This window comes from Aeromicrobium piscarium, from assembly GCF_007421815.1.
Classification (GTDB): Bacteria; Actinomycetota; Actinomycetes; order Propionibacteriales; family Nocardioidaceae; genus Aeromicrobium; species Aeromicrobium piscarium.
On the sequence record NZ_VLNT01000001.1, the window covers coordinates 490930 to 538463 of the forward strand.

Annotated in this window: 44 protein-coding genes, 1 tRNA gene and 1 pseudogene (1 of these 46 running past the window's edge); 36 read left to right on the forward strand and 10 right to left on the reverse strand. The window is 68.9% G+C overall.

Translation table 11 applies throughout. The features are described from left to right. Positions 1-1223, forward strand: partial view of a phosphoglucosamine mutase gene (glmM, locus tag FNM00_RS02575; RefSeq protein ID WP_143911431.1) — the 3' portion only. 124 nt of this gene lie to the left of the window's left edge; the window shows 1223 of its 1347 coding nt (coding positions 125-1347); its start codon lies off the left edge, out of view; its stop codon occupies positions 1221-1223. A gap of 237 nt (positions 1224-1460) precedes the next feature. On the opposite strand, the gene coaA is transcribed toward glmM, so the two are convergent. Next, positions 1461-2411: a type I pantothenate kinase gene (coaA, locus tag FNM00_RS02580; protein WP_143911432.1), complete on the reverse strand. Its 951-nt coding sequence runs from the start codon at positions 2409-2411 to the stop codon at positions 1461-1463. A 46-nt stretch (positions 2412-2457) separates the two neighbouring features. Between coaA and glmS the strand changes: the two genes are divergently transcribed. The 12 genes from glmS to tsaD all read left to right on the forward strand — a co-directional run bounded on the left by glmS (position 2458) and on the right by tsaD (position 13864). Next, positions 2458-4302 (forward strand): glutamine--fructose-6-phosphate transaminase (isomerizing), encoded by a 1845-nt coding sequence (gene glmS / locus FNM00_RS02585; RefSeq protein ID WP_143911433.1) that lies wholly within the window; start codon positions 2458-2460, stop codon positions 4300-4302. 281 nt (positions 4303-4583) lie between these two features. Beyond that, complete coding sequence (locus FNM00_RS02590) at positions 4584-5984, forward strand: NAD(P)H-hydrate epimerase (RefSeq protein ID WP_143911434.1); 1401 nt, start codon at positions 4584-4586, stop codon at positions 5982-5984. Further along, a complete protein-coding gene (gene alr, locus FNM00_RS02595) occupies positions 5981-7111 on the forward strand; it encodes an alanine racemase (protein ID WP_143911435.1) in 1131 nt (376 codons plus the stop codon). Before FNM00_RS02590 ends, alr begins: the two co-directional genes overlap by 4 nt. After that, entirely contained in the window at positions 7108-8082 is a 975-nt protein-coding gene (locus FNM00_RS02600) for an alpha/beta fold hydrolase (protein WP_143911436.1), read from the forward strand. Before alr ends, FNM00_RS02600 begins: the two co-directional genes overlap by 4 nt. 76 nt (positions 8083-8158) lie before the next feature. After that, positions 8159-9127 (forward strand): tRNA (adenosine(37)-N6)-threonylcarbamoyltransferase complex ATPase subunit type 1 TsaE, encoded by a 969-nt coding sequence (gene tsaE, locus FNM00_RS02605; RefSeq protein ID WP_143911437.1) that lies wholly within the window; start codon positions 8159-8161, stop codon positions 9125-9127. Positions 9128-9258: 131 nt separating this feature from the next. Next, positions 9259-9876, forward strand: a complete 618-nt coding sequence (tsaB, locus tag FNM00_RS02610) for a tRNA (adenosine(37)-N6)-threonylcarbamoyltransferase complex dimerization subunit type 1 TsaB (protein ID WP_143911438.1) — start codon at positions 9259-9261, stop codon at positions 9874-9876. Position 9877: 1 nt separating this feature from the next. After that, complete coding sequence (rimI, locus tag FNM00_RS02615; protein WP_143911439.1) at positions 9878-10306, forward strand: ribosomal protein S18-alanine N-acetyltransferase; 429 nt, start codon at positions 9878-9880, stop codon at positions 10304-10306. Continuing rightward, complete coding sequence (locus FNM00_RS02620; protein WP_143911440.1) at positions 10303-10803, forward strand: DedA family protein; 501 nt, start codon at positions 10303-10305, stop codon at positions 10801-10803. Before rimI ends, FNM00_RS02620 begins: the two co-directional genes overlap by 4 nt. Beyond that, positions 10800-11216 (forward strand): DUF5709 domain-containing protein, encoded by a 417-nt coding sequence (locus FNM00_RS02625; protein WP_143911441.1) that lies wholly within the window; start codon positions 10800-10802, stop codon positions 11214-11216. Before FNM00_RS02620 ends, FNM00_RS02625 begins: the two co-directional genes overlap by 4 nt. Beyond that, the gene (locus tag FNM00_RS02630; protein ID WP_143911442.1) at positions 11203-11817 is read left to right on the forward strand and encodes an HAD family hydrolase; all 615 of its coding nucleotides are present in this window, start codon (positions 11203-11205) and stop codon (positions 11815-11817) included. The genes FNM00_RS02625 and FNM00_RS02630 overlap by 14 nt, the downstream gene beginning before the upstream one ends. 15 nt (positions 11818-11832) lie before the next feature. Next, entirely contained in the window at positions 11833-12594 is a 762-nt protein-coding gene (locus tag FNM00_RS02635; RefSeq protein ID WP_143911443.1) for a lysophospholipid acyltransferase family protein, read from the forward strand. 223 nt (positions 12595-12817) lie between these two features. After that, a complete protein-coding gene (gene tsaD, locus FNM00_RS02640; RefSeq protein ID WP_143911444.1) occupies positions 12818-13864 on the forward strand; it encodes a tRNA (adenosine(37)-N6)-threonylcarbamoyltransferase complex transferase subunit TsaD in 1047 nt (348 codons plus the stop codon). A gap of 115 nt (positions 13865-13979) precedes the next feature. Here tsaD and FNM00_RS02645 read toward each other — a convergent pair whose 3' ends face one another. From FNM00_RS02645 to FNM00_RS02665, 5 genes are all read right to left on the reverse strand, one after another. Continuing rightward, positions 13980-14711, reverse strand: a complete 732-nt coding sequence (locus tag FNM00_RS02645; RefSeq protein WP_143911445.1) for a hypothetical protein — start codon at positions 14709-14711, stop codon at positions 13980-13982. Between the two features lie 44 nt (positions 14712-14755). After that, positions 14756-15913: a class I SAM-dependent methyltransferase gene (locus FNM00_RS02650; protein WP_143911446.1), complete on the reverse strand. Its 1158-nt coding sequence runs from the start codon at positions 15911-15913 to the stop codon at positions 14756-14758. 77 nt (positions 15914-15990) lie between these two features. Further along, a complete protein-coding gene (locus FNM00_RS02655) occupies positions 15991-16446 on the reverse strand; it encodes an ATP-binding protein (RefSeq protein WP_143911447.1) in 456 nt (151 codons plus the stop codon). Then, on the reverse strand, positions 16436-16771 hold the full coding sequence (locus tag FNM00_RS02660) for an STAS domain-containing protein (protein WP_143911448.1): 336 nt from the start codon (positions 16769-16771) through the stop codon (positions 16436-16438). Before FNM00_RS02660 ends, FNM00_RS02655 begins: the two co-directional genes overlap by 11 nt. Before the next feature lie 17 nt (positions 16772-16788). Then, complete coding sequence (locus FNM00_RS02665) at positions 16789-17961, reverse strand: PP2C family protein-serine/threonine phosphatase (protein ID WP_143911449.1); 1173 nt, start codon at positions 17959-17961, stop codon at positions 16789-16791. Positions 17962-18244: 283 nt separating this feature from the next. Between FNM00_RS02665 and groES the strand changes: the two genes are divergently transcribed. The 5 genes from groES (at position 18245) to FNM00_RS02690 (ending at position 24081) form a co-directional block, all read left to right on the forward strand. Continuing rightward, positions 18245-18538 (forward strand): co-chaperone GroES, encoded by a 294-nt coding sequence (gene groES / locus FNM00_RS02670; protein ID WP_087623411.1) that lies wholly within the window; start codon positions 18245-18247, stop codon positions 18536-18538. Positions 18539-18624: 86 nt separating this feature from the next. Next, a complete protein-coding gene (gene groL / locus FNM00_RS02675; protein ID WP_143911450.1) occupies positions 18625-20226 on the forward strand; it encodes a chaperonin GroEL in 1602 nt (533 codons plus the stop codon). Between the two features lie 321 nt (positions 20227-20547). After that, complete coding sequence (locus FNM00_RS02680) at positions 20548-21456, forward strand: AurF N-oxygenase family protein (RefSeq protein ID WP_143911451.1); 909 nt, start codon at positions 20548-20550, stop codon at positions 21454-21456. 78 nt (positions 21457-21534) lie between these two features. Then, positions 21535-22440, forward strand: a complete 906-nt coding sequence (locus FNM00_RS02685; protein WP_143911452.1) for an AurF N-oxygenase family protein — start codon at positions 21535-21537, stop codon at positions 22438-22440. An 18-nt stretch (positions 22441-22458) separates the two neighbouring features. Continuing rightward, positions 22459-24081, forward strand: a complete 1623-nt coding sequence (locus FNM00_RS02690; RefSeq protein ID WP_143911453.1) for a 4Fe-4S binding protein — start codon at positions 22459-22461, stop codon at positions 24079-24081. Between the two features lie 15 nt (positions 24082-24096). Here FNM00_RS02690 and FNM00_RS02695 read toward each other — a convergent pair whose 3' ends face one another. After that, on the reverse strand, positions 24097-25062 hold the full coding sequence (locus tag FNM00_RS02695) for an aldo/keto reductase (protein WP_246065033.1): 966 nt from the start codon (positions 25060-25062) through the stop codon (positions 24097-24099). A 212-nt stretch (positions 25063-25274) separates the two neighbouring features. Next, positions 25275-26135 carry a PhzF family phenazine biosynthesis protein gene (locus FNM00_RS02700; protein WP_143911454.1) on the reverse strand — a complete coding sequence of 287 codons (861 nt, stop codon included), beginning with the start codon at positions 26133-26135 and terminating at the stop codon, positions 25275-25277. Positions 26136-26223: 88 nt separating this feature from the next. On the opposite strand from FNM00_RS02700, the gene FNM00_RS02705 reads away from it, so the two are divergent. From FNM00_RS02705 to FNM00_RS02760, 12 genes are all read left to right on the forward strand, one after another. Further along, positions 26224-27414, forward strand: coding sequence for an MFS transporter (locus FNM00_RS02705; RefSeq protein WP_143911455.1), 1191 nt, complete (start codon positions 26224-26226; stop codon positions 27412-27414). Positions 27415-27511: 97 nt separating this feature from the next. Then, entirely contained in the window at positions 27512-29023 is a 1512-nt protein-coding gene (gene guaB / locus FNM00_RS02710; RefSeq protein WP_143911456.1) for an IMP dehydrogenase, read from the forward strand. 337 nt (positions 29024-29360) lie between these two features. Then, positions 29361-30356, forward strand: a complete 996-nt coding sequence (locus FNM00_RS02715; RefSeq protein WP_143911457.1) for a BMP family ABC transporter substrate-binding protein — start codon at positions 29361-29363, stop codon at positions 30354-30356. Then, complete coding sequence (locus FNM00_RS02720; RefSeq protein ID WP_143911458.1) at positions 30353-31954, forward strand: ABC transporter ATP-binding protein; 1602 nt, start codon at positions 30353-30355, stop codon at positions 31952-31954. Before FNM00_RS02715 ends, FNM00_RS02720 begins: the two co-directional genes overlap by 4 nt. Before the next feature lie 79 nt (positions 31955-32033). Next, positions 32034-33122 (forward strand): ABC transporter permease, encoded by a 1089-nt coding sequence (locus FNM00_RS02725; protein ID WP_143911459.1) that lies wholly within the window; start codon positions 32034-32036, stop codon positions 33120-33122. Then, a complete protein-coding gene (locus tag FNM00_RS02730) occupies positions 33119-34051 on the forward strand; it encodes an ABC transporter permease (RefSeq protein WP_205196521.1) in 933 nt (310 codons plus the stop codon). The genes FNM00_RS02725 and FNM00_RS02730 overlap by 4 nt, the downstream gene beginning before the upstream one ends. A gap of 92 nt (positions 34052-34143) precedes the next feature. Then, positions 34144-35247, forward strand: coding sequence for a GuaB3 family IMP dehydrogenase-related protein (locus tag FNM00_RS02735; protein WP_143911460.1), 1104 nt, complete (start codon positions 34144-34146; stop codon positions 35245-35247). A 50-nt stretch (positions 35248-35297) separates the two neighbouring features. Continuing rightward, the gene (locus FNM00_RS02740) at positions 35298-35504 is read left to right on the forward strand and encodes a LapA family protein (protein ID WP_143911461.1); all 207 of its coding nucleotides are present in this window, start codon (positions 35298-35300) and stop codon (positions 35502-35504) included. Between the two features lie 11 nt (positions 35505-35515). After that, positions 35516-35968 carry a GNAT family N-acetyltransferase gene (locus tag FNM00_RS02745; RefSeq protein ID WP_143911462.1) on the forward strand — a complete coding sequence of 151 codons (453 nt, stop codon included), beginning with the start codon at positions 35516-35518 and terminating at the stop codon, positions 35966-35968. A gap of 226 nt (positions 35969-36194) precedes the next feature. Next, positions 36195-37757, forward strand: a complete 1563-nt coding sequence (locus FNM00_RS02750; protein ID WP_143911463.1) for a succinic semialdehyde dehydrogenase — start codon at positions 36195-36197, stop codon at positions 37755-37757. Further along, positions 37754-39445 carry a GMC oxidoreductase gene (locus FNM00_RS02755; protein ID WP_143911464.1) on the forward strand — a complete coding sequence of 564 codons (1692 nt, stop codon included), beginning with the start codon at positions 37754-37756 and terminating at the stop codon, positions 39443-39445. The genes FNM00_RS02750 and FNM00_RS02755 overlap by 4 nt, the downstream gene beginning before the upstream one ends. Before the next feature lie 131 nt (positions 39446-39576). Beyond that, on the forward strand, positions 39577-40788 hold the full coding sequence (locus FNM00_RS02760; protein ID WP_143911465.1) for a C40 family peptidase: 1212 nt from the start codon (positions 39577-39579) through the stop codon (positions 40786-40788). A 122-nt stretch (positions 40789-40910) separates the two neighbouring features. Here the strand turns inward: FNM00_RS02760 and FNM00_RS02765 are convergent, their stop codons facing one another. Continuing rightward, complete coding sequence (locus tag FNM00_RS02765) at positions 40911-41492, reverse strand: 5-formyltetrahydrofolate cyclo-ligase (RefSeq protein ID WP_143911466.1); 582 nt, start codon at positions 41490-41492, stop codon at positions 40911-40913. Between the two features lie 48 nt (positions 41493-41540). Between FNM00_RS02765 and FNM00_RS02770 the strand changes: the two genes are divergently transcribed. The 5 genes from FNM00_RS02770 (at position 41541) to FNM00_RS02790 (ending at position 45891) form a co-directional block, all read left to right on the forward strand. After that, entirely contained in the window at positions 41541-42887 is a 1347-nt protein-coding gene (locus FNM00_RS02770) for a UTP--glucose-1-phosphate uridylyltransferase (protein WP_143911503.1), read from the forward strand. A 115-nt stretch (positions 42888-43002) separates the two neighbouring features. Further along, complete coding sequence (gene glp / locus FNM00_RS02775; RefSeq protein ID WP_246065034.1) at positions 43003-44214, forward strand: molybdotransferase-like divisome protein Glp; 1212 nt, start codon at positions 43003-43005, stop codon at positions 44212-44214. Continuing rightward, complete coding sequence (locus FNM00_RS02780) at positions 44214-44810, forward strand: GNAT family N-acetyltransferase (RefSeq protein ID WP_143911468.1); 597 nt, start codon at positions 44214-44216, stop codon at positions 44808-44810. Before glp ends, FNM00_RS02780 begins: the two co-directional genes overlap by 1 nt. A gap of 66 nt (positions 44811-44876) precedes the next feature. Beyond that, a complete protein-coding gene (gene sepX / locus FNM00_RS02785; protein ID WP_143911469.1) occupies positions 44877-45794 on the forward strand; it encodes a divisome protein SepX/GlpR in 918 nt (305 codons plus the stop codon). A 24-nt stretch (positions 45795-45818) separates the two neighbouring features. After that, positions 45819-45891 (forward strand) — tRNA-Ala (locus FNM00_RS02790). Here FNM00_RS02790 and FNM00_RS02795 read toward each other — a convergent pair. After that, positions 45865-46620, reverse strand: coding sequence for a recombinase zinc ribbon domain-containing protein (locus FNM00_RS02795; protein ID WP_185972937.1), 756 nt, complete (start codon positions 46618-46620; stop codon positions 45865-45867). The two genes, FNM00_RS02790 and FNM00_RS02795, sit on opposite strands and share 27 nt — an antisense overlap. Before the next feature lie 151 nt (positions 46621-46771). Here FNM00_RS02795 and FNM00_RS19145 point away from each other — a divergent pair. Continuing rightward, positions 46772-47534 (forward strand): annotated as a pseudogene (locus FNM00_RS19145) (transposase family protein); the annotation flags it as partial.

Sequence of the window (47534 nt, forward strand, 5' to 3'; positions counted from 1 at the left end):
ATCAGCGTCCCACCGCCGTCGTCGCCCGCGACCCGCGTGCCTCCGGAGAGTTCCTGGAGGCCGCGGTGGTCGCGGGTTTGGCGTCTGCGGGGGTCGACGTGCATCGGCTGGGCATCGTCCCGACTCCCGGCACGGCGTACCTGACCTCCCTGCTCGAGGCCGACATGGGCGTGATGATCTCGGCCTCGCACAATCCGATGCCCGATAACGGCATCAAGTTCCTCGCCCGAGGCGGCCACAAGTTGGCCGATGACATCGAGGCGGCGATCGAGCGGCGTCTCCAGGAGCCGTGGGAGCGTCCGACCGGGGCGTCCGTCGGACGTGTCGGCGACAGCCGGGCAGGTCTCGGCGCCTATGTCAAGCATCTCGCCGCCTCGGTCCCGGAGCGGCTCGCCGGCGTGAGGATCGTCCTGGACTGCGCCAACGGCGCGGCCTATGAGGTCGGCCCCGAGACCTTCGCGGCCCTGGGCGCCGAGGTCGTGACCATTCATGCCGAGCCCGATGGGCTCAATATCAACGAGAACTGCGGTTCCACGCATCCGGAGGATCTGCGGCGCGCGGTGGTGGAGCACGGCGCCGACGCCGGTTTCGCCTTCGACGGAGACGCCGATCGCTGTCTGGCCGTCGATGCCGAAGGGCAGCTGGTCGACGGTGATCAGATCCTCGCGGTGCTGGCCCTGCGACTGCAGCGTGAGGACCGGCTCGTCGACGACACCGTCGTGGCGACCGTCATGAGCAACCTGGGTCTCTCGCTCGCCCTCGAAGAGGCCGGTCTCACGCTCGTGCGCACCGCCGTCGGTGACCGTTATGTGCTGGAGGCGATGCGCGCGGGCGGTTTCACGCTCGGGGGCGAGCAGTCCGGCCATGTCATCATGAGCGACCACGCCACGACGGGCGATGGCGTTCTCACCGCGGTCTATCTCGCCGCCGAGATGGTGGCGACAGGGCGCGATCTCGGCGACCTCGCCACGGTCGTGACGCGTCTGCCGCAGGTGCTGCTGAATGTCTCGGGTGTCGACAAGGATCGTGCCGGCACCGATCCGGTGCTCCAGGGCGAGGTCGCCGCCGCCGATGCCAAGCTCGGTGAGACCGGTCGCGTGCTCCTGCGTCCCTCGGGGACGGAGCCGGTGGTGCGCGTCATGGTCGAGGCTCCTACCGAGGACGAGGCGACCGAGGTGGCCGACCGCCTCGCCAGCATCGTCCGCGCCCAGCTCCGTCTGTAACCTCCGGGTCCACGATGTGGCCACTTGTGGCCCGTTTCGAAGGGCTGAGATGGGCCACGAGCGGCCACATCTGGAGACCCGGCCGGCATCAGTCCGAGGCGCGAGACGATCTCGCATGCTGGACCGCACGGCCGATCCGTCCGAGATTTGGCCGGTTATGGCCCGGTGGGCCGCTCGCCAACGGGCCACAAGTGGTCAAAAGGTGGGCGGGGTTAGACGGAGGGCACGGGCGGGGGTCTAGAGCTTGCGGAGGCGGACCCACTTGACGGTGTGGTCCGAGCCCTTGCGCAGCACGAGATCCGCGCGGCCGCGGGTACTGGCCACGTTCTCGCGCAGGTTGGGCCAGTTGATGGTGTCCCACAGTTCCTCAGCGCGGGCCACGGCCTGCTCATCGGTGAACGAGCTGTAGCGGTGGAAGTACGATGCCGGGTCCGCGAAGGCGGTCTCCCGCAGTCGCAGGAAACGCTCGATGTACCACCGGCGGATGTCACGGCTGGAGGCATCGACATAGATCCCGAAGTCGAAGAAGTCGCTGATCGCGAGTCCCGGGCTGCCGTCCCCACGCGCCCGGGCCGGCGCCAGCACGTTGAGCCCCTCGACGATGACGATATCGGGACGATCGATCCGCACCCGCTCGTCGGTGCGGTCGTAGGTCAGGTGGGAGTACACCGGGGCCTCGACGTGCTCGGCACCGCTCTTGACCCCCATGATGAAGCGCAGCAGGGCCTTGCGGTCGTAGGACTCGGGGAACCCTTTGCGGTCCAGGATCCCGCGCCGCTCCAGCTCGGCATTCGGCAACAGGAAGCCATCGGTGGTCACCAGATCGACCCGGGGGTGCTCCTCGCGCTGGGCGAGCAGTTCGCGCAGCAGGCGAGCCGTCGTCGACTTGCCCACCGCGACCGAGCCGGCAAGACCGATGACGAAGGGCACCTTGGTCGCCTGCGGGTTGCCGAGGAAGCGCTCGGTGGCGCGGTACAGCGCGCCGGCCATACGGACCCGCAGGCTGATGAGCTGCGTGAGGGGAAGGTAGACCTGCTCGACCTCATCGAGATCGAGCTCCTCGCCGAGACCACGCACGCTGGCGATCTGCGCCTCGGTGAGGGGGACCGGGGAGTCGTCGGCGAGTTCGGCCCAAGCGGACCGTTCCAGTTCGACGAACGGTGTCAGCTCACGTGACATGGGGACCATTGTTGCGATGCCGTGATTTCGCCCGTCACTCGGTACCCTGGAAGCTATGTGCGGAATCGTTGGATACGTGGGCTCGCGCCCGGCGGTCGATGTCATCATGGGTGGCCTTCGGCGCCTGGAATACCGGGGCTATGACTCCGGCGGTGTCGCCCTGGTGACGGCCGACGGCATCGCCAGCGCCAAGAAGGCGGGCAAGCTCGTGAATCTCGACGACGTGCTGCAGGAGAGCCCGCTCCCGGCCTCCACCACGGGCATCGGCCACACCCGTTGGGCCACCCACGGCGCGCCGAATGACGTCAACGCCCACCCCCACCTCGACGCCTCCGAACGCATCGCGGTGGTCCACAATGGCATCATCGAGAACTTCGCCACGCTCCGCGACGAGCTGGAGGACGCCGGCTACGACTTCGTCTCCGAGACCGACAGCGAGACCGTCGCCCACCTGTTGCATCACGAGCTGCAGACCACGCCGGACGTCACCGAGGCCTTCCGTGCGGTCTGCCGCCGCCTCGAGGGTGCCTTCACGCTCGTCGTCGCCGACGCCCAGACCCCCGGCCGTGTGCTCGGCGCCCGCCGCAACTCGCCGCTGGTCGTCGGACGCGGCGAGGGCGAGAACTTCCTCGGCTCCGATGTCGCCGCGTTCATCGAGTACACCCACACCGCGATCGAGCTCGGCCAGGATCAGGTCGTCGAGATCACCGCCGATGCCGTCGTGGTCACCGACTTCGACGGCCAGCCGGTCTCCACCAAGGAGTACACGGTCGACTGGGACGTGTCCGCGGCGGAGAAGGGCGGCTACGACTGGTTCATGCTCAAGGAGATCCACGAGCAGCCCCAGGCCATCGCCGACACGCTCCTCGGCCGGATCGGCACGGACGGGCGTCTGCAGCTCGACGAGATGCGCCTGTCCGATGGCGAGCTTCGCGAGGTCGACAAGATCATCGTCATCGCCTGCGGCACGTCCTACTACGCCGGCATGGTCGCCAAGTACGCCATCGAGCACTGGACCCGCATCCCGTGTGAGGTGGAGCTCGCCTCGGAGTTCCGCTACCGCGATCCGATCCTCGACCACACGACCCTCGTCGTCTCGATCAGCCAGTCCGGCGAGACGATGGACACCCTGATGGCGATCCGCTACGCCCGCGAACAGCGCGCCCGGGTGCTGTCGATCTGCAATACCAATGGCTCGACGATTCCTCGTGAGTCCGATGCCGTCATCTACACCCACGCCGGCCCGGAGATCGCGGTCGCCTCGACCAAGGGCTTCCTGTCGCAGGTCGTGGCGTGTTACCTGCTGGCGCTCTACTTCGCTCAGGTCAAGGGCGCCAAGTACGGCGACGAGATCCAGCTGATCCTCGATGAGCTGGGACGCACCCCGCAGGCCGTGCAGCAGGTGCTCGACAATGCCGACCAGATCCGCAAGCTCGCCGACCGGCTGTCGTCGAATCGGTCGATCATGTTCCTCGGCCGCCACGTGGGCTACCCGGTCGCGCTCGAGGGGGCGCTCAAGCTCAAGGAGCTCGCGTACGTGCATGCCGAGGGCTTCGCCGCCGGTGAGCTGAAGCACGGCCCGATCGCGGTCATCGAGGACGGAGTCCCGGTATTCGTGGTCGTACCACCGCGGGCCCGTGATCAGCTGCAGGAGAAGATCGTCTCCAATATCCAGGAGGTCCGCGCGCGGGGTGCCCGCACGATCGCACTCGTAGAAGAAGGGGATGACACCGTCGTGCCCTATTCCGACGAGGTGATCCGCCTGCCCCGCGTGCCTACGCTGCTGCAGCCGCTCGTCGCCACCGTCCCGCTCCAGTTGTTCGCGTGCGAACTGGCGACGCAGCTCGGTCACGATGTCGATCAGCCGCGCAACCTGGCCAAGTCCGTCACCGTCGAGTGAATGGCTGTGTCACCCAAGTCCTGGCCTGGGGGCACCTCCCTTTCCCCCACTCGCTGGCGCTCGCGGGAGGTACCCCCCTTCGCGCAGCGGAGTGCTTGGGGGAATGCGCGCCGCCCCGCGGGCGCCTCTCTGCGTTGCAGGCGCTTGAAAGGTGTCCGACCTGCCTGCGCGACTGCGTGGGGGCACCTCCCTGGACGGAGCTCTGCGGAGTCCTTGGGGGATTGCGAGCCATCCCGCGGATACGACGCTCGCAATGACCAGGATTGGGAGACACAGCCATCATGCTGAGCGCGTACCGGGTCGAGCAGATCCGCGCCGCCGAGGAGTCCGCCGCCCGTGTCCACGGGTGGGACGGTCTCATGCAGGCGGCTGCCGCTGCGCTCGCCGATGTCGTCGCATTGCGGGTGCCGTCGGATGCGACGACGCTCGTGCTCGTCGGGCCGGGCAACAACGGTGGCGACGCGCTCTTCGCCGCGGCCCGGCTGAGCGATCGCGGACATCGGGTCGACATCGCACTGCTCGACCACGCCAAGGCCCATGAGGCCGGCCTCGCGGCGGCCCGCCATGCCGGGGCCCGATTCGTGGAGGCTCCCTCGGACCAGCGTTACGTCGTCGACGGGCTGTTCGGGATCGGCGCCAGGCCGGGACTCGAAGGCCGGGCGGCGCAGTGGGCCGACTGGGTGCGTGACGAGCGCCCCTATGTCATCGCCGTCGACACCCCCTCGGGGATCGGCGTCGACGACGGTACGGTGCCCGGTACCGCCGTCGACGCCGATGTCACCGTCACCTTCGGTGGTGCCAAGCCCGGTCTGCTGATCGGTCGCGGCGCCTTGGCCTCCGGAGAGCTCGTCGTGTGCGGTGTCGGCATCGCCGAGCATCTCTCCGATCCGGCATGTGAGGCGCTCGAGCTCGGCGACGGTGCCCGTTTCGCTCATCTGGTCCCCGGGCCGGAGTCGCACAAGTACAGCCGCGGAGTGGTGGGCATCGAGGCCGGCTCTCCGGAGTACGCCGGAGCGGCGCATCTGTGCGTCGCCGGTGCTCAAGCGGGGACCGCCGGGATGGTGCGCTTCGTGGGCCAGCGCGAACTCTGCGACCGGGTGGTCGATCGTGCCCCCGAGGTCGTCGCGGGACGAGGCCACGTGCAGGCGTGGGTGGTCGGCCCCGGCGGGATCGACGACCCGGAGCCGGTACGCGCGGCACTCGATGACGACGTGCCCGTGCTCCTCGACGCTACGGCGCTGACGCACCTTCCTCCCCGCCTGCGACCCGATGTGCTGCTCACACCGCATGCCGGTGAGCTGGCACGGATGCTCGAGGTCGAGCGGGTCGAGGTCGAGGCCGATCCATGGCCCCACGCGCGAACTGCCGCTCGACGGTGGGATGCCACGGTGCTGCTGAAGGGTCCACGCACGCTGGTGGTCGCTCCGGACGGACGGACCATGGTCAATACCTCCGGGACCTCGTGGCTCGCCACGGCGGGAGCGGGGGATGTGCTCGCCGGCTTCGCCGGGTCGCTGCTGTCGTCGGGACTCGATACTCTCTCGGCGGGCGCGTTGGCCGCCCTCCTCCACGGCGCGGCAGCCGAGCGCGCGGCGCTCGCGGGTCCCTTCCCCGCGCACCATATCGCCGAGCTGCTGCCGAGCGTGCTCGGCGACTTCCTCGTGCCGACGGTGGCACGATGAGCGGGGCGAACGGCGCTCCGGCGGCGGAGTTGGTGGTCGATCTCGACGCCTACCGCGAGAACCTGAGGGTGCTGCGCGAGCTGGCGCCCGCATCGCAGCAGATGGCGGTCGTCAAGGCGAACGGTTACGGCCACGGGATGGTGCCGATCGCCCGCGCGGCACGCGATGCCGGCGCCGACTGGCTCGGTGTCGCGAGACCCGAGGAGGCCCTCGCCCTGCGCTCCGCGGGTGACGACGGCCCGGTGCTGTGCTGGCTGGAGACACCCGGTGCCCCCTTCGCCGAGCTCGTGGAGGCCGGGATCGAGGTCACCGCATCGTCGGCCGAGCAGCTCGAGGAGATCCTCGCCGCCGCGCCGTCGCGACCCCGCGTACAGCTCAAGGTGGACACCGGCCTGTCCCGCAACGGCGCGAGGTTCGGCGCAGACTGGTCGGCCCTCGTCCGCGCGGCCTCGCGAGCCCAGGAGAGCGGCCGCGTGCAGATCACCGGAGTGTGGTCGCATTTCGCCTGCGCCGACGAACCGGACAATCCCGCGTCGGCCGAACAGGAGGCAGTCTTCATCGGCGCCGTCGACGAACTGCGTGGAGCGGGAGTCGAGCCAGGACTACGGCACCTGTCGAACTCCGCCGGCATCCTCACCCGTCCGTCCGCCCACTTCGATCTCGTGCGGGTGGGCATCGCCTCCTATGGCATCGACCCGGACCCGGCCGTGCGGTTCCCGGGCGTCCGGCCGGTGCTCACCGCGCGGGCCCGGCTCGCACAGGTCAAGGAGGTCGAGGCAGGTGCCCGGGTCTCCTACGGCTACCGCTGGACCGCCGACCATCCGACCCGCCTCGGTCTCGTGCCGGTCGGCTACGGCGACGGCCTCCATCGCACGGCCTCGAACCGCGCCGAGATGGGGTATGCGGGCCGGCGGGTGCCGGTGCGTGGAACGATCTGTATGGACCAGTGCGTGATCGATCTCGGCGAACTGCCCGCTCGCCGGGGCGATCTCGTGACACTGTTCGGACCCGGCGACGACGGCGAGCCCACCGCGGAGGAGTGGGCGCAGGCCGCCGGCACGATCGGCTACGAGATCGTGACCCGGCTGGCGGGCCGCTGGACCCGGACCTATCGAGGAGAGCGATGAGAAAGCACGTGACACGCGCCGCGGCGACGGCGGGAGCCTTCGCCGCCGCCGGCGTCGCGGCGACCGTCTTCAAGAACCTGTCGGCCCAGCGCCGGCTGGAGCGGCGAGGCGACGAGACCCCCTTCGGCTCGGTGCACGGGGAGTCGCACTACCTCGCCGCACACGACGATGTCCCGCTGCACGCCGAGGTCGACGCCGGCCCCGAGCCGACCATCGTGTTCCTGCACGGCTGGATGTGCGATCTCGACACCTGGCACTATCAGCGGCTCGCCCTACGCGGCCGTGCCCGCATGGTGTTCTGCGACCTGAGGTCGCACGGCAGGTCCGGGGTGACCTCGGCATCGAACTCCTCCCTCGACGACCTCGCCGACGACCTGCTGACCGTGCTTGAGAGCCTCGCGGCGGACTCCCGGGTGGTGCTCGTGGGGCACTCGATGGGCGGCATGGCGATCATGCGCTTCGCCGGGCGGCACCGCGACGCCTTCGAGGAACGTGTCGCCGGGGTCGTCCTCATCGGCACCAGTGGCGGCAAGCTCATGCGCAAGAGCCCCGCCCTGCGCTATATCGCGGCGCTGATGCGTGCCACCACACCGGTCCTGGACTGGGGCCGCGAGTTCAACAGCTTCTCGGTCATCAAGCGGTGGGCGCTCGGACCGCACGCCTCCGAGATCGCGGCCGATATCTCCAATGAGATGATCCTGCGCGCCCCGTCGCGCGTCATCGTGAACTTCTACGCCAACTTCCTGGACCTGGACCTCGGTGAGGGATTCGAGGCATTGGCCCGGGTCCCCACGGTGGTGGTCGGCGGCACCAAGGACGTGCTCACCCCGTTCTCTCACAGCCGGTGGCTCGCCCGGCATATCGAGGGTGCGGAGCTGGTGACGATCGAGGACGCGGGCCACATGATGATGTTCGAGGATCCGGCCACGGTCACGGAGGCGATCGAGACCGTACTCAAGGAGGCCTCATGACCGAGCGGAGCGAGGGAACGATGGACGTGTCGGGCCGGTTTCTGCTGATCGTGTGCTCTTCTCGGCAGGAGTCGGCATGACCGAGCGGGCGGCTCTGGACCTGGTCGAGGCCGGACCCGAGCATGCCGAGGTCATCGTCGACGTGATCCATCGGTCCTTCGCCGCTAGGCCCGCTCTCGATCCCCCGACGACGGCCTTCGACGAGACGGTCGAGACGGTCGCGGCGACACTGCGCGACTACGGGGGGTTGCTCGCCCTGCGACGTGATCGCCCGATGGGGGCGATCCTGTTCGACGAGTCCCGCGAGGGGCTGCTGGGTCTGCGGCGCGTCAGCGTCCATCCGCAGGGTCGCGATCGCGGGGTGGCCTCCGCGATGGTGGGCGTGGCGGAGGACATCGCCGAGGAACGCGGCAAGGACGGCATCTGGCTCGATGTGCGCGAGGAGCTGCCGGATACGGTGCGGTTCTGGACCCGCAAGCTCTACGTGCCGATCGGGCAGACCGGGCCGATGATCCACCTAGGCAAGACCCTGTGGCTCTCGCGCGAGGTCCCCGATGCGACCTCGATGCACGAGTTGGCGGCCGATGTCGCCCGTCTGCTGAGCCCGGGGGATCTGCTGGTGCTCAGTGGTGACCTCGGGGCTGGCAAGACGACGTTCACCCAGGGGCTCGGCGAGGCGCTGGGGGTGCGTGGACCGATCACCTCGCCCACCTTCGTCATCGCGCGTACGCATCCCTCGCTGGCCGATGGTCCGCCCCTCGTGCACGTGGACGCCTACCGGCTGGGCGATGCCGCCGAGATCGACGACCTCGACCTCGATGCCTCGACCGAGGAGTCGATCACGGTCGTGGAGTGGGGCGAGGGCCGTGCGGAGCAGCTGGCCGACAGCTGGCTGTCGGTGCGGATCGAGGCGCGGGCGGTCGATGACACGGATCCGGTCGGCACGGACTCCGGGGTGAAGTCGCCGGACATGCGGGTGGTCACGATCCGTCCCCGCGGGCCGCGTTGGATCGACGTTCCCCTGCGGTCCACCCTCCTGCGCTGACCGTGGGCGGTGAGTCATCCCGCACCCCCGCCCTGAGCGGTGAGCCATCCCGCACTATCCGCCGGCTGGCGCGGGACAGCTCACCGCCCGGCGAGGGGATCTCCGCTCCCGGGGCCACGTAGGCTAGCGTCGTGCTCCTCCTCGCCATCGACACGGCCACGCCCGCGATCACCGCGGCCGTCCACGACGGTTCGCGCGTGATCGGCGAGGCGACGGCTCATGGCGCGATGGCGCACGGCGAGCTGCTGGCATCGCAGATCCGCGAGGCCCTCGCTCGAGCGGGTGCCGCGGCCGCGGACCTGACCGATGTGGCGGTCGGCGTCGGCCCTGGCCCGTACACCGGTCTGCGCGTGGGCGTCGTGACGGCATTGACCCTGGCTCAGACCCTCGATCTGACCCCCCACGGAGTCTGCACACTCGACATCCTCGCGGCCGACACCGACCAGGCCGAGCTGATCGTGGCAACCGATGCGCGCCGCAAGGAGGTCTACTGGGCTCGCTATGTCGGCGGTGTGCGGGTCGAGGGTCCCGCGGTCGACAAGCCCGCTACCGTCGCCGAGCTCGGACTTCCGGTCGTCGGGCGCGGTGCGGAGATCTATGCCGATGTCCTCATCCAGAGTCCCGGACCGCTCGACCCCTCGGCAGCGGCGCTGGCCCGCCTCGTGGTCGCCGGGCGCGCCGCGGAGCTTCCCCTGGAACCCCTGTACCTGCGCCGTCCGGACGCGACGGTGCCGGCCGCGCGGGCGTGAGATGACGCTGCGGTCCGCCTCCGCCGCCGATCTGCCGGCTCTCGTCGAGGTGGAGGAACTCTGCTTCGGTCCTGACGCCTGGAGCCGGAACCAGCTCACCGATGAATTCGCGGCATCGCGGACCGTCATCGTGGCCGATGACGACGAGGGCATTGCCGGATACGCCACCGTCTCCCTCGTAGGCCCGGACGCCGAGCTCCTGCGGATCGCCGTCCTCCCGGCGCGACGGCGGCGCGGCACCGCACGACGACTGCTCACCGAGGCGTGGAGCAGAGCCGCCGAGCGAGGGGCAGAACGGATGCTGCTGGAGGTCGACGCGGACAACGAGCCGGCGATCGGGCTCTACCGCCGGTTCGGCTTCTCCGATCTGGCGACCCGTCGCGGCTACTACCGAGGACGCGACGCACTGGTGATGGAGCGACGAGGGTGAACGGGGTCATCGAGGCGATGCGCTCCTGGCCCTGGGCATGGGCCTGGTGCGGCTTCTTCCTCGTGGCATTCCTGCGTGCCGGCGCCACCTATCTCATCGGGCGAGGCGTCACGGCGGGAGTGATCCGCTGGCGTTCGCCCAATGCCCGTACCCGCGCGGTCATGGATCGGGTCGGCACGTGGGGCGCGCCGGTCGTCGCGCTGAGCTTCCTGACCGTCGGCGTGCAGACGATCGTCAATCTGTCGGCCGGTCTCATCGAGATGCGCTGGCCGCGCTACCTGTCGGGCCTCGTGCCGGGCGCCGCCGCCTGGGCGACCGTCTGGTCCACGATCGGCATGGCCGCGTTCTATGCCCTGCTCGGAGGGCTGCGTGGCGAGCCGCTCCTCGCCTTGGCCGGGATCGTCGTCGTGGCGGCTGTGGTGGTGATATATCTCGCGCTGCGCAAACGGGCCGCTCGACTTGTGGGCGGCGATGACAGTGGCAGTCTGAATCCATGAGCAACGCACCCGACGAGACGCCCGCGGACTCCCAGTTCCTCAGCCAGGATCCGCCCGAGGACACCCTCATCGACCGTGGCCTGGAGGACCCTCTCGACGAAGGCTTCAGCGCGCCGGAGCGCTGGTCCGCCGGTGAGGGATTCGGCACGACACCCGAGGAGGAGCTGCAGGGGGAGTCGTTGGACCAGCGTCTCGCTCAGGAGATCCCCGAGCCCGATCCGTACGCCGAGGTGGATGAGGAGGATCTCGACGACGGTGAGGTCGGGCACGATCGTTCGGGGCGTCTCGTCGATCCCAATGCGGGCATCGGCGAGGACGTCGACGCCGAACTGCTCGGCGACGACGCCGGTATCGACGGAGCGGCCGCGAGCGCGGAGGAAGCAGCGGTGCACACGATCGATGACGAGGAGTGAGCCCACGGTCGTGGTCGGCTTCGACCTCGACATGACCCTCATCGATTCGCGTCCCGGTATCGCGGCCACGTATCACGAGCTGGTGCGTCGCACCGGTGTCCCGATCGACGTCGACCTCGTCGTCTCGCGGCTCGGACCGCCGCTCGAGGTGGAGCTGGCGAACTGGTTCGCCGACACCGAGGTCGACAAGGCGGCGCAGCTCTATCGCGAGCTCTACCCCGATCTCGCGATCGAGCCGGTCGGGCCGCTCCCGGGCGCGATCGCCGCACTCGAGATGGCCGCGGCGCGCGGCGAGACGATGGTGGTCACCGCCAAGAACGAGCGCGATGCCCGCCTACATGTGGAGCACCTGGGCCTGCAGGTCGATCACGTCGCGGGCGGCGTATGGCGCGATGGCAAGTCGGAGGTCCTCGTGCGGCATCGCGCCGGCCTCTACGTCGGCGACCATGTCCATGACATGGAGGCTGCGCGCATCGCCGAGGTGCCGGGACTGGGTGTCGCCTCGGGCCCCTGCTCGGAGCAGGAGCTCGCCGCAGCGGGTGCCACCGCGACACTGCCGGACCTGACCGGCTTCGCTACGTGGTTCAGTGAACACGTGTAAGGCTAGTCTGGGCGAATGCGCGACATCACGTACCCGCCGATCATCCTCACGGCCAAGACGCTCTTCAAGCTGCTGGGGATGCGGTTCCAGATGTCAGGGACCGAGCACATTCCCCGTGAGGGCGGTGCCATCCTGGCGGCCAATCACATCGGGTACGTCGATTTCATCTTCGACGGTCTCGCCGCGCAGCCGAGCAAGCGACTCGTGCGCTTCATGGCGAAGAAGGAGGCCTTCGAGCACGCGGTGTCCGGGCCGGTCATGCGGTCGCTGCATCACATCCCGGTCGATCGCGACAGCGGCGAGGCGTCCTTCCGCGATGCGGTGGAGTACGCGAGGTCCGGGGAGATCGTCGGGATCTTCCCCGAGGCGACGATCAGCCGGTCGATGGAGATCAAGGGGCTGAAGACGGGTGCCGTGCGCATCGCCGCCGAGGCGGGTGTCCCGCTGATCCCGATGGTGACGTGGGGCACTCAGCTGCTGAAGACGAAGGACCATGACAGTGATCTGCTCGGCCGGGGCAAGACGATCGCCTTGCATGTCGGAAAGCCGCTGCAGGTGACGGGGGAGGATCCGGTGGCCGAGACCGAGCGGTTGCGGATCGCGATGAGCGCGCTGCTGGACAAGGCGATCACCGAGTATCCGGTGAGTCCGCAGGGTCAGTGGTGGGCGCCCGCGCGTTATGGAGGTCTCGCCCCGACCCCCGAGGAGGCCGAGCGCCTGGATGCCGAGGAGAAGGCCGCCCGTGCCGCCCGCCGCGCGGCTCGCGAAGACGACTGATCCCGGCGCGGTCGAGCTGCGTCCCCGCCCTCGCCGGGCCGCGGTAGCTCCTCAACCTTTCCGTCTCGGTGGCGGTAGCTCATCAACCGAATGGTGTGTCGACGGCGTTGATGGTCTACCTCCAGCGAGGCGGAAGGGTTGACGGTTTACCGCCCCGGGGATGAAAAGCCGGGCCGGGTGAGGTGCGGGCGGGGATTGGCGGTCGGCCGCCTAGACTGGCGCGGTGACTGAACCGCTGGTCCTGGGCATCGAATCCTCCTGCGACGAGACGGGTGTCGGCATCGTCCGAGGCACGGAGATCCTCGCGCATGCGGTCGCGTCGAGTGTCGAGGAGCACGTGCGCTTCGGTGGGGTCGTGCCGGAGGTCGCCAGCCGCGCCCACCTCGAGGCGATGGTGCCGACCCTCGAACAGGCGTACCGCCAGGCCGGGCTCGATGTCCGCGATGTCGACGCGATCGCGGTCACCTGCGGCCCGGGGCTCACCGGCGCCCTCCTCGTCGGAGTCGCTGCCGCCAAGGCCCTCGCCCTGGCCCACGACAAGCCCCTCTACGGCGTCAACCACCTCGCGGCTCACGTGGCCGTCGACCAACTGGAACATGGCCGTTTCGGTGAGCGGGTGATCGCGCTGCTCGTGAGCGGCGGGCACACCGAGTTGCTGCTCGTCGACGACATCGCCACCGACATCACGATGCTCGGGTCGACCATCGACGATGCCGCCGGGGAGGCCTTCGACAAGGTCGCGCGTCTACTCGGCCTGCCCTACCCGGGAGGTCCGGAGATCGACCGTGCGGCTCGCGACGGCGACCCGACCGCCGTGGCCTTCCCGCGTGGCCTGACCACGGGGCGCGATCTCGAACGCTATCGGTGGGACTTCTCGTTCTCGGGTCTCAAGAGCGCCGTCTCCCGGCATGTGCAGCATGAGCAGCGCATGGGACGTCCGGTGCCCGTCGCCGATATCGCGGCCTCGTTCCAGGACGCGGTGTGCGATGTGCTCAGCAAGAAGGCGATCGCCGCCTGTGTGGCCCATGAGGTGCCTCGGCTCGTATTGGGTGGAGGTGTGGCCGCCAACGGCCGGCTGCGGCAGTACGTGCTCGAGCGCGCCGAGGCCGCGGGCATCGAGGTGCGCATCCCGCCTCCGTCGCTGTGCACCGACAACGGGGCGATGGTGGCGGCGCTGGGTGCCGAGCTGGTCGCGCGGGGTGTGTCGCCATCCGCACTCGACCTCCCGGTCGACTCGGGCATGCCGGTCGCGCAGATCGTCGCCGCCTGACGCTCGCTTCCTACCCGGTCGGAGGTAGACCATCAACCCCATCAGGCCGTCATGAGGTTGACCAGCTACCGCCGCCGCGGGGGAGGTTGACCAGCTACCGCCGCCGCCATAGGGGTCAGCCTTGGTTGGCTGGTGGCTCTGTCGGGCCGCGCTCGGCCTCGGTCAGCAGCCGGTCGAGCATGAGATCGGCGGAGACGCCGTGGGCCGTGGCCAGCCGCCGCAGCCGGGTCGAACGTCCGGCATCCAGCACGAAAGGCTCGGGCCCGCGTCGCGCCGATGACGGAACGCGCCCGCCGAAGACCCGCAGGGCGATGAGGGTGATGCTGCCCAGCGCGTCCAGGATCGCAAGGACGCCGAGCAGCCGCATGACGTCATCGCCGATGCCGCCGTCGCTGAGCAGGAGCATGATGATGACGGCGGCCACCGCGGCGGCGATCAGCGCGGTCGAGATCAGTAGCCATCGCTGGCGCCGGCGTGCGTCGCCGGTCAGACCGGCGAGCAGACTGATCTGCGCCAGCGTGAGCGCCAGCGTCATGCTGACCCCGTAGGTCCTCCACCACCCGTCGGAGTACGACCAGTCGCCCCAGACGAGCACCAGGGAGATCGTGACCGGCACCACGGCCACCACGGCCCCGGCCGCGCCGGCCAGCCACCAGGAGCTCGCGCTCGAGGCCAGATAGCACAGCGCGGCGAGTGCTGCGACTCCGACGATGGTGGTCGTCAGCAGTACATTGCCCTCGACCTCGCCGAGCGGACCGGGCTTCAGCAGGGCGTAGATTCCGAGCGCCGCCGCCAGCGCGAACGTGCCGATGACGAATCGGGCGACGATCCTGCGGAGAGCTTCCATGGCCGAAGCATCGCATAGGTCACGCCCGTCTCGGCTACGACGCGTCAATCGATCGGACGCACCCAGAAGGCCCGGCCCTTGCCGTCGACGCGGGTCAGCAGCAGGGTGGCCGGGATGGAACCGGTCGCCTTGAGCTGAGCGATGAGCCGCTCCGGCACGATGTCGACTCCGCGCTTCTTGACCGTGAGCGTGCCGAGCTCGCGTTCGCGCAGAGCGGCGCGGAGGCTCTTGGTGCGGAACGGAAGCTCCTCGACGATCTCGAACCAGCGACCGAGAGCGCCCGAGGGCGGGGCGTCGCAGGTCAGGTAGGCGATCTTGGGGTCGAGGAGCCCGCCGCCGATCTGCTCGCCCAGCTCGGCGACCAGGCCTGCGCGGATCACGGCGTCATCGGGCTCGACGATGAACCGGCGAGGCGGATCGAGCCGGGCTCGCGCGCCGTGCGCGGCGATCGTCTCGCCTGTGGGCAGCACGGTGGCCCGATGACCGGGCACCTCGAAGCCGGCACCCCACAGGCACGCCTCCACCAGGTCGCCGTGGTCACTGACCCATTCGGCGCCGACGCCCGTGGGGATCGCATCGTGCGCGATGCCGGGCATGACCTTGGCGACAGCCCGGCCGTCCAGCAGGCGAGCGGTCCATTCCCACGGCGGCGTGAGCTGGTCCAGCCGGGTGAGACGACCGCTGCCGTCGCGGCGTGCCGGATCGACGAAGGCGATCTCGTCATCGGCGATCGATGTCTCGAGGGCGTCGCCGGCTTCGACGCGTCCGTCGATACCGAGGGTCGTCAGGTTCGCGCGTGCGATGGCCGCGCGCAGCGGGTCGATCTCGATTCCGCGCACGGTGAGCCCGGCCCGGGCGAAGGCGATGAGATCGGCGCCGATGCCGCAGCCGAGGTCCGCCACGGCCTGGGCGCCCCGGTCGCGCAGCTGCTCGGCCCGATGGCGCGCCACCGACGCGCGCGTCGCCTGCTCCAGCGCGTCGGGCGTGTAGTAGAGGCGGGCCGCATCGGGTCCCAGCTTCGCGACGGCCTTCTCACGGAGCCGCTGCTGGGCGATGGCCGCGGCCACCAGCTCACCGGGGTGATCGCGACGCAACCGAGTGCCCAGCGCGAGGTCGGACGTGCCAGGTGGCTGCTCGGCCACCGTGGCGAGCAGACGCTGACCGGCCGGGGCCAGCAGACGATCGAAGGTCGCGAGGTCCACCTCGCCATTGTGGCCGTTGCCGCGACCTCCCTCTCGTGGGCGGTGCCTGAGCGTCCCTTCCGGCCGCGAACGGACGCCTACTCACCGCCCCCGGGCGCCGCCGGGATGGGGAGACGACGATGTTCCAGCAACCAGTGGTTGGCGCCGTCGTAACGGTGCTCGACCCGGTCGAGCACCGCGCGGGCCAGGGCCAGTCCGCGTCCGTCCTCGGACTCCGGGGGCGGCATGGTGGCGTGCTCGACGTCGACCTCGGCGGACTCGTCGTGGTCGGTGAATTCGGCGACGAGGCGATCGCGATGCGCTTGGAGCCGGAGGTCGAAGCGGCGCGAGCCACCCGCGGTGCGGCGACCGTGCGCGACGATATTGCCGGTCACCTCGGCGAGGGCGGTGGTGAAGGCATGCCGCACGTGGATGTCGACGTCACCGCCGAGGTCGTCCCACCACTGCTGTGCGGCGTCGAGGACCAGCTCGATGCTCTCCGGGGTGGCCGGTGCGTCGAAGACCTGCCGGACCACCGGCTGTTCAGCGGGCATCGAGTGCCGCGTCCACGGTCACGAAGGGCTGGAGCAGGTCGTCGAGATTGGTCAGCTCCATGGCCAGCCGGACTTGATCGCTCGCTCCGCAGACGCGCAACGGAACGTCCCCGGCATGCGCGATCCGCTGTGCTCCCGCCAGGGCGCCCAGTCCCGAGGAGTCGATGAAGGCGAGGCCGGCGAGGTCGATGACCACCAGCTGATCGCCGGCGTGCAGGGCCGTGGTGACCGCATCGCGGAAGGCTCCCGCTGATGCCATCGTCAGACGTCCCCTGGGTTGCAGGACGGTGGCCCCCTCGACGCGGTCGACGCCGATCTCGAACACGTGCTCTCCCAACCCGTTCAAGGATGACGCTGGACGATGATGACCGTAACGTCATCGAGCGGAGGTCGCTCGGTGGCCAGGCCCAGGATCGTGTCGATCGCCTCGGCGTCCGTGGACGGCCGGACGAGGGATTCGACGGCCTCGGGCCAGCGGACCGGGTTCTCCACGAGGTCGAGGACTCCGTCGCTGACACACACGAGCCGGTCGCCCGGCAGGAGCTCCACCTGGTGTTCGCGGCGTTCCCGGCGCCGCAGACCCAGCGGAGGATCGTCGCCGGTGAGGCGCTCGCGTTCGCCGGTCGCCCGCAGGAGCAGCGCCAGCCCGAAGCCAGCATCGGCGTAGCGGAGCCGATGGGTCCGCGTGTCGGCGGACAGCTGGAAGACGGTGACGAAGGCCCCCGACCGGTCCAGCTCGTCGGCCAGCTGGGTCTCCGCTCGCTGTAGATATCGGCCGAGATCCATGCCCTCGGTCACCGATTGGATCGCGCCACGCAAGGCGCCGTGGACTGAGGAGCCGAGGAGCGCCGCCGCCGTGCCCTTGCCCATGACATCGGCGAGTCCGGCGTGGAGGACGTGGCCGTCGGCGCCGTAGTCGAAGTAGTCTCCACCGACATTGAGCGCGGCGGCGCAGCGTCCGGTGACCGACCAGTCACCGATCCGCAGCGGACGGTCCGGCAGCAGCGCCGTCTGCGCCGCTCGGGCGCGCCCGGACTCGGCCTCGGCGAGCAGCTCGCGTTGTGCCCAGGCCGCGAGATCGCTGAACTCGGCGACCTGGGCGGCATCGAACTCCCGGGTGCGTGTGTCGAAGACGCAGAACGCGCCGATGACGGTGCCTCCCGGCTCGGTGAGCGGGTAGCCGAGGTAGAAGCGGATCGCCGGGTCGGCGCGCACGGCGGGAAGGTCACGGAACCGGGGATCGCAGGTGGCGTCGGAGGTCGTGACCGGACCGGAGGTGTCGAGGACGTGCTGGCAGAAGGTGTGCTCGCGGGGAATCGACTCCGGGAGGTCTCCGGAGCCGCCGGGAATGAAGACGCGGTCGGCGTCGAAGACGGTCACCGCGGAGCTCGGCACGTCGAACATGCGCCGGGCGATACGGGCGATACGGTCGAGGACCGGAAGCGAGCCGCGTTCGGGGAGCCCGAGGATGTCGACCACACGCTGTCGTCGCTCATCGGCGGACACGATCGTCACCGGGGCTCCTCTCGCCTCGTCAGGACCGGACGGGAGGCACGCGGTCCGGCGAACCTGTGCATCAGTCTAACGATGTCGCCCCATCTCAGGGTCGATACCAGGAAAAGATGCGGTGTCGCCACGGTTAGCACTCTCTTGGTGTGAGTGCCAGGGTTTGCTATCGTCCTCTTTAGCACTCGGGTAGTCTGAGTGCCAGTTCCATCGGTGGCCCCGACCCCCGCGACGGCGTGGCCACCGGACACCTCAATTCGTAGCAGTAACCGTCGAAAGGGGAGGTCGACCAGTGTCGGTCACCATCAAGCCGCTCGAGGACCGCGTCGTCGTCAAGGCGCTCGAAGCCGAGCAGACCACCGCGTCCGGTCTCGTGATTCCGGACACCGCCAAGGAGAAGCCCCAGGAGGGCGAGGTCGTGGCCGTGGGCCCCGGCCGCGTCAGCGACAACGGCGAGCGCGTCCCGGTCGATGTCGCCACCGGCGACAAGGTCATCTTCAGCAAGTACGGCGGCACCGAGGTCAAGTACGACGGACAGGATTACCTCATCCTCTCCGCCCGCGACATCCTCGCTGTCGTCTCCTGATCCAGTGCTCCGGCGTCGTCCCTCGGGGCGGCGCCGGAGCCGCATTCGCCCCCTGAATCCTTCAGTAGAAGAGGTCTGATCCTTCTATGCCCAAGATCCTGGAGTTCGACGAGGATGCACGCCGTGCGCTAGAGCGCGGCGTCGACAAGCTCGCCGACACCGTCAAAGTCACCCTCGGCCCCAAGGGCCGCTATGTCGTGCTCGACAAGAAGTGGGGCGCTCCCACGATCACGAACGACGGCGTCTCCGTCGCCCGTGAGATCGAGCTCGACGACCCCTTCGAGAACCTCGGCGCACAGCTCGCCAAGGAGGTCGCCACCAAGACCAACGACATCGCCGGCGATGGCACCACCACCGCCACGGTGCTCGCTCAGGCGATGGTCCACGAGGGCCTGCGCGCTGTGGCCGCCGGAGCCAACCCGGTCGGCCTGAAGCGCGGTATCGAGGCGGCCGTCGAGGCCGTCACCGCCGAGCTGCGTAACCGTGCCCGCGATGTCGACGATGTCGCCGACATGACCGCGGTCGCCACCGTCTCCAGCCGCGACGGTCACATCGGCGAGCTGATCGCCGATGCCTTCGACAAGGTCGGCAAGGACGGTGTCATCACCGTCGAGGAGTCCAACACCATGGGCACCGACCTCGAGTTCACCGAGGGCATGCAGTTCGACAAGGGCTACCTGTCGCCCTACATGGTGACGGACACCGAGCGCATGGAGGCCGTGCTCGACGACCCGTACATCCTGGTCAACCAGGGCAAGATCTCCGCGGTGCAGGAGCTGCTGCCGCTGCTGGAGAAGGTCGTTCAGGCCGGCAAGCCGCTGTTCATCATCGCCGAGGACATCGAGGGCGAGGCGCTCTCGACGATCGTCGTCAACAAGATCCGCGGCACCTTCACCTCGGTCGCGGTCAAGGCCCCGGCCTTCGGCGACCGCCGCAAGGCGATCCTGCAGGACATCGCGACCCTCACCGGCGCCACCGTGGTGACGCCGGATGTGGGCCTCAAGCTGGACCAGGTCGGCATCGAGGTGCTCGGCACCGCGCGCCGTGTCGTGGTGACTAAGGACAACACCACCATCGTCGACGGTGGTGGCGACCAGGCTGAGGTCGACGGCCGCGTGGCCCAGATCAAGGCCGAGATCGAGAACACCGACTCCGAGTGGGATCGCGAGAAGCTCTCGGAGCGTCTCGCCAAGCTCGCCGGCGGTGTCTGCGTCATCCGCGTGGGTGCGGCCACCGAGGTCGAGCTCAAGGAGAAGAAGCACCGCATCGAGGACGCCGTCTCCGCGACGCGCGCCGCGATCGAGGAGGGCATCGTTCCCGGCGGCGGTTCGGCTCTCGTCCACGCTGTGCGCGTGCTCGACGACGGTCTCGGACTCAGCGGCGACGAGGCCGTGGGTGTGCGGATCGTCCGCAAGGGCGCCGACGCCCCGCTGGAGTGGATCGCCCGCAACGGCGGCGCCTCCGGCGAGGTCGTGGTCTCCAAGGTCCGCGAGAGCGGCGACGGCTACAACGCGGCCTCGGGCGAGTACGGTGACCTGCTCGCGCAGGGCATCCTCGACCCGGTCAAGGTCACGCGTTCGGCGCTCGCCAACGCGGCCTCGATCACCGCGATGCTGCTGACGACCGAGACCCTGGTCGTCGACAAGCCCGCCGAGGAGGACGACGAGCACGCTGGACACAGCCACTGATCGTCGCCAACTGGCACGTACAGGGCCCGGAGCTTCGGCTCCGGGCCCTGTCGCGTTCCGGCCCTTCGTCTCCCTCGGGGGGGGGCGGTGAGCTTCGCACGTCTCGTCCGGGTGGGCGGTGGGTTACGCACCTCTCGCCGCCTCGGAGAGGTGTCTATCTCACCGCGCTCGGCGTTGAGGGGTGTCTATCTCACCGCCCACCCGTCGCGTGCTCGGCCGCTTGCCGAGGCGCCCCGCCCGCGGAGGGTGACGGCACTCACGGATGACGACTGCCATTTTCGATGTTACATTGGCAGTGTCACATCGAGAGGATGATGCGCGATGACCGCAACGGCAGTGGATTTCCGCCAGCAGATCGACCCGGACGGCACGCTCGAGCGCTTGCTCGAGTCCTCGGCCAAGCTGTCCTATGACCCGGACCAGGAGGTCGACTGGCAGGCCCCGCTCGACCCGGCCAAGTACGGGCTCAATCCCGAGTGGTCGACCCTCTACGGCACGCGTCTGTGGAGTGAGATGAGCGAGGAGCAGCGCATCGCGCTGACCCGCCACGAGGTCGGCTCGATCATGAGCACCGGCATCTGGTTCGAGATGATCCTGCAGCAGATGATCCTGCGCGACCAGTACTGCGGTGTCTACGCGGGCTCGGAGTTCCAGTTCGCGCTCACCGAGATCGCCGACGAGTGCCGTCACTCGCTCATGTTCGCCAAGACCTGTACCAAGATGGGTGTCCCGCACTACAAGCCGAAGCGCTACGTGCAGGAGCTCGCGCGCGGACTCAAGACCGTCGCCGGCGGCGAGGTCGCCTATGGGGCGATCCTGGTGGCCGAGGAGATCCTCGATGTCATGCAGCGCGACTGGCTGCGCGGCGACAATGTGCTCGACGAGGTCCGCACCACGAGCAAGATCCACGTGGTCGAGGAGGCGCGGCACATGAAGTTCGCGCGGCACGAGATCCGTGAGCACCTGGCCGGTGCGAGCCCGATGCGTCGCAAGGCCAGCGCGGCGGTCATCGCCGGCGGGGCGAAGTTCGTCGTCGAGTCGATGGTCAGCGACCAGGTGTACGCGAATGTCGGCCTGGATCGCAAGCGTGCCGTGGCCGAGGCGAAGGCCAATATGCACCACCAGAACCTCATGCGGATGAGCTGCGTGCACCTCATGGACTTCTTGTCCGAGGCGGGCTTGCTGACCCCCTATGCGATGCGGCTGTACCGCAGCGTCCACATGCTCTGACCGTGACGAGCGGCACGTGACACCCACCACACTGCATGTTACATTGTCGGTGTCATATTGCTGCGAGGGAGGCACACCATGACCATCGCTCCGGAGAATTTCCGTGCCACGCTCAACGACACCGAGCTGGAGCGCCTGCTCGAGTCGTCCGAGCAGCTGTCGTACCAGCCCGATGACGAGATCGACTGGGACGCTCCGCTCGACCCGACCAAGTACGGGCTGAACCCCGAGTGGTCCACGCTCTACGGCACGCGTCTGTGGAGTGAGATGAGTGAGGAGCAGCGCATCGCGCTGACCCGCCACGAGGTCGCGTCGATCATGAGCACCGGCATCTGGTTCGAGACGCTCCTGCAGCACCTCATCCTGCGCAGCCAGTACTCCGCCCCCTACGGTGGCTCGGAGTTCCGCTGGGCGCTCACCGAGATCGCGGACGAGTGCCGTCACTCATTGATGTTCTCCAAGACCTGCGCCAAGCTCGATGCCTCGGACTACCGTCCGCAGCGATACGTCCACGAGCTCGCTCGACTGCTCAAGAACGTTGCCAATGGCGAGATCTCGTACGGCTGCATCCTGGTGGCCGAGGAGATCCTCGATGTCATGCAGCGCGACTGGCTGCGCGGTGAGGACGTGCTCGACGAGGTCCGCACCACGAGCAAGATCCACGTGGTCGAGGAGGCGCGCCATATGAAGTTCGCGCGCATGGAGATTGTGGACTACCTCAAGGGCGTCTCGCCTACCCGCCGCCGGGTCAGCGCTTATGTCATCGCCGCCGCGGCGACCTTCATCGTGCGCGAGATGGTCAGCAAGGACGTCTACGCCAATGTCGGCCTGCCGCGCGAGCGGGCGATCGCCGAGGCCAAGGCCAACACCCATCATCACAACCTCATGCGGATGAGCTGCGTGCACCTCATGGACTTCCTGTCCGAGGCCGGTCTGCTGACCCCCGCGGCGATGCGGATGTACCGCAGCGTCCACATGCTCTGAGCCAGGAAGTCCCCTCACATGGCCTACGCGATCACCCAGAGCTGCTGTAACGACGCCTCCTGTGTGTCGGTGTGCCCGGTGGACTGCATCCATCCGACACCCGATGAGCCGGACTTCGGCACGACCGACATCCTCTATGTCGACCCCAAGGTCTGCATCGACTGCGGTGCCTGCGCCGACGCCTGCCCGGTGTCGGCGATCAAGCCGGTCGACGTCCTGCGCGGCGGCGAGGAGGTCTTCGCGCAGCTGAACGCCGAGTTCTACGCCGAACGGCCCACGCGTGTCGCGCCCGCGACGCACACGTGGGAGGAGATGGGCGCCGTCGTCGATCGCCCGCTGCGGGTCGCGGTCGTCGGCACCGGGCCCGCCGCCTCCTACGCGGCCCGGCATCTGCTCCTGTCGACGGACGCGCGCGTGACGATGCTCGACAAGTCGCCGGTCCCCGGCGGACTGGTGCGCGGGGGAGTCGCACCGGATCACGCCGAGACGAAGGCCTTCGCGAATCTCTTCGACTGGGCGTATCGGCACCCGCGCACCTCGATGTACATGAATGTGGAGGTCGGCGCGGACGTCACCCACGAGGAGTTGTTGCAGTACCACGACGCCGTCATCTACGGCGTCGGTGCGCGACTGGATCGTGCCCTCGGCGTCCCCGGCGAGGACCTCCCGGGCGTCTTCGGCGCGCCGGATGTCGTCGGTTGGTACAACGCGGCCATCGACGTCCCCGCCGAGTCGATCCGCCTGGGCGGGGAGCGCATGGTCGTCGTCGGCAACGGCAATGTGGCCCTCGACGTCGCGCGGATCGTGCTCTCCGAGCCGGCATCGTTGCGGCGCACCGACATGGCCGATCACGCGATCGACGAGGTCGAGCGCTCGGCGATCCGCGAGGTCGTCCTGCTCGGGCGTCGGGGACCGGAGGTCGCGGCCTTCACCCGCCCGGAGCTGCTGATGATGCCCGAGGGCATCGATGTCGTGGTCGCCCGTGACGAGGCCGCGGAGGCCGCACTCGACGTCGCGGAGCCGGGGTCCAAGGCAGCGCTCCTCGCTGCTCTCCCGCGGGCGGAGGTGGATCTGACGGTGGCGCCACCGGAGGGCAAGCGACTGGTCTTCGCCTTCGGGGCGCAGATCGTGTCGGTGGAGGGCGGCGACGCGGTCGAGGCCGTGCAGATCGCCCCGACCGGCCGGCCGGACGAGGCCGTCAAGGTCCCCGTGGGCACCGTGGTGCGGTCTACCGGGCATCGCGGACGGCCGGTGGCGGGGCTCCCCTTCGACGACGTCACCGCGACGGTTCCCAATGTCGACGGCCGGGTCATCGATCCGGCCACCGGAGATCCGATCCCCGGTGCCTATGTCACGGGGTGGATCAAGCGTGGCGCCACCGGCGGTATCGGCACCAATCGCACCTGCGCCCACGAGACGGTGTCGACTGTGCTCCAGGACGCGGCCGACGGCGCTCTGCGGATGCCGGGCGGTTCGCGACGCGGATTCGGCAAGCTCCTGCGGAGACGGGTGCCGTCGCTCGTGAACCGTCGCCGGATGTTCGCCATCGAGAGTGCCGAGCGCGCCCGTGGGGCCTCTGCGGGGCGCCCGCGCGTCAAGTTCGCGTCCTCGGCCCAGATGCTCGACGCCGCACGTCGCTGACCGCGGCGGGCGCTCTCACTCGCGTCCGCTGGAGATCCACTCCGGCCCGTTGAAGGTGAGATTGCGGCCGCCGAGCACGGTATCGGAGACGGCGTCGAGAGCACTCAGCTGATCCTGGGTGAGCGAGATGTCCAGGCAGCCGGCGTTCTCCTCCATGCGCTCGGCACGTCGAGTGCCGGGGATCGGCACGACCGGCAGGTCGAACCGTTCCCCCTGTGCCAGCAACCAGGCCAGCGCCACCTGGGCCGGCGTCGCACCGAGCTGGTCGGCCACCTCTCGCACCACGTCGACGACGGCCTGGTTGGCCTCGAAGTGCTCATCGAAGCGAGGCTGTCCGGAGCGGGAGCTGCCGGCGATCGCGTCCGGCGTGAGGGTGCCCGTCAGGAACCCGCGCCCCAGCGGGGAGTACGGGACGAAGCCCGTGCCGAGCTCCCGGGCCGCCGGGACGACGTGGGCCTCGACATCGCGCGACCAGATGCTCCACTCGCTCTGGACCGCGGCGATGGGATGTACCGCATGGGCGGCCCTGAGCTCCTCGGCCGTCACCTCCGACAACCCGAGGTGACGGACCTTGCCGGCCTCGACCAGCTCGGCCATCGCACCGACGGTCTCCTCGATGGGCCGGTCCAGCTCGCGACGGTGCATGTAGTACAGGTCGATGACATCGACGCCGAGACGCCTCAAGGACGCATCACAGGCCTGGTGCACGTACTCGCGATCACCCCGGGTCGTCTTGTTCGCCCCCGTGCCGATGGCGCCGACGATCCCGAACTTGGTCGCGAGCTGCACCTCGTCGCGCCGTGTGCGCAGCACCCGCCCGAACAACTCCTCGTTGGTGCCGGCCGGCCCCTCCTGGCCGGGGTGCGGCTCGCCGTAGACATCGGCGGTGTCGAGGAAGGTGACCCCCAGGTCGATGACCTCGTGCAGGACGCGTTCGGCCTCCTCTGAACCGATGCCACCATAGACGTGGCTGAGGGCCATGCCCTCCGAAACCGAGCCTGCTCACCGTGAGGCCGTCGCTGAGTCGAGTCGTGCCGATCGTGGTCATCGTGGGTCTCCTTCGCCGGGGCGCGAACTCTCGTGAGCGACGCGCGTCACCACGAGCCTAGGTTGTGCACGATCCGGCCTCGGCTCTGCGAGGACGCGTCGATCCCACCGATGCCTTCCATCCGGCTCTGACGACCGGGCACGACCTAGAGAGGCAGCCTCGCGATTCCCTCGAAGAAGCGGACACAGCGCCCGTACAGCAGCACCCGCTCACCGTCGAGTCGTATCCGCAGGGTACCTCCGCGCTTGGAGACCTGGCGGGCCACGAGATCGGTCCTGCCCAGCCTCGCTGCCCAGAGGGGAGCGAGCTGGCAGTGCGCCGATCCCGTCACAGGGTCCTCGGGGACCCCCGCCCGCGCACCGAACCACCGCGACACGAAGTCGTACTCGGTGCCGGTCCCCGGTGCGGTCACGACGATGCCACGCACCGGCAGGGCCGACAGGACGGCGAGATCCGGTGTGAGGTCGACGACCATCTGCGGATCGTCCACGACGTAGATGAGGTCCGTGGCGCGGAACGCCTCGGCGACCGGGACTCCGAGCGCCCGCGCCACGGTGGGGTCGACCTCCGTCGACCGAGACTGCTCGGAGGGGAAGTCCATCGTCTGTACGCCATCGGGCGAGCGCGTGACCGTGAGCCATCCGCTGCGCGTGAAGAACTGCACCGTCTCGGCCTCCGCATGCACATCGTCGAAGAGATACGATGCCGCCGCCATCGTCGCGTGTCCGCACAGCTCGACTTCGATCGCCGGGGTGAACCATCGCAGGTGATACGTGGGCCGCGCCGGATACTGGACCGGCGGTGCCGATGGCAGATCCTCGACGAGGAATGCCGTCTCCGACAGGTTGTTCTCGGCCGCGACCCGCTGGAGGAGCTCATCCGCGGGCCAGGCCGGCAAAGGCACCACCGCTGCCGGATTGCCTTCGAACAACCCGTCCGCGAACGCGTCGATCTGCACCAGCGGAACCTGCGCGAACGCTTCTTCACGGTGTCCGGTATCGATCATCCCGCCACGGTAGTGGGTGCCGGAACCGTCGGCGGACCGATGCGGGTGCGTGGGCGACCGTACAGCGAGCCGGGGTAGCGTCGCCCGGGTGAGCGCACAGGAAGGTCACCGGCCCGGAACGGCGGGGTACCGGCGGCTCAACTGGGCCATGCTCATGGCGGGTATCGCGGGCTTCGGGATGCTCTACAGCACCCAGCCGCTGCTTCCCCAGATCGGCGGGACCTTCGATGTCTCGGCGACCGCTGCCGCGCTCACGGTCTCGGCGGGCACCGGCGGGCTCGCCGTCACCGTCGTCGTCGCGACCTGGCTGGGCCAGCGCATCGGGCGGGTCGCCGTGATGCGTATCGGTCTGGTCGTGGCGGTGGCCGCCCAGCTGGCCAGCACCGCGATGCCGACCTTCGAGCTCCTGCTCGGGGCCCGGGTGGTCCTGGGACTGGCGCTGGCCGGAGTCGTGGGGGTGGCGATGGGCCATGTCGGTGCCGAGGTGCACCCGGCGGGCCTCGGGCAGGCGATGGGACTCTACGTCGCGGGCAACTCGCTCGGCGGCGTGCTCGGACGTCTCGTCACTTCCGGGGTGTCGGAGTTCGCGAGCTGGCGGGTGGCCGACGCGGTCCTCGGCGCGGCAGCGGGCGCGGCTGCGTTCGCCTTCATGATCCTGCTCCCCTCGAGCGATCAGGTGCCGCGCCGGGAACAGGCCGACCGTGTGCGACCCGATCCGCGGGCCTGGCTGCGTGTCGAGGTGTGGGCGCTCGCGGCGATCCCCTTCCTGCTCATGGGCGGATTCGTGGGTCTCTACAACTTCCTGACGTACCGGCTCGTGGAGCCGCCCTTCTCGTTGTCGCCGGGGCTCGTCGGACTGGTCTTCCTGGCCTATCTCGCCGGAACCGCGGCATCCGTGGTGGCGGGCCGTGCTGCCGACCGTTTCGGCCGACCGGTCAGCATCCTCATCTCTCTCGCGCTGATGGGTGTCGGCATCGTGGTGACTCTCGCCGACCGGCTGTGGCTGATCGTGCTCGGACTCGTCGTGTTGACGGCGGGATTCTTCGCGGCGCACGCGGTCGCGAGCGGTTGGATGCCGGTGGTCGCACGCGGCCTGGGGCCGGCGGCCAGCGGCCTGTACGTCTCGGGCTACTACGCCGGATCGAGTGTGCTCGGTGCCGCGCTCGGCCTCGCCTGGAGCGGCGGCGGGTGGCCTGCGACCGCGTGGGCTGTGCTCGCGCTCACAGCCCTGGCAGCCGGGTGTGTCGCGGTGGTCGCGGGCCGTAGACTTGGTTCATGAGCGAGCGCAGAACCCAGATTTGCTCCATCGTCGTCAATCGAGACCGTGTGCGGTTGACGAATGCCCAGCAAATCTCGGTCCAGGCGGGGGTGACGGCATGAGCGAGGTCGGTATCCCGGACAAGTTCGCGAGCCTGGGGCTCACCTACGACGATGTGCTGCTGTTGCCGGGCGAGACCGATGTCATCCCCAGCGATGTCGACACCACCGCGCGGCTGACGCGCGAGATCACCCTGCGCATCCCGCTGCTGTCGAGCGCGATGGACACCGTCACCGAGTCCCGGATGGCGATCGCCATGGCCCGGGAGGGCGGCATCGGCATCCTGCACCGCAATCTCTCGATCGAGGATCAGGCCTACCAGGTCGACCTCGTCAAGCGCACCCAGACCGGCATGATCCCCAATCCGGTCACCACCAACCCGAAGGCCACGCTCGAGGAACTCGACGAGATCTGCGGACAGTACCGCGTCTCGGGCCTCCCGGTCGTCGATACCGACAACACCCTGCTCGGCATCATCACCAACCGCGATCTGCGCTTCGTGCCGGTCGCGGAATGGCCGCAGCGGACGGTCGGCGAGATCATGACCCCGATGCCGCTCATCACCGGTCCGGTCGGCATCAGCCGTGAGGACGCCGCCGAGCTGCTGCGCGCGCACAAGCGCGAGCGTCTTCCGATCGTCGACGCCGACGGCCGCCTCGCCGGGCTCATCACCGTCAAGGACTTCGTCAAGTCCGAGCAGTTCCCGCTCGCCACCAAGGACAGCGAGGGGCGTCTGCTGGTCGGCGCCGCGGTCGGCTTCTTCGGCGACTCTTACGACCGGGCCGGCCGTCTCATGGAGGCCGGTGTGGACCTGCTCGTCGTCGACACCGCTCACGGCCATGCGAGTGCGCTGCTGGACATGGTGCGCCGGCTCAAGGCCGATCCCGCCTTCGACGGCGTCCAGATCGTCGGCGGCAATATCGCGACGCGTGCCGGTGCTCAGGCGCTCGTGGACGCGGGCGTCGACGCCGTCAAGGTCGGAGTCGGTCCCGGTTCGATCTGCACGACTCGCGTCGTCGCCGGCGTCGGCGTCCCGCAGGTCTCGGCCGTCTACGAGGCGTCGCTGGCCACCAAGCCGGCAGGCGTCCCGCTCGTCGCCGACGGTGGACTCCAGTACTCCGGCGATATCGCCAAGGCACTCGTCGCCGGTGCCGACTCGGTCATGGTGGGCTCGTTGCTCGCCGGCTGCGAGGAGAGCCCCGGTGAGCTGATCTTCGTCAACGGCAAGCAGTACAAGGCCTACCGTGGGATGGGCTCGGTCGGCGCGATGGCCTCGCGTGGCAAGAAGTCCTACTCCAAGGACCGTTACTTCCAGGCCGATGTCACGAGCGACGACAAGATCGTGCCCGAGGGCATCGAGGGCCGGGTCGCCTATCGGGGCCCGCTCTCGACGGTCGCCCACCAGCTCGTCGGCGGACTGCATCAGTCGATGTTCTACGTCGGCTCGCGTACGGTCCCCGAGCTTCAGGAGAAGGGGCGCTTCGTGCGGATCACCGCGGCTGGTCTGAAGGAATCGCACCCGCACGACATCCAGATGACCGTCGAGGCTCCGAACTACACCGTTCTCTGAACTCTCGCCACTCAGGCGCTCGCCGCCCGAGGCGGTGGAGGCCTTCGCCCGGACCCCGTTACCTGGGCGACATCACCGAAACGGCAGTGAAATCTACGTGCTCGGTATCACGTCATGAAGCGGCGTAAATCCTCCGATTGAAAGACGATCGCGGCGCTTTCATCGCCCGCGATGCCAGGGAAAAAGTCGAACTTCCCCGCCGGATGCGAAACCTGCCTGAAAGTTTCCTGAGTTTTTGGCAGTAACGCACCATGACCGCCTCGGTCACCAGGCGCTCCAATGATCACACCTTGCGGCGTAGGTCATATCGACCTGGCCCTGATCGAGAGGAGCGTCCATGTTCCGGTGGACCCGAGTGGTGAGTGTGACGGCAGCGGCGGCAGCGATGACTCTCGTCGCAGCGTGCGGGGGAGAGTCCGGCGGCGGAGACGAGGTGAGTGTCGCCGGGATCTTCTCTGGCCCGACGACCGATGCCGACTACAACGCCCTCGGGCTGAAGGCTCTGGAGGCGGCTGAGGCCGACGGAGCCCGCACCGGTCACTCCGAGAGCGTTCCCGTCCCCGATATCGAGCGTGTCCTGAACGAGTACGTCGCCGACGGCTTCTCCGTCGTGTGGACCCACGGATCGCAGTTCTACGACGCGACCGCCAAGATCGCCGAGCAGAACCCCGATGTCACGTTCATCGCGGAGTTCGACGGCGAGCCCGAGAACCAGCCCGAGAATGTCTGGGTCATCGACCGCAACTTCCACACCGTCTTCTACCCGATCGGGACCCTCGCCGCGAACCTCTCCTCGAGCGGCCAGGTCGGCTACCTCGGCGGCCTCTCGCTGCCCTTCTCCTACTCGGAGGTGCACGCCGTCGAGCAGGCCATCGCCGACAGCGGCAAGGACGTCACCCTGAACCCGGTCTGGTCAGGCGACTTCAACGAGACGGTCAAGGCGCAGCAGCTCACCACGCAGCTGCTGTCCGGCGGTAACGATGTCATCGTCACCTCGCTCAACCTGGGCGTCGTCGGCGCCTTCAAGGCCGTCACGCAGAAGCCGGCCGGGGAAGCCTGGCTGACGGTCAAGTACACGGACAAGTCCAAGAACGGTCCCGACCACTACGCGGCCACCGTCCTCTACGACTTCGAGCAGCCGCTGACCGAGATCCTCGAGTCGATCGAGTCCGGCGAGCGGTCCGGCTACTACCAGATGGGCTTCGGCAAGGGCGCGAGCGTCGAGGTCAGCGACGCGGTTCCCGCCGAGGTGCGGACCGCCGTCGAGGAGGCCGTCGAGGGCATCAAGGACGGATCGATCACCGTCGAGCTCGACCAGACGGAGCCCAAATGAGCCAGTCCGCTCCACGACTCGCCATGCGCGGGATCGTCAAGGAGTTCGGGCCGGTACGCGCTCTCGATCACGCGGAGCTGGAGGTCGCTCCCCGAGAGATCCACGGCCTCCTCGGCGGTAACGGCGCGGGCAAGACGACCTTGATGAACGTGCTGTACGGCCTCTATCGCGCGGATGCCGGCAGCATCGCGATCGACGGGACGGAGGTGTCCATCGCCTCGCCGAAGGATGCGATCGACGCCGGCGTCGGCATGGTGCACCAGAGCTTCCTGCAGATCGACAGCTACACCGTCACCGAGAACATCGTCCTGGGCACCAAGCTGCCCGGGCCGGCGTGGCGGCTGGACCTGTCCGATCCGCGGGAGCAGGTGGCCGAGTTGAGCAGCCGCTTCGGCCTGCACGTCGATCCCGACGCGATCGTGGAGGATCTGCCGGTCGGCGTGCGCCAGCGTGTCGAGATCCTCAAGGCGCTCTACCGCGGCGTCGGCACCCTCATCCTCGACGAGCCGACCACCAACCTCACACCCGGTGAGGTCGACGAGCTGTTCGGCTCGATGCGGACCATGGTCGACGAGGGACTCAGCGTCATCCTCATCACCCACAAGATCCGCGAGACGATGGCGGCGTGCGACCGGATGACGGTCATGCGCGATGGTCAGCGGATCGCCACCGTGCGACGTGAGGAGACCGATGCCGAGGCCCTCGCGGGCATCATGGTCGGCCGCGATCTCGACGACGGCGTCCCGGAGGCGGCGGTCATCGCGACCGGCGTGGTCGAGGATGTCGAGGACGTCGCCGAGGTGGTCGAGTCGGCGGAGCCGCTCCGTCCCGATCCGGTCGACAGCGGGGCGGTCCGGGTCGAGGGACTGCGGGTCCGCAACGATCACGGCGTCGAGGCGGTGCGCGGTCTGTCGCTGTCGATGGGCCGCGGCGAGATCCTCGGTGTCGCCGGTGTCGCCGGCAACGGTCAGGTGGAGTTCGCCGAGGCCATCGCCGGGGTCCGCCAGCCGGAGACGGGACACGTGTGGATCCGGGGCACCGATCTCGTCGGTCGCCCGACACGCGAGTGGTTGGCCGCCAAGGTGGCCTATGTTCCCGAGGACCGCGACGGTGACGGCGTGCTGCCGACGATGACGGTCGCCGAGAACCTGGTCCTGGGCTCACAGCGGTCCTCCGATATCCGGCGGGCCGGCCTGATCGACTGGAAGGAAGCCCGGCAGAAGGCCGCCGAGGCCATCGCGACCTACTCGATCCGGGCCAACGGTCCGAATGCGCTGGCCGGTGATCTGTCCGGTGGCAATATCCAGCGCGTCATCTTGGCGCGGGCGTTCGCCCACGAGCCGAGCTTGCTGATCCTGCACAACCCCACCCGGGGGCTGGATCTGCGGTCGACGCAGTTCGTCTACGAGCAGGTCCACGCGGCGACCGCCGCCGGCTGTTCGGTGTTGTTGCTGTCGGAGGATCTCGACGAGTTGGTCGCGCTGTCGGACCGCCTCGTGACGATCTACAACGGTGAATTCGTCGGCGAGTGGGCGCGGGGCGCCGTCGACCAGGTGGCTGTGGGTCAGAGCATGGCCGGAGTGGGAGTGGAACGATGAGTGAGCGAAGCGAGCGAACCATGAACACCTCCTCATGCCGGCATCGGCCTATCGTGTCTGTTTTCCAGGCGGTGGCGGCATGAGTGTCCAGACGACCGAACCGACTCCTTCGCCGGCTCCCGTGCCGGCGGAGAAGAAGGCGAACGGTCTGCTGTGGATGGCCGGCAGCTACGTCTTCTCGGTCCTGGCCGCGTTCGTGGTGGGGGCGATCATCATCGTCGCCCTCGGCTACGACCCGGTGCGAGCGATCGAGTCCATCCTCACCACGTCCTTCTCGACCTCCTTCGGCATGGTGGAGACGCTGCACAAGTGGGTGCCGATCGTCCTGTGCGCCTATGCCTTCGCGATCCCGCTGGCGACGGGCAAGTTCAACATCGGTGCCGAGGGCCAGCTTCTCGTCGGTGCGACCGGCGGCGTCGCGATGGGCATCCTGTTGTCGGATCTGCCGCTGCTCCTGCTCTTGCCGATGGTCCTGATCGCCGGTGTCCTTGCCGGAGCGGTCTGGGCCGGCATCGCGGCGGTGCTGATGGTGAAGTTCGGGGTCAACGAGATCCTCAGCACCGTGCTGTTGAACTTCGTCTCGTTCCAGCTGATCGACTATGTCGCCTCCCACGTGTGGCCGGACGCCGGCGCGGGTCACCCCGCGACCGTGCCGGTCGGTGACGGCGCTCGCCTGCCGGGTATCGGGGGACCGCCCCCGATCCACCTAGGTGTGGTCCTGACGCTCGTGGTGTGCGTGGCGGTCTGGCTGTGGGTGCGTCGCACGCCGTCCGGCTTCGAGATGCGGGCGGTGGGAGCCAATCCCCGCGCCTCGCTCGTGCACGGGCTGCGGACGTCGCGGCTCGCCGGCCTCGGCATCGTCGTCGGCGGCGGCATCGGCGGTCTCGCCGGTGCCATCGAGGTGGCCGGTGTCCACGGCAAGATGCTCGAGGGGATGCAGTCGAACTTCCTCATCCTGGGCATCATCGTCGGGCTGATGGCCCGCGGTTCGATGGCGGCGATCCCGGTCGTCGCATTCGGTATCGCGGTGCTGGAGGTCGGCGCGAGCTCCATGCAGCGCACCGCCCAGGTGCCGGTCGAGCTGGTGCTGATCGTGCAGGCCCTGATCCTGCTGTTCCTGTTGCTGTCCGATGTGGTGCGTCGGCGTTTCGAGAGGCGAGTGCGATGAACGAGATCGCGGAGTTCGTGGCGCTGGTGCTTCCGGCGATGGTGCCGTTCGTGTTGGCGGCGCAGGGGACCGTGTTGAGCGGCCGGGCCGGTGTCTTCAATGTCAGCCAGGAGGGCCTCATGGTCCTCGGCGCGGCCGTGGGCTTCCTGGTGAGCTACTCGGTAGGCAGCAACGCGGTGGGAGTGTTCGTCGCGGCGGCCGTGGCGGGCCTGTTCGGCCTGATCCTCGGCGTCATGACGACGAACTGGCGACTCGACCAGTTCATCGTCGGCCTCGCGTTGTACTTCGCGGCGCTGGGGTTGGCGAGCCTGCTGTACCGGGTGGCCGTCGGCACCACGCTGGAGCCGCCGCTGATCCCGACGCTGGAGTCCTATCCCATCCCGCTGCTGTCGAAGATCCCGTACCTGGGGGAGATGTTCTTCGACCACGACCTGCTGGTGTACACGGCCTTCGTGCTGTCCGGGCTGCTGTTCTGGTTCATGTACCGGACGAATGCGGGCTTGCGGTTCCGCGCCTGCGGCGAGAATCCGCGGTCGGCCGACAGCCTGGGCGTGAACGTCGCCCGCACGCGGATCGTCGCCTCGGTGCTGGGCGCGGCGCTCGTCGGCGTGGCGGGGGCCTACCTGCCGATGGTCTACACCGGCACGTTCACCGAGGGTATGGTGGCCGGTCGCGGCTGGCTCGTCATCGCGCTCGCCTTCCTCGGCGGTTGGCGTCCTCAGTACATCCTCGCCGGTGCGGCCTTCTTCGCCGGCATGGAAGTGCTGGCATTGCGGGCCCAGGTGGCCGGGGTCGGCATTCCCCACCAGTTCGTGCTGATGCTGCCGTATGTCGCGACCCTCGTGGTCATGATGTTCGCCTTCCGGTGGGCGCGCCAGCCGCGTTTCCTCGGTCAGAACTACGACCGGGAGAGCCGCCTGGCCGGATGATCCGCTGACGGTGCCCGTGCGCCCGGTGGCCCGATGGCCGCCGGGCGCACGAGGTTGTCAGATGAACTACGTGGACCACTAGGCTGAACCACATGAGCATCGATATCGGGATGGCCAAGCGCGGGCGGCAGGGATATCACTTCGACGACATCGCGATAGTCCCGTCGCGGCGCACGCGTGATCCCGAGGAGGTATCGACGCATTGGCAGATCGATGCCTATCGCTTCGACCTGCCGGTGATGGCCGCTCCGATGGACTCGGTCATGAGCCCGGACACGGCGATCGCCCTCGGCCGCATGGGCGGTCTCGGCGTCCTCGACCTGGAGGGTCTGTGGACGCGCTATGAGAATCCCGAGCGGCTGCTGGAGGAGATCGCGACGATCGACCCGGCCAGCGCCACTCAGCGGCTGCAGGAGATCTACCGTGAGCCGATCAAGGCCGAGCTGATCGCTGCGCGGCTGCAGCAGGTCCGCGATGCGGGCGTGACGGTCGCGGGGGCGTTGTCGCCTCAGCGCACCAAGCAGTTCGCCGAGACCGTCGTCAGCGCGGGTGTGGACCTCTTCGTCATCCGCGGCACGACCGTGTCGGCGGAGCACGTCTCGGGCCAGACCGAGCCGTTGAATCTGAAGAACTTCATCTACGAGCTGGACGTGCCGGTGATCGTCGGCGGGTGCGCTACCTACCAGGCGGGCCTGCACCTCATGCGCACCGGCGCGGCAGGTGTGCTCGTCGGTTTCGGCGGGGGAGCGGCGCACACCACTCGCTCGGTGCTGGGCGTGGCGGTCCCGATGGCGTCGGCGGTCGCCGATGTCGCCGCTGCGCGCCGCGACTACCTGGACGAGTCCGGGGGCCGTTATGTGCACATCATCGCGGACGGCTCGATCGGGCGCAGCGGTGATATCGCGAAGGCGGTCGCGTGTGGTGCGGATGCGGTCATGATCGGCTCGCCCTTCGCGCGGGCCGATGAGGCGCCGGGACGTGGTTTCCACTGGGGTGCTGAGGCGTGGCACCCGGATCTGCCGCGTGGTGAGCGTGTCGATATCGGCACGGTCGGGTCATTGGAGCAGGTGCTGTTCGGTCCGTCGTCGGTGTCGGACGGCACGATGAACCTCATCGGCGCCTTGCGCAGGGCGATGGCGACGACCGGCTACACGGAGCTGAAGGAGTTCCAGCGGGTCGAGGTCGTCCTAGGATGACGGTCAGCGGCGCGCCATCGCATCGCGGATGCGTTTGAGAGGGGCCGGCCGTGGAAGATTTTCTCCGTCATCGGTGGCAGGCGATCGTCCTGGCGATCGTCGCGGTGGTGTTCATCGTGCAGAACCGTCACGACACCAAGATCACGTTCTTGTGGATGGATCTGAGGTCGCCGATGTGGCTGACGTTGACCGCTGTGACGCTGTTGGGTGTGGCGATCGGGGTGATCGTCAACCGTCGCACCGGCCGCAAGCCGTGACCGGGGGTCCGGTGCGATGGCACGAGATGCCCTATGACGATCCTGACGTGGTGGCGCTCATGTCGCTCATGTCGGTCGAGATGAATCTGCTGTATGGCCGTCCGGCGGAGGAGGCGCCTCCGGGGGCACCCGTCGGGCCGGGTGAGATGGCGCTGACGCTGCTCGGTGACCGTGAGGGGGCGCCGGTGGCGACGGCGAGTCTGCGCCGAGTGGGTGAGGATCTCGAGCTCAAGCGCATGTATGTCGCCGCCGATGCCCGCGGTGAGGGCATGGGTGCCTCGCTGCTCGAGCGGACGGAGACCGAGGCCAGGCGGCGGGGAGTTCGGCGTCTGGTTCTGCACACGGGCGAGCAACAGACAGCTGCGGTGGCGCTGTACCGGTCTCGCGGCTACCAGCCGATCGGCTCGCTCCCGGGCTATGAGGATGTCCCGGGCTCTCTGTTCCTGGCCCGGTCTCTCATCTGAGCCTTCGTGCCGGGGCACGCGCGATCGCCGTGCGATGGCGGTGAGCTGTCACGCACTCCGGCGGCGAAAGTGCGTGATGGCTCACCGCCTAGGGGAGAGGTGCGGGATAACTCACCGCCCGCGAGCCCGCGTCACAGCGCACGTCTCGCTGCCGGTGAAACGAATTCGTCCAGGAATGTGACATCACCCATGTCACATTCGAGATACTCGCGGTATCCTGATCGACATGCTCGATGTCAGCCAGGTCGCATCCCCGGTGTCGGACGACCGAGTCCGGCAGCTCACCGCGCTCATCCGCACCTCCATCGACGAGACGCGACGCACCGTCTCGCCCCTGACCGGTGACGAGATCGCGACCGTCCCCGTCTCCAGTGTCGATGACGTCGCCGCCGCCTTCGAGGCCGCGCGGCGCGCGCAGCGGACGTGGGCACGTACCTCGCCGCAGGCCCGCCAGCAGATGCTGCTGCGCCTGCACGATCTCGTCCTGGACCGTCAGGAGGAGCTGCTCGACCTGATCCAGCTCGAGTCCGGCAAGTCGCGCGCCCACGCCTTCGACGAGATCGCACACCTCGCGCTCACCGCGCGCTACTACGGCCGCCGACTGGCCAAGATCGTCGGGCCGCACCGGCGCTCGGGCGTCTACCCGGGCCTCACCACCGTGCGTCAGGTGCAGCAGCCCAAGGGCGTCATCGGCGTCATCAGCCCGTGGAACTATCCGCTGACCATGGCCATCTCCGATGGCCTCGCGGCCGTCGCGGCCGGTAACGCCGTCGTGCACAAGCCCGACAGCCAGAGTCCGCTCACGGCTCTCGCGGGGATCGAACTGCTGCGCGAGGCGGGATTCCCGCCCGAGCTCTGGCAGGTGGTGAGCGGTCAGGGTTCGGTCGTGGGACACGCGATCATCGAGCGAGCCGACTACATCTGCTTCACCGGCTCCACGGCCACGGGCAAGCGTGTGGCCGGCCAGTGCGCCGAGCGACTCATCGGCTGCTCGCTCGAGCTCGGTGGCAAGAACCCGATGATCGTGCTGCCGGGGGCGAATGTCGAGAAGGCGGCCGCCGGTGCCGTCACCGCCGCCTTCTCCTCGGCCGGGCAGCTGTGCGTCTCCATCGAGAGGATCTACGTCCACCGCCGCCAGTACGCGGCCTTCCGCGACGCTCTGGTGCGCCGGGTGCAGTCGATGAGCTTCGGCACCGCGCTGGACTGGGAGGCCGACATGGGCACCCTGGTCTCCCCGGCGCAGCTCGCGACGATCGAGAAGCACGTCGACGACGCCATCGCGCAGGGCGCCACTGTGCTCGTCGGCGGGCGCGCCCGCCCCGAGCTGGGGCCGTGGTTCTACGAGCCGACCGTGCTCGAAGGCGTCACTCCGGCGGCCGAATGCTTCGCCGAGGAGACCTTCGGCCCGCTCGTCTCGCTCTACTCCTATGACACCGTCGACGAGGCCGTCGCCTTCGCGAACTCCGGTGTCTACGGACTCAACGCGAGTGTCTGGGGGCCGGCGCGGACCGCCAAACAGGTCGCCGCGCGGCTCAAGGCCGGCACTGTCAACGTCAACGAGGGCTTCGCCGCGACCTTCGGCAGCATCGACGCCCCGATGGGCGGCATGCGCGAGTCGGGCACCGGCCGTCGTCAGGGTGCCGAGGGTCTCCTGCGCTTCACCGAGAGCCAGGCGATCGGTGCTCAGCGGCTGATGCCCGTCGGAGGCCCGCCGTTCATCGGGTCCGGCGCCTTCAGCAAGCTCATGACCCTGGGTCTGAGGCTCCTCAAGAAGGCGGGGAAGGCATGAGTGAGCATTACGACGTCATCGTCATCGGGTCGGGCTTCGGGGGCAGCGTCTCGGCTCTGCGGCTGACCGAGAAGGGCTACCGTGTCGCCGTGCTCGAGGCGGGCCGGCGCTTCAGCGACGACGAGTTCGCCACGACCTCCTGGCACCTGCGCGACTACCTCTGGGCACCGGCGATCGGCTGCTACGGCATCCAGCGCGTCGACCTGCTGAAGGACTCGCTCATCCTGTCCGGCGCTGGCGTCGGGGGAGGGTCGCTGGTGTATGCCAACACGCTCTACGAGCCCCTCGAGCCGTTCTTCCGCGATCCGGCCTGGGGTTACATCACCGACTGGAAGGACGAGCTCGCGCCGTACTACGACCAGGCCAAGCGGATGCTCGGCGTCGTCGAGTACGCGATGGAGACGCCGGCCGACCGGGTCATGCAGGAGACCGCCCGTCGCATGGGCGTCGAGGGGACCTTCCACTACGCGCCGGTGGGTGTCACCTTCGGCCCCGAGCCGGGCGCCCCGCTCGACGACCCCTACTTCGGCGGGGCGGGGCCTCGACGCAATGCCTGCCTCAACTGCGGCGAGTGCATGACCGGCTGCCGGCACAATGCCAAGAACACCCTCGTCAAGAACTACCTCTATCTCGCCGAGCAGGCGGGAGCGAGCATCTTCGCGCTGACCACGGTCACGCGGGTGCGTCCCCGGCGCCGGGGCGGTTACGAGATCAGCACCAAGCCGACCGACAAGCGCTTCGGCAAGGGTGCCACCTTCACGGCCGATCAGGTGGTCTTCGCCGCCAGCGCTCTAGGCACTCAGCGGCTGCTCCACAAGCTGCGCGATAACGGCGATCTCCCGCGCCTCTCACGTCGCCTCGGGGTGCTGACCCGCACCAACTCCGAGGCATTGCTCGGCGCCATCGCCACGGACGACTCGGTCGATTACTCCGAGGGTGTGGCCATCACGTCCTCGATCCATCCCGATCCCTACACGCACATCGAGCCGGTCCGCTACGGCAAGGGCTCCAACGCGATGATGCTCGTGCAGTCGGCCCTGGCACCCGCCGACACCGGCCGTCACCGGCTGCGCGAATGGGCGGTCAACATGCTCAAGATGGTTCCTTACCTGCACAAGATCTTCGACTGGCGCCATTGGTCGGAGCGGACCGTGATCGCGCTGGTCATGCAGGCCTACGACAACTCGATCACCACGTACACCAAGAAGGGACCGTTCGGTCGTCGCCGGCTCACCTCGCGCCAGGGCCACGGGCTGCCGAACCCGACCTATATCCCCGAAGGACATCAGGCGGTGACGACGATGGCCGACATCATGGGCGGTATCGCCGGCGGCACGGTCGGAGAGCCGGTCGGAGTGCCGATGACCGCGCACTTCATGGGCGGCTGCGCGATCGGGGACTCGGCGGCCAATGGCGTCATCGACCCGTACCAGCGCGTGTTCGGCCACCCCGGGCTTCACGTCGCGGACGGCTCGGCGGTGAGTGCCAATCTCGGCGTCAATCCGTCCCTGACGATCACCGCTCAGGCCGAGCGGGCGATGGCCCTCTGGCCGAACAAGGGCGAGACGGATCCCCGCCCGGCGCTCGGCGCTCGCTACCGGCGGGTGGAGCCGGTCGTGCCGAAGAACCCGGTGGTGCCGGACTCCGCGCCGGCCGCATTGCGGCTGCCCGTGGTGGGTGTCGGCTGAGACGTCTCCCATGGTGGGACGCGAATGATCGCCCTTTTTCAAGCGAAGTCCAGTACCGACACGCATGTGACGGAAGAAAATTATGTGACTGGTGTTCCCCCTGAGGCTCTGGGGGATTAGCGTGGTGACCCATGAGTCGCCGCTTCCCCCTGCTCGTGGTGTCGGTCGTCGGCCTTGTCGGGGCCTCGATGTCGACTGTCCAGGCTGCCCCGGACGAGGACCGGGTTGCCGCCATCCAGGTCGAGCTGGTCGAGTCCCGTCAGGCGCTCAATGGTCTCTATGCCAATGCCGCGGCGGCCTCTGAGCAGTACAACGCCGCCGTGGTGGCCGCGGAGCGCGCCGACTCCGAGATCGCCGAGCTGGATGGGCAGATCGCCGAGGCCGAGGCCGAGCTGGAGACCGAGCGGACGTCCGTCGCCGATCTCACGCTGCGCCAGCTGGAGGGCAACGACAGCATCCAGGCCATCTCCTCCATGGTCGGCTCGAGCGAGCCTCGTGAGCTGCTCGAGCGTGCGGGCGCCTTCGCCAGCACACAGGACGCCGTGGCCGCCCAGATCTCGCAGTTGGAGGCCAAGCAGGCCGTCGTGCGCACCGTGCTCGACGAGGCCGAGCGGGCACAGCAGCGCCGCGACGACGCCCTCGCCGCGCAACGGTCGACCGTGCAGTTCATCGAGGACACGATCGCCGAGGCGGAACAGCGTCAGGGTGAGTTGACCGGCGAGCGCGAGACGCTGCTGGCGGAGCTGGCTCGGTTGCAGGAGCTCAGCGTCGACGAGGTGACGTCGCGACAGGACCGGATCGACGAGCGCATCGACTCCTCGGGTCCTTCCTCGGTCCCTGAGGGAGCGCCCGGAGGATCGGGCGGTGAGAACACCTCGCCGTCGCCGAACCGGCCCGCGCCGACCACCGAGGCCCCGCGGCCCACCCAGCCGCCTCCCCCTCCGCCGGCGCCCAAGCCGCCACCTCCGCCGCCGGCGCCGAACCCGACTGGGGTCGAGGCGATGATCGGCTACGCGCAGGCCCAGTTGGGCAAGCCGTACCAGTGGGGCGGCGCGGGCCCGAACTCCTTCGACTGCTCGGGTCTGGTCATGCGGGCTCTCGAAGCCGCTGGAAAGGGCTCGCCTCGGGTGGCAGGGGACCAGTACAACGCCTTCCGGAAGATCGACCCCTCCCAGCGCCAGCGCGGTGACCTGCTGTTCTGGTCCAACGGGTCGGGCATCTACCACGTGGCGATCTCGCTCGGCGGGGGACGGATGATCCACGCGCCCAACTCCAGCCGTCCGGTCGAGATCGTCTCGGACACGTGGATGGGCGCGCCGCAGCTCGCCGCCCGCCCCTTCTGACCCCGGCCGCTGCGAGGGTCCCACCTCGGCAGCGGTGGGCCAGCGACCTCACACCCGGCCGGGCGGTAGGCGGTCAACTTATCGAGGCCTCGATAACGTTGCTGGGCTACCGCCGCCGCGGATCAGGCCTCCGGGCGGAAGATGCCCGCGGGAGTGAGCGCCACGTTCACCGTGACGTCGTGCGGTTCGTGGGGGAGGGCTGGTACGAGCTCATCGGCGAAGACGATCGCGCAGGTCAGCCCGGGGTAGTGCTCCAACGCCCGATCGTAGTAGCCGGCACCGCGGCCGAGGCGATGACCGGCGTGATCGACCGCGAGTGCCGGCACGAAGGCAGTGGCACACGTCGCGAGGGCCCCTGGGCCCAGTCGGGCACCGGACGGCTCCGCGATTCCGTGAGCGCCGAGTGTGGTCGGCTCATCGTCGACCAGGACCCAGTCGAGCATCCGCGTGGCCGGTTCGCTGACCGGCACGATCACCTCGACTCCGCGGCCGCGCAGTGCCTCGATGAGCGGCAGCGTGTCCGGTTCCTCGGCCATCGGCAGATAGCAGGCGATCCGTGGCCCGCGGGTCAATGCCAGCTGAGACAGCGCGTGGAGAGCGAGGGTCTCACCCGATGCGCGGCGCTCCGCGGCGGGTCGTGCGCGACGGCGTGCGAGGAGCTCGCGACGCAGGATCGGCTTGTTCGCGGGTGCGGAACCGGACATGGCGCTAGCCTATGGCGGGTGAGTGGACTCAACGAAGCGCAGCAGCGGATGCACACCGCGGGTGTCCCCCAGCAGGCGATCGACGTGTTCTCGGACTTCTACGCTCAGCTCGAGAGCGGGGCCAGCGGCGCGATCCGCGAGTCCGATGTCGATCCCTTACGCGATATCGATGCCGTCGCCGACCTCGCCTTCAGCCCCGAGGAGGCCCGTGCCGCCGCGCAGGTGACGGCGATCGTCAAGCTCAACGGCGGACTCGGCACGTCGATGGGCATGGACCGGGCCAAGTCGCTGCTGCGAGTCCGTGAGGACGCGACCTTCCTCGACATCATCGCGCGACAGGTCACCTACGTCCGCGAGAATCTCGGCGCCCGTCTGCCACTTCTGTTCATGGACAGCTTCCGCACCCGCGACGACACGCTGGCAGCCCTCGAGCGCCATCCCGACCTGGCGTACGGCGATCTGCCGCTGGACTTCCTGCAGAACCGCGAGCCCAAGCTCCGTGTCGACACCCTGGCCCCGGTCGACTGGCCCGACGACCCCTCCCTCGAGTGGTGTCCGCCCGGCCACGGCGACCTCTACACGGCGCTGCAGACCTCGGGCGTCCTCGACCGGTTGATCGGCGGGGGATTCCGCTATGTCTCGGTCTCGAACTCGGACAATCTCGGTGCCGCCCCCGATCCCCAGATGATGGCCTGGTTCGCCCAGTCGGGAGCCCCCTACGCGGCGGAGGTGTGCGAACGCACACCCGCCGATGTGAAGGGCGGTCATCTGGTGGTCCGCAAGCGCGACGGCCGGCTCGTCCTGCGCGAGACGGCACAGACCGCAGCCGAGGACGAGCAGTACGCCACCGACCCGCAGCGACACCGGTACTTCCACACCAACAACCTGTGGTTCGACCTGGTGCGGCTGCGCGAGGTCCTGAACGAGCGGCGCGGAGTGATCGGGCTGCCCCTCATCCGCAATGAGAAGACGGTCGATCCCACCGATCCCTCCTCGCCCAAGGTCGTGCAGATCGAGTCGGCGATGGGAGCCGCGGTCGAGGTCTTCGACGGTGCGACGGCCATCGAGGTGCCGCGCTCACGGTTCCTGCCGGTCAAGACCACCAATGACCTCGCCCTCCTGAGGTCCGATGTCTACGAGCTGGGGGCGGACGGGCGGCTGCGTGCCGGCTCGGCGGCACCGCTCGTGTCCCTCGATCGCGACTACTTCACGAGAATCGCGGACTTCGAGCGGCGCGTGCCCGAACCGCTTTCCCTCGTGCGTGCGACGCGTCTGCGCGTGGAGGGTGATGTCAGCTTCGAGGGCGCGGCGACGGTCATCGGCGACGTCACGGTCACGGCGCCGCAGGGCGAGTCCCGGAACGTCGCCGCCGGAACCGTCCTGCGCGCGGGTTAGGCTGACACACATGACAGCGGGAGAGTCGACCAGCGGAGCACCCACCGCGGCGTCTGGTGGTTCTGGGCTGCCGCCCAGACCGCGACCGCACAGCATCGCCCCAGGACGCCTCACGGTGGAGGACCACCTCGAGACGATCCTGCGCGGGATCGGTCCGCTCGGCGCCTACGATCAGCCCGTCGTCGAGTCGCTGGGGCTGTCGCTGCACGAGGAGATCGTCAGCGACCTGGACCTACCGCGGCACGACTCCGCCGATATCGACGGCTACGCCGTCGCCGCGCAGGATCTCGCGGGGGCCAGCACGACCGGTCCGGTCGAGCTTCCGGTCGTCGGCGAGATCGTCTCGGGATCGGGCAAGCCCTTCGCCATCAGCTCGGGCACCTGCGTCACGATCATGACGGGAGCCCCGCTGCCGCATGGGGCGGATGCCGTCGTCCCGGTCGAGCATGTGCGGGGGGACCATGCGCGGGTCGGCTTCACCCGCCCGGCCACCCCCGGCCAGAACGTCCGGCGCCAGGGCGAGGACGTCCAGGCCGGCACGCTGGTCCTCCCCGAAGGGTCGGTGCTCGGTCCACGCGAGATCGGCCTCCTGGCCTCCGTGGGACGCTCACGGATCAAGGCGCGCCCGCGCCCGCGTGTCGTCATCATCTCCACCGGTCGCGAGCTGCGCGAGCCGGGCGAGCACCTCGGCCACGACTCCGTCTATGACGGCAACTCCTCGATGATCGCCGCCGCGGTGCGCGCGGCCGGTGCGATCGCCTTCCGGGTCGGCGCCGTGGGCGACGATCCGCGCCAGTTCCAGCGGGTGCTGTCCGATCAGCTGGTGCGTGCCGACTTGGTCATCACCACCGGCGGCCTGGGGCATTCACGCCGCGATGTCGTGCGTCAGGTGCTCGGCAATGTCGGAACCGTCCAGTTCCACGATGTCGCCCTCGAGCCGGGCCACGACCAGGGATTCGGGCGGGTCCTCGATGAGGAGACTCCGCTGATCGCGTTGCCCGGCGACCCTGTCTCGGCCTTCGTCGCCTTCGAGGTGTTCGCCCTCCCCGCGCTGCGGCGTCTGATGGGACGCACGCCGTACCGGCGCCCTCAGGTCCATGCCGTCCTGGCCGAGGACATCGCCTCGGAGCCGGGTCAGCGCGAGTACGTGCGCGGGATCTTCGAGGTCACACACCGTGGTGCCAAGGTCACCCCGGTCAAGGGCCGTGGCGCTCACCTGATCGGCCATCTGGCCCAGGCGAACGCGCTCATCGTCGTGGGCGAGGACGAGACGGCGCTCAATCTCGGTGACACCGTGCGCACCATCGTCCTCGACCGCTCCTTCTGATGGCCCGCGGCTGGCCGGTCACGCTGCGCGACGGCCAGATCGGGGTCCGGCCGCTGGCCCGGCGCGATGCCACCACCTGGTCGCGGTTGCGGGCCGACAATCTCGAATGGCTGGCGCCCTGGGAAGCGACCCTCCCGCCCGGCGCGGGCCCGCCGCCGATCTCCTATACGACCATGATCAGCGGATTGCGGCGCCGCGCCCGCGAGGGTTCGGTCATGCCGTTCGCGGTCACCTGGGACGGGCAGATGGTGGGCCAGCTGACGGTCAACGCGATCACCGGCGGCTCGGCGCAGTCGTCGAGTATCGGCTACTGGGTGGCGCGCTCGTACGCCGGTCGCGGCATCACGCCGACCGCCGTGGCGCTGGTGACGGACCATCTGCTCGGGCCGGCCGGTCTGCATCGTGTCGAGATCGCGATACGCCCCGAGAACGCCGCCAGCCTGCGTGTCGTCGAGAAGCTCGGTTTCCAGCGCATCGGTATCGCCCCGCGGTACCTGCACATCGCGGGGGACTGGCAGGACCACGTACTCTTCCAGCTCACCTCCGAGGATGTCCCGGAGGGGGTCCTGCGCCGCTGGCATCAACGCCGCGTGTGACAACTCATCAGCGACACACGCAGGCTGATCCCACGATCCGGGGCGCTGAAGCCCTACGGTTTCAACGTGGCTTCCTCCGGACTCATCGTCGCGTTCGTCGTCGCCCTCTGGGCGACGTACTTCGTGCCGCTGGTCCTGCGTCGCTACGACGAGGCCAATAAGAACTCCGCACTCGATACGGAGGGTCCCATGCGCCGTGTGGTGACGTCGAACCAGACCGACACTTCTTCCCCCGCCGCCGAGCCCGCTGCCGATCACCGGTCGCCGGGCGCGCCGCACCGTCCTGCTCCCACCGTCACGCGCGAGGCGGCTCGCATCGCCGCGCGCCGTCGCCGCAACACGCTGCTGACGCTCGTGGCGCTGCTCGCCGTCGTCGGCGGTGTCGCCGGCTTCGGCTATCTGCCGCTGTGGGCGATCGCCGTGCCCGCGGCGTTGATCGTAGGGTGGCTGATCCTGTGCCGGGTCATGGTGCGTGCCGAGCGCGGCATCTCCCAGCCCCGGGCTCCCCGCGTCCGCGAGGAGCGGGCGGGCGCCGACGAGACGCCCGAGCAGCGCGAACCGCGAGCGAGTCGCTTCGCGGCGCTCAAGGGCAAGGTCGGATCGCTCACCTCCCGGGTGACGTCGTCATCCGCACCCGAGTACAGCGCCGACGACGAGGCGACCATCATCGTCAACGTCGACGACATCGACCCTGACCGCAAGCACGTCATGGAGGACGTCCCGCTCACCGAGGACGCCCTCGACGAGCAGCTGGAGATCGCGGTGCCGAGTGTCGGCGTCGACGGCCAGATGCTCTGGGATCCGCTGCCGGTGACGGTGCCCACCTATGTGACCAAGCCGCGCGCCGGCCGTACGGTCCGCACCATCGATTTCACCCAGGCGGGCGCCTGGACCTCCGGCCACGTGGAGGGCGAGAACGTCGAGTTCCCGACCCGCCGCGACGAGCAGGATCACCCGGAGACCCGCCGGGCCGTCGGTCACTGAGCCAGTGGTAGGCTCAGTGCCACTGGGGCATTGGCGCAGTTGGTAGCGCGCTTCGTTCGCATCGAAGAGGTCAGGAGTTCGAATCTCCTATGCTCCACAATTTCAGACGTAGTCGAACCCCTGACATGGGTGTTCTGGCCTGTCGTGACGACGAAGGGCTCCGCGAGGCGGAGGGTTGCTTCCTCGTCTTCGTCGATGTCGATGCCGGTGGTGAGGTCTGGTTCGCGAGGCGTTTCCCGTGCGAGTCGGTGGTCTTGTAGAGGTGTTGGCAGTCGATCAGGAGCCGTAGCGCCTTCGCGATCTGGCGTCTGGGTCCTTGGTCTTGGTCGTGTTCGTTCTCGATGCGGCGGTCGATGTCAGCGAGCCCTGCCCTGATGCGGTCCTGGTGGCGCTTCAGCGTGGGTAGGTCGATGGCGTCGGCGAAGTGGGCGGCGAGGAGCTTGTCGGACTCGTCTTCGAGCCGTCGGCGGTTCGCCGCGAGTTCGGCCAGCTCGTCGGAACGTGCGGCGAATCTCTCGTCGAACGCCGCCTCGACCTTCTTGGTCAGGCCGACGTACTGGGCCTCGTTGATGCTGATGCGGGCGTAGCAGTCGGCGACCAGCTGCTCGGCGACGGCAATGGGGATTGCGCGGCGCGTGCACTTCGTCTTGCGGGTGCGCCTGCCGCTGCACGAGTAGTAGGCGTACTGGATGCCCTGCTTGTTCGTCGGCAGGTCGAGCTGCAACCTGGAACCGCACACCCCACAGAACAGCGACCCTTTGAGGTAGTGGTCGTGGACGCGCTTGCGTGCTCTCGCCTTCTTCGCAACGTCGAGAATCGACTGCACACGCTGCCAAGTAGCGAGGTCAATCAGCGGCTCGTGAGAGCCCGGATGGTTCGCGCCCTTATACGGGACGAGGCCGATGTAGTAGGGGTTTCACAGGATGAAGCGCCCCAGGTTTGATGCCGCATCCTTTTGAGTTGGAAGGATGCGAACCATGCCGAAGAAGATCGATCAGAAGGTCAAGGAGCGGTGCGTGCGCCAGGTGCTGGAGCACCTGCCGGAGTACTCGTCGCTGACCGCGGCCGCCGAGTCCGTCGCTCGCCGCGAGGGGCTCGGGAAGGAGACCGTGCGTCGCTGGGTCGTCCAGGCCCAGGTCGACGGCGGCCAGCGCCAGGGAGCCACCAGTGAGGAGCTCGCCGAGATCAAGGACCTCAAGGCCAAGGTCCGCCGACTCGAGGAGGACAACGAGGTCCTGCGCAGGGCCTCGATTTTCTTCGCGGCCGAACTCGACCCCCGCAATCGATGATCGTCGCGTTCATCGACGAGCTGCGGGCCGAGGACCACGCGGTCGAGTCGATCTGCCGGGTCCTGCGTGAGCAGGGCTGCCAGATCGCCGCGAGGACTTATCGCGACTGGGCGCGCCTCGACCGCCCTGTCGCGGCCCGCACGGTCAGCGACGCCATCGTCACCAACCAGGTCCGAGACCTGGCCTGGAGGATCGACCACGAGGGCGTGCGTCGGATGACTCCCGAGGGACTGTACGGCCGTCGCAAGATGACTGCGCTCGTGCGTCGCGCCAGCCCGGAAGCGTCGCCCGGGTCGGTGGACCGGGCGATGAGGACCCTGTCCCTGCAAGGGGTTCGACGCTCCAAGGGGATCCGGACCACGATTCCCGGCAAGGACGGCAAGAGAGCTGGCGACCTGCTCGACCGCAACTTCACGGCCGAGGCCCCGAACCGAACCTGGGTCATGGACTT

Bases quoted from the DNA above. Each gene is read 5' to 3' on its own strand.
- FNM00_RS02680 (WP_143911451.1), top strand. From the start codon at position 20,548: ATGACCGCAACGGCAGTGGATTTCCGCCAGCAGATCGACCCGGACGGC.
- tsaE (WP_143911437.1), top strand. From the start codon at position 8,159: ATGACCGAGCGGGCGGCTCTGGACCTGGTCGAGGCCGGACCCGAGCAT.
- FNM00_RS02700 (WP_143911454.1), bottom strand. From the start codon at position 26,135: ATGATCGATACCGGACACCGTGAAGAAGCGTTCGCGCAGGTTCCGCTG.
- FNM00_RS02600 (WP_143911436.1), top strand. From the start codon at position 7,108: ATGAGAAAGCACGTGACACGCGCCGCGGCGACGGCGGGAGCCTTCGCC.
- FNM00_RS02685 (WP_143911452.1), top strand. From the start codon at position 21,535: ATGACCATCGCTCCGGAGAATTTCCGTGCCACGCTCAACGACACCGAG.
- FNM00_RS02635 (WP_143911443.1), top strand. From the start codon at position 11,833: ATGCGCGACATCACGTACCCGCCGATCATCCTCACGGCCAAGACGCTC.
- FNM00_RS02645 (WP_143911445.1), bottom strand. From the start codon at position 14,711: ATGGAAGCTCTCCGCAGGATCGTCGCCCGATTCGTCATCGGCACGTTC.
- FNM00_RS02735 (WP_143911460.1), top strand. From the start codon at position 34,144: ATGAGCATCGATATCGGGATGGCCAAGCGCGGGCGGCAGGGATATCAC.
- FNM00_RS02760 (WP_143911465.1), top strand. From the start codon at position 39,577: ATGAGTCGCCGCTTCCCCCTGCTCGTGGTGTCGGTCGTCGGCCTTGTC.
- rimI (WP_143911439.1), top strand. From the start codon at position 9,878: ATGACGCTGCGGTCCGCCTCCGCCGCCGATCTGCCGGCTCTCGTCGAG.
- FNM00_RS02590 (WP_143911434.1), top strand. From the start codon at position 4,584: ATGCTGAGCGCGTACCGGGTCGAGCAGATCCGCGCCGCCGAGGAGTCC.
- FNM00_RS02770 (WP_143911503.1), top strand. From the start codon at position 41,541: ATGCACACCGCGGGTGTCCCCCAGCAGGCGATCGACGTGTTCTCGGAC.
- FNM00_RS02655 (WP_143911447.1), bottom strand. From the start codon at position 16,446: ATGCCCGCTGAACAGCCGGTGGTCCGGCAGGTCTTCGACGCACCGGCC.
- FNM00_RS02695 (WP_246065033.1), bottom strand. From the start codon at position 25,062: ATGGCCCTCAGCCACGTCTATGGTGGCATCGGTTCAGAGGAGGCCGAA.
- FNM00_RS02755 (WP_143911464.1), top strand. From the start codon at position 37,754: ATGAGTGAGCATTACGACGTCATCGTCATCGGGTCGGGCTTCGGGGGC.
- FNM00_RS02750 (WP_143911463.1), top strand. From the start codon at position 36,195: ATGCTCGATGTCAGCCAGGTCGCATCCCCGGTGTCGGACGACCGAGTC.
- FNM00_RS02730 (WP_205196521.1), top strand. From the start codon at position 33,119: ATGAACGAGATCGCGGAGTTCGTGGCGCTGGTGCTTCCGGCGATGGTG.
- FNM00_RS02725 (WP_143911459.1), top strand. From the start codon at position 32,034: ATGAGTGTCCAGACGACCGAACCGACTCCTTCGCCGGCTCCCGTGCCG.
- FNM00_RS02715 (WP_143911457.1), top strand. From the start codon at position 29,361: ATGTTCCGGTGGACCCGAGTGGTGAGTGTGACGGCAGCGGCGGCAGCG.
- guaB (WP_143911456.1), top strand. From the start codon at position 27,512: ATGAGCGAGGTCGGTATCCCGGACAAGTTCGCGAGCCTGGGGCTCACC.
- alr (WP_143911435.1), top strand. From the start codon at position 5,981: ATGAGCGGGGCGAACGGCGCTCCGGCGGCGGAGTTGGTGGTCGATCTC.
- FNM00_RS02625 (WP_143911441.1), top strand. From the start codon at position 10,800: ATGAGCAACGCACCCGACGAGACGCCCGCGGACTCCCAGTTCCTCAGC.
- FNM00_RS02720 (WP_143911458.1), top strand. From the start codon at position 30,353: ATGAGCCAGTCCGCTCCACGACTCGCCATGCGCGGGATCGTCAAGGAG.
- FNM00_RS02780 (WP_143911468.1), top strand. From the start codon at position 44,214: ATGGCCCGCGGCTGGCCGGTCACGCTGCGCGACGGCCAGATCGGGGTC.
- glmS (WP_143911433.1), top strand. From the start codon at position 2,458: ATGTGCGGAATCGTTGGATACGTGGGCTCGCGCCCGGCGGTCGATGTC.
- FNM00_RS02765 (WP_143911466.1), bottom strand. From the start codon at position 41,492: ATGTCCGGTTCCGCACCCGCGAACAAGCCGATCCTGCGTCGCGAGCTC.
- FNM00_RS02690 (WP_143911453.1), top strand. From the start codon at position 22,459: ATGGCCTACGCGATCACCCAGAGCTGCTGTAACGACGCCTCCTGTGTG.
- groL (WP_143911450.1), top strand. From the start codon at position 18,625: ATGCCCAAGATCCTGGAGTTCGACGAGGATGCACGCCGTGCGCTAGAG.
- FNM00_RS02630 (WP_143911442.1), top strand. From the start codon at position 11,203: ATGACGAGGAGTGAGCCCACGGTCGTGGTCGGCTTCGACCTCGACATG.
- coaA (WP_143911432.1), bottom strand. From the start codon at position 2,411: ATGGTCCCCATGTCACGTGAGCTGACACCGTTCGTCGAACTGGAACGG.